46 protein-coding genes, 2 tRNA genes and 3 pseudogenes are annotated in these 52,859 nt (G+C 67.3%); 28 read left to right on the top strand and 23 right to left on the bottom strand.

The window, feature by feature from the left end; genetic code table 11:
- Nucleotides 1–410 (bottom strand): annotated as a pseudogene (locus tag GS4_RS26070) (hypothetical protein); the annotation flags it as partial.
- Here GS4_RS26070 and murJ point away from each other — a divergent pair.
- Nucleotides 409–4,149, top strand: coding sequence for a murein biosynthesis integral membrane protein MurJ (gene murJ, locus GS4_RS02970; protein ID WP_007617332.1), 3,741 nt, complete (start codon nucleotides 409–411; stop codon nucleotides 4,147–4,149). The pseudogene GS4_RS26070 and the gene murJ sit on opposite strands and share 2 nt — an antisense overlap.
- A 105-nt stretch (nucleotides 4,150–4,254) precedes the next feature.
- Nucleotides 4,255–4,461: a cold-shock protein gene (locus GS4_RS02965; RefSeq protein WP_007617330.1), complete on the top strand. Its 207-nt coding sequence runs from the start codon at nucleotides 4,255–4,257 to the stop codon at nucleotides 4,459–4,461.
- 123 nt (nucleotides 4,462–4,584) lie between these two features.
- On the opposite strand, the gene GS4_RS26295 is transcribed toward GS4_RS02965, so the two are convergent.
- Nucleotides 4,585–4,719, bottom strand: coding sequence for a hypothetical protein (locus tag GS4_RS26295; RefSeq protein ID WP_281169196.1), 135 nt, complete (start codon nucleotides 4,717–4,719; stop codon nucleotides 4,585–4,587).
- Nucleotides 4,720–5,115: 396 nt separating this feature from the next.
- On the opposite strand from GS4_RS26295, the gene GS4_RS02960 reads away from it, so the two are divergent.
- Nucleotides 5,116–6,561: an MFS transporter gene (locus GS4_RS02960; protein WP_245555542.1), complete on the top strand. Its 1,446-nt coding sequence runs from the start codon at nucleotides 5,116–5,118 to the stop codon at nucleotides 6,559–6,561.
- Nucleotides 6,558–8,039: a pyridoxal phosphate-dependent decarboxylase family protein gene (locus tag GS4_RS02955; protein WP_007617327.1), complete on the top strand. Its 1,482-nt coding sequence runs from the start codon at nucleotides 6,558–6,560 to the stop codon at nucleotides 8,037–8,039. The genes GS4_RS02960 and GS4_RS02955 overlap by 4 nt, the downstream gene beginning before the upstream one ends.
- 40 nt (nucleotides 8,040–8,079) lie before the next feature.
- Here the strand turns inward: GS4_RS02955 and GS4_RS26065 are convergent, their stop codons facing one another.
- Nucleotides 8,080–8,799, bottom strand: a complete 720-nt coding sequence (locus tag GS4_RS26065) for a TetR/AcrR family transcriptional regulator (RefSeq protein ID WP_007617325.1) — start codon at nucleotides 8,797–8,799, stop codon at nucleotides 8,080–8,082.
- Nucleotides 8,800–8,870: 71 nt separating this feature from the next.
- Between GS4_RS26065 and GS4_RS02945 the strand changes: the two genes are divergently transcribed.
- Nucleotides 8,871–9,719 carry an alpha/beta fold hydrolase gene (locus tag GS4_RS02945; RefSeq protein ID WP_007617323.1) on the top strand — a complete coding sequence of 283 codons (849 nt, stop codon included), beginning with the start codon at nucleotides 8,871–8,873 and terminating at the stop codon, nucleotides 9,717–9,719.
- Here GS4_RS02945 and GS4_RS02940 read toward each other — a convergent pair.
- From GS4_RS02940 to GS4_RS02930, 3 genes and pseudogenes are all read right to left on the bottom strand, one after another.
- A pseudogene (locus tag GS4_RS02940) lies at nucleotides 9,658–10,208 on the bottom strand (type 1 glutamine amidotransferase family protein). The gene GS4_RS02945 and the pseudogene GS4_RS02940 overlap by 62 nt on opposite strands.
- Nucleotides 10,209–10,274: 66 nt before the next feature.
- On the bottom strand, nucleotides 10,275–11,033 hold the full coding sequence (locus GS4_RS02935; RefSeq protein ID WP_007617318.1) for a GlxA family transcriptional regulator: 759 nt from the start codon (nucleotides 11,031–11,033) through the stop codon (nucleotides 10,275–10,277).
- Nucleotides 11,034–11,152: 119 nt separating this feature from the next.
- Nucleotides 11,153–12,109, bottom strand: coding sequence for a sterol desaturase family protein (locus tag GS4_RS02930; protein ID WP_007617316.1), 957 nt, complete (start codon nucleotides 12,107–12,109; stop codon nucleotides 11,153–11,155).
- A gap of 144 nt (nucleotides 12,110–12,253) precedes the next feature.
- Between GS4_RS02930 and GS4_RS02925 the strand changes: the two genes are divergently transcribed.
- The gene (locus GS4_RS02925) at nucleotides 12,254–12,946 is read left to right on the top strand and encodes a TetR/AcrR family transcriptional regulator (protein WP_007617313.1); all 693 of its coding nucleotides are present in this window, start codon (nucleotides 12,254–12,256) and stop codon (nucleotides 12,944–12,946) included.
- Between the two features lie 54 nt (nucleotides 12,947–13,000).
- On the opposite strand, the gene GS4_RS02920 is transcribed toward GS4_RS02925, so the two are convergent.
- Nucleotides 13,001–14,209 carry a saccharopine dehydrogenase family protein gene (locus GS4_RS02920; protein WP_007617311.1) on the bottom strand — a complete coding sequence of 403 codons (1,209 nt, stop codon included), beginning with the start codon at nucleotides 14,207–14,209 and terminating at the stop codon, nucleotides 13,001–13,003.
- Nucleotides 14,210–14,377: 168 nt separating this feature from the next.
- Between GS4_RS02920 and sigM the strand changes: the two genes are divergently transcribed.
- From sigM to GS4_RS02895, 5 genes are all read left to right on the top strand, one after another.
- The gene (gene sigM, locus GS4_RS02915) at nucleotides 14,378–14,938 is read left to right on the top strand and encodes an RNA polymerase sigma factor SigM (protein WP_007617309.1); all 561 of its coding nucleotides are present in this window, start codon (nucleotides 14,378–14,380) and stop codon (nucleotides 14,936–14,938) included.
- A gap of 327 nt (nucleotides 14,939–15,265) precedes the next feature.
- Complete coding sequence (locus tag GS4_RS02910; protein ID WP_040509371.1) at nucleotides 15,266–16,069, top strand: anti-sigma factor family protein; 804 nt, start codon at nucleotides 15,266–15,268, stop codon at nucleotides 16,067–16,069.
- A gap of 204 nt (nucleotides 16,070–16,273) precedes the next feature.
- The gene (gene trxB / locus GS4_RS02905) at nucleotides 16,274–17,275 is read left to right on the top strand and encodes a thioredoxin-disulfide reductase (RefSeq protein WP_007617306.1); all 1,002 of its coding nucleotides are present in this window, start codon (nucleotides 16,274–16,276) and stop codon (nucleotides 17,273–17,275) included.
- 58 nt (nucleotides 17,276–17,333) lie between these two features.
- Nucleotides 17,334–17,672: a thioredoxin gene (trxA, locus tag GS4_RS02900; RefSeq protein WP_007617303.1), complete on the top strand. Its 339-nt coding sequence runs from the start codon at nucleotides 17,334–17,336 to the stop codon at nucleotides 17,670–17,672.
- A 182-nt stretch (nucleotides 17,673–17,854) separates the two neighbouring features.
- Entirely contained in the window at nucleotides 17,855–19,030 is a 1,176-nt protein-coding gene (locus tag GS4_RS02895; protein ID WP_040509349.1) for an N-acetylmuramoyl-L-alanine amidase, read from the top strand.
- Between the two features lie 120 nt (nucleotides 19,031–19,150).
- On the opposite strand, the gene GS4_RS02890 is transcribed toward GS4_RS02895, so the two are convergent.
- The 9 genes from GS4_RS02890 to rpmH all read right to left on the bottom strand — a co-directional run bounded on the left by GS4_RS02890 (nucleotide 19,151) and on the right by rpmH (nucleotide 27,177).
- The gene (locus GS4_RS02890) at nucleotides 19,151–20,122 is read right to left on the bottom strand and encodes a hypothetical protein (RefSeq protein WP_007617299.1); all 972 of its coding nucleotides are present in this window, start codon (nucleotides 20,120–20,122) and stop codon (nucleotides 19,151–19,153) included.
- Between the two features lie 134 nt (nucleotides 20,123–20,256).
- Nucleotides 20,257–21,330, bottom strand: coding sequence for a ParB/RepB/Spo0J family partition protein (locus GS4_RS02885; protein ID WP_007617297.1), 1,074 nt, complete (start codon nucleotides 21,328–21,330; stop codon nucleotides 20,257–20,259).
- Nucleotides 21,331–21,391: 61 nt separating this feature from the next.
- The gene (locus tag GS4_RS02880; protein WP_007617295.1) at nucleotides 21,392–22,342 is read right to left on the bottom strand and encodes a ParA family protein; all 951 of its coding nucleotides are present in this window, start codon (nucleotides 22,340–22,342) and stop codon (nucleotides 21,392–21,394) included.
- Between the two features lie 150 nt (nucleotides 22,343–22,492).
- Nucleotides 22,493–23,287, bottom strand: coding sequence for a 16S rRNA (guanine(527)-N(7))-methyltransferase RsmG (gene rsmG / locus GS4_RS02875; RefSeq protein WP_040509364.1), 795 nt, complete (start codon nucleotides 23,285–23,287; stop codon nucleotides 22,493–22,495).
- Nucleotides 23,288–24,070: 783 nt separating this feature from the next.
- The gene (locus GS4_RS02870) at nucleotides 24,071–24,790 is read right to left on the bottom strand and encodes a Jag family protein (RefSeq protein WP_083862623.1); all 720 of its coding nucleotides are present in this window, start codon (nucleotides 24,788–24,790) and stop codon (nucleotides 24,071–24,073) included.
- A gap of 52 nt (nucleotides 24,791–24,842) precedes the next feature.
- Entirely contained in the window at nucleotides 24,843–26,135 is a 1,293-nt protein-coding gene (yidC, locus tag GS4_RS02865; RefSeq protein WP_007617289.1) for a membrane protein insertase YidC, read from the bottom strand.
- 7 nt (nucleotides 26,136–26,142) lie between these two features.
- The gene (gene yidD, locus GS4_RS24690; protein ID WP_007617286.1) at nucleotides 26,143–26,532 is read right to left on the bottom strand and encodes a membrane protein insertion efficiency factor YidD; all 390 of its coding nucleotides are present in this window, start codon (nucleotides 26,530–26,532) and stop codon (nucleotides 26,143–26,145) included.
- Complete coding sequence (rnpA, locus tag GS4_RS02855) at nucleotides 26,529–26,984, bottom strand: ribonuclease P protein component (protein WP_007617284.1); 456 nt, start codon at nucleotides 26,982–26,984, stop codon at nucleotides 26,529–26,531. The genes yidD and rnpA overlap by 4 nt, the downstream gene beginning before the upstream one ends.
- A gap of 49 nt (nucleotides 26,985–27,033) precedes the next feature.
- On the bottom strand, nucleotides 27,034–27,177 hold the full coding sequence (gene rpmH / locus GS4_RS25065) for a 50S ribosomal protein L34 (RefSeq protein WP_007617282.1): 144 nt from the start codon (nucleotides 27,175–27,177) through the stop codon (nucleotides 27,034–27,036).
- Nucleotides 27,178–27,703: 526 nt separating this feature from the next.
- Between rpmH and dnaA the strand changes: the two genes are divergently transcribed.
- The 12 genes from dnaA to GS4_RS02795 all read left to right on the top strand — a co-directional run bounded on the left by dnaA (nucleotide 27,704) and on the right by GS4_RS02795 (nucleotide 41,449).
- Nucleotides 27,704–29,218 (top strand): chromosomal replication initiator protein DnaA, encoded by a 1,515-nt coding sequence (dnaA, locus tag GS4_RS02850; RefSeq protein WP_007617281.1) that lies wholly within the window; start codon nucleotides 27,704–27,706, stop codon nucleotides 29,216–29,218.
- Nucleotides 29,219–29,974: 756 nt separating this feature from the next.
- On the top strand, nucleotides 29,975–31,156 hold the full coding sequence (gene dnaN, locus GS4_RS02845) for a DNA polymerase III subunit beta (RefSeq protein ID WP_007617280.1): 1,182 nt from the start codon (nucleotides 29,975–29,977) through the stop codon (nucleotides 31,154–31,156).
- A 67-nt stretch (nucleotides 31,157–31,223) separates the two neighbouring features.
- On the top strand, nucleotides 31,224–32,147 hold the full coding sequence (gene gnd / locus GS4_RS02840) for a phosphogluconate dehydrogenase (NAD(+)-dependent, decarboxylating) (protein ID WP_007617279.1): 924 nt from the start codon (nucleotides 31,224–31,226) through the stop codon (nucleotides 32,145–32,147).
- 3 nt (nucleotides 32,148–32,150) lie between these two features.
- Nucleotides 32,151–33,455, top strand: a complete 1,305-nt coding sequence (gene recF / locus GS4_RS02835; RefSeq protein WP_007617278.1) for a DNA replication/repair protein RecF — start codon at nucleotides 32,151–32,153, stop codon at nucleotides 33,453–33,455.
- Complete coding sequence (locus tag GS4_RS02830; RefSeq protein ID WP_007617277.1) at nucleotides 33,452–34,060, top strand: DUF721 family protein; 609 nt, start codon at nucleotides 33,452–33,454, stop codon at nucleotides 34,058–34,060. Before recF ends, GS4_RS02830 begins: the two co-directional genes overlap by 4 nt.
- A gap of 364 nt (nucleotides 34,061–34,424) precedes the next feature.
- Nucleotides 34,425–36,497, top strand: coding sequence for a DNA topoisomerase (ATP-hydrolyzing) subunit B (gyrB, locus tag GS4_RS02825; RefSeq protein WP_007617276.1), 2,073 nt, complete (start codon nucleotides 34,425–34,427; stop codon nucleotides 36,495–36,497).
- 50 nt (nucleotides 36,498–36,547) lie between these two features.
- On the top strand, nucleotides 36,548–39,052 hold the full coding sequence (gyrA, locus tag GS4_RS02820; RefSeq protein ID WP_007617275.1) for a DNA gyrase subunit A: 2,505 nt from the start codon (nucleotides 36,548–36,550) through the stop codon (nucleotides 39,050–39,052).
- Nucleotides 39,053–39,173: 121 nt separating this feature from the next.
- On the top strand, nucleotides 39,174–40,025 hold the full coding sequence (locus GS4_RS02815; protein ID WP_083862622.1) for a DUF3566 domain-containing protein: 852 nt from the start codon (nucleotides 39,174–39,176) through the stop codon (nucleotides 40,023–40,025).
- Between the two features lie 77 nt (nucleotides 40,026–40,102).
- Nucleotides 40,103–40,176, top strand: a tRNA-Ile gene (locus GS4_RS02810).
- A 72-nt stretch (nucleotides 40,177–40,248) separates the two neighbouring features.
- Nucleotides 40,249–40,324, top strand: a tRNA-Ala gene (locus tag GS4_RS02805).
- 325 nt (nucleotides 40,325–40,649) lie between these two features.
- Nucleotides 40,650–41,150 carry a hypothetical protein gene (locus tag GS4_RS02800; protein ID WP_007617273.1) on the top strand — a complete coding sequence of 167 codons (501 nt, stop codon included), beginning with the start codon at nucleotides 40,650–40,652 and terminating at the stop codon, nucleotides 41,148–41,150.
- An 8-nt stretch (nucleotides 41,151–41,158) separates the two neighbouring features.
- Nucleotides 41,159–41,449: a hypothetical protein gene (locus GS4_RS02795; protein ID WP_007617272.1), complete on the top strand. Its 291-nt coding sequence runs from the start codon at nucleotides 41,159–41,161 to the stop codon at nucleotides 41,447–41,449.
- A 141-nt stretch (nucleotides 41,450–41,590) separates the two neighbouring features.
- Here the strand turns inward: GS4_RS02795 and GS4_RS02790 are convergent, their stop codons facing one another.
- Complete coding sequence (locus GS4_RS02790; RefSeq protein ID WP_007617270.1) at nucleotides 41,591–42,412, bottom strand: DUF1206 domain-containing protein; 822 nt, start codon at nucleotides 42,410–42,412, stop codon at nucleotides 41,591–41,593.
- A 287-nt stretch (nucleotides 42,413–42,699) separates the two neighbouring features.
- On the opposite strand from GS4_RS02790, the gene GS4_RS02785 reads away from it, so the two are divergent.
- Nucleotides 42,700–43,812, top strand: a complete 1,113-nt coding sequence (locus tag GS4_RS02785) for a CaiB/BaiF CoA transferase family protein (protein ID WP_007617269.1) — start codon at nucleotides 42,700–42,702, stop codon at nucleotides 43,810–43,812.
- A gap of 130 nt (nucleotides 43,813–43,942) precedes the next feature.
- Nucleotides 43,943–44,938 carry a DMT family transporter gene (locus tag GS4_RS02780; protein ID WP_083862621.1) on the top strand — a complete coding sequence of 332 codons (996 nt, stop codon included), beginning with the start codon at nucleotides 43,943–43,945 and terminating at the stop codon, nucleotides 44,936–44,938.
- Between the two features lie 437 nt (nucleotides 44,939–45,375).
- Here GS4_RS02780 and GS4_RS25395 read toward each other — a convergent pair whose 3' ends face one another.
- The gene (locus tag GS4_RS25395; protein ID WP_007617267.1) at nucleotides 45,376–45,828 is read right to left on the bottom strand and encodes a DUF4190 domain-containing protein; all 453 of its coding nucleotides are present in this window, start codon (nucleotides 45,826–45,828) and stop codon (nucleotides 45,376–45,378) included.
- An 888-nt stretch (nucleotides 45,829–46,716) separates the two neighbouring features.
- Nucleotides 46,717–46,902, bottom strand: coding sequence for a hypothetical protein (locus GS4_RS02765; RefSeq protein ID WP_007617265.1), 186 nt, complete (start codon nucleotides 46,900–46,902; stop codon nucleotides 46,717–46,719).
- A 122-nt stretch (nucleotides 46,903–47,024) separates the two neighbouring features.
- Here GS4_RS02765 and GS4_RS02760 point away from each other — a divergent pair, with 122 nt between their 5' ends.
- Both GS4_RS02760 and GS4_RS02755 read left to right on the top strand, forming a co-directional pair.
- The gene (locus tag GS4_RS02760; protein ID WP_007617264.1) at nucleotides 47,025–47,546 is read left to right on the top strand and encodes a peptidylprolyl isomerase; all 522 of its coding nucleotides are present in this window, start codon (nucleotides 47,025–47,027) and stop codon (nucleotides 47,544–47,546) included.
- A 62-nt stretch (nucleotides 47,547–47,608) separates the two neighbouring features.
- Nucleotides 47,609–48,472 carry a rhomboid family intramembrane serine protease gene (locus GS4_RS02755; protein WP_439644589.1) on the top strand — a complete coding sequence of 288 codons (864 nt, stop codon included), beginning with the start codon at nucleotides 47,609–47,611 and terminating at the stop codon, nucleotides 48,470–48,472.
- Between the two features lie 119 nt (nucleotides 48,473–48,591).
- Here GS4_RS02755 and GS4_RS02750 read toward each other — a convergent pair whose 3' ends face one another.
- Together GS4_RS02750 and crgA are read right to left on the bottom strand one after the other, a co-directional pair.
- Entirely contained in the window at nucleotides 48,592–49,119 is a 528-nt protein-coding gene (locus GS4_RS02750; RefSeq protein ID WP_007617262.1) for a PH domain-containing protein, read from the bottom strand.
- A gap of 81 nt (nucleotides 49,120–49,200) precedes the next feature.
- The gene (gene crgA / locus GS4_RS02745) at nucleotides 49,201–49,491 is read right to left on the bottom strand and encodes a cell division protein CrgA (RefSeq protein ID WP_007617261.1); all 291 of its coding nucleotides are present in this window, start codon (nucleotides 49,489–49,491) and stop codon (nucleotides 49,201–49,203) included.
- A 122-nt stretch (nucleotides 49,492–49,613) separates the two neighbouring features.
- Here crgA and GS4_RS02740 point away from each other — a divergent pair, with 122 nt between their 5' ends.
- On the top strand, nucleotides 49,614–50,288 hold the full coding sequence (locus GS4_RS02740; protein ID WP_007617260.1) for an aminodeoxychorismate/anthranilate synthase component II: 675 nt from the start codon (nucleotides 49,614–49,616) through the stop codon (nucleotides 50,286–50,288).
- Between the two features lie 114 nt (nucleotides 50,289–50,402).
- Here the strand turns inward: GS4_RS02740 and pknB are convergent, their stop codons facing one another.
- Both pknB and GS4_RS02730 read right to left on the bottom strand, forming a co-directional pair.
- On the bottom strand, nucleotides 50,403–52,313 hold the full coding sequence (pknB, locus tag GS4_RS02735; protein WP_007617259.1) for a Stk1 family PASTA domain-containing Ser/Thr kinase: 1,911 nt from the start codon (nucleotides 52,311–52,313) through the stop codon (nucleotides 50,403–50,405).
- A 55-nt stretch (nucleotides 52,314–52,368) separates the two neighbouring features.
- Nucleotides 52,369–52,859 (bottom strand): annotated as a pseudogene (locus tag GS4_RS02730) (serine/threonine protein kinase); the annotation flags it as partial.

The raw sequence follows: 52,859 nt of genomic DNA, 5'->3' as shown, positions 1-52,859 counted from the left end.
CCCCGCCCGCCGGCGGCGCGACCGTCTGCGCCCCGGCCGGAACCAACCCAGCCGGAGCCGCCATCGGACGGGCCCGGCCGATTCACCCCGCTGTCGGGCCCGGTCGCCGACCAACCGCCGTTGTCGGGCATGGCGGGCGAACCGGTCGACCGTGCCGCACCGTCCCGGATTCCCGCGGGCCGACCGACCGATGCCACCGCGCGTCGCGGACTCAGCAACCCACCGTCCCGGCGCAGCTCCCGGCCGCCGCAGCAGCCTCCCGCCCCCGCGGACCCCCAGCGGCGAGCCGCAGATCCACCACCGCGGCGAGCCGCAGATCCACCACCGCGGACCACGGCGGGTCCGCGCGAGCGACCGGAGACCCGAACGGGCTCGCCGGCCGGCCGGCCGGCCGCTGCGAACGTCCCCATGGGCACCACGGGCACGGTCGGCACGGCCGAGGTCGATGCACCGGAAACCGGCGGCACGGCTGCCCTTGCCCGTGACTCCGACTCCTCGATCCTGAAGACGAGTGGGTCGATCGCCCTCGCGACGCTGACCAGCCGCATCACCGGCTTCGTCCGGACGGTCCTCGTGCTGGCGATGCTCGGCCCGGCGATCGCCTCGGCGTTCCAGGCCGCCTACGTGCTGCCGAACATGATCGCCGAGGTCGTCCTCGGTGCCGTGCTCACCGCGATCGTCATCCCGGTGCTGGTCCGAGCCGAGGCCGAGGATCCCGACGGTGGCAAGGCCTTCATCAACCGGATCTTCACGCTGACCGTGGTGACCCTCGGTGTGGCCACGGTGATCGCGCTGGTGGCGGCGCCGCTGCTGACCTTCCTGAACGTCGGCGACGGTGACGTCAACCGCTCGCTGACCACCGCCCTCGCCTACCTGCTGCTGCCCGAGATCCTGTTCTACGGGTTGTCGGCGCTGTTCATCGCGATCCTGAACATGAAGGGCTTCTTCAAGCCCGGCGCGTGGGCGCCCGTCCTGAACAACATCGTGCAGATCGTCACGCTGGTGCTCTACGCGCTGATGCCCGGCGAGATCACGCTCAACCCGGTGCGGATGAGTGATCCGCAGCTGTTGGTCCTGGGCATCGGCACCACGCTCGGCGTGGTCGCACAGGCCTCGATCCTGATCCCGTGGTTGCGCCGGGCGGGCGTCCAGTTGCGGATCCAGTGGGGCCTCGACGCCCGGCTGCGACGCTTCGGCAACATGGCGTTGGCCATCGTGTTCTACGTGGCGATCCTGCAGGTGGGCCTCGTCATCACCTACCGCATCGCCGCGGCCGCCGACGCTTCCGGCATCAGCGTCTACGCCACCCACTGGCAGTTGCTGCAGCTGCCCTACGGCGTCCTGGGCGTCACGATCCTGACCGCGATCATGCCGCGCTTGTCCCGCAACGCGGCCGCCGACGACACCCACGCCGTCATCGACGACCTCTCGCTCGCCAGTCGCCTGACCATGGTCGCGCTGGTCCCGGTGGTCGCGTTCATGACGTTCTTCGGCCCGGCCATCGGCGTCGCGGTGTTCAACTTCGGCAACTTCGATGCGGCCACCGCCGGACAATTGGGCTCGGTCCTCGGCTGGGGCGCGTTCACCCTCATCCCATACGCGATGACGTTGGTGCAGCTCCGCGTCTTCTATGCACGCGAAGACGCGTGGACGCCCACCGCCATGGTCCTCGGCATCACCGCCGTGAAGGTCGTGGCGTCGTACCTGGGTCCCGTGCTGTTCTCCGACCCCGACCTGATCGTGCGTTGGCTGGCACTGTCGAACGGTCTCGGCTACCTCGTAGGCGCGATCGTCGGGCACTACCTGTTGCGCAACCGCCTGCAGGGCGAGCGGATGACCAACGTCGCACGCACCACGATCATCACGATCGCGACGTCGGCGGCGGTCGCCGCCGCCGTCTGGGCCGTGGCCAACCTGTCCGGACTGCACCGGCTGGCCACGCATTTCGGCAAGTTCGGATCGCTGGTCTACCTGTTGCTGACCGCGGTGGTCGTCCTCGGTGTCACCTATGCGGCACTCGCCGCGGCCAAGCTGCCCGATGTCGTCGCCATCGGGGTGTCGGTGCGCCGCGTACTGGGTCGTTTCATCCCGGCGCTGGCGCCCACCCACGCCGAGCCGCCCGGCACGGCACCCGCGATCACAGTTCAGTTTCCGCGCATCACGACCGAGGAGTCGCTCCCGTACTCTGGTCAGGTACAAGTGCTGCGACGATTCGATCGTGGCACAGCCACGTGGCAGTCGTATTCGGTACACAGTGGTGGAGCAGCCGGTGTTCGCGATGTCCCCATTGCAGGACGGGCTGATGCACCGCGCGATATGAGGTATCGCAGGAGAGGAGCCCGGCGCGTGAGTGACAGCGACGTCGATGCCACGCAGGATCACGCCGAGCCCAACGGGCCGAATTCCGGGTCGGACACCGCCCCCGCCACATCTGCCGACACCGGCAACGCGAACGGTGACGCCTCCGGCTCCGCCGCCGACGGCCCGGGTGTGACCCCGTCCGCCGGACCGTCGGTGTCCCCGTCGTCGGCGCCCGTGAATCCCGACCAGGCAGAGCCGATCGTGCCGCCCCGTCCGCGCGGTCCCCGACTCACACCGGGCGCTGCCGTCGCCGGCGGTCGCTACCGACTCCTCGACCATCACGGCGGCACCCGCGGCCTGCAGTTCTGGCGTGCACTCGACATCAACCTCGACCGCGAGGTCGCTCTGACCTTCGTCGACTCCGAGCAGCTCGCGCCGCCGCCGACCCGCGGACAGGCGGTGAAGTCGACCGACGAAGGCCCGCAGGCGGTCCTGTCCCGCACTCTCCGGTTGGGCCATGTCGCATCGGCCGGCGTCGCCCGGGTGCTCGACGTCGTCCGAGGCTCCTCGGGCGGCATCGTCGTGGCCGAATGGACCCCCGGGTCGTCGCTGACCGAGGTGGCACAGTCGGCCCCGTCGCCGATCGGCGCGGCCCGCGCCGTGCGCGCACTGGCCGCCGCGGCCGAGGCGACCCACCGTTCCGGCGGCGCATTGTCCATCGACCATCCCGACCGCGTCCGCATAAGCACCGACGGCAATGCGGTACTCGCGTTCCCCGGCACCTTGGCGGGCGACGACAAATCCTCCGATGTTCGTGGACTCGGCGCCGTGCTCTACGCGTTGCTGCTGGCCAAGTGGCCGCTCGACGCCGAGACCGGCACCCGGGTGGTCACCACCAAGGACGGGACCGCAGCGGTCGGCGGGCTGCCTCCGGCCGATCCCGCCGACAACGGCGATCCGATCGAACCGCGCGAGGCCCGCCCGGAGGTGCCGTTCGAGATATCCGCGGTGGCCGCTCGTGCACTCGACGGCGGGCGCGGCATCCGCACCGCGGCGACCGTCCAGCACGTACTCGACCAGGCGACCGTCGTCGACCTCAAGACCGACATGCTGCCCGCCCTCGACCGCGACACACCACCGATCGCCATGTCGGCGGCGCGACGTGAGCAGGGCGGCAGCGGCGGTCGCTTCAATCTCGGCGGCGATGCCGAAGGCGGCAAGCGCAACCTCGCGTTGCTGATCGGCGCCGGCCTGTTCGCGCTGTTCGTGATCATCGCGCTGATCGTCTGGGTGTCGAACATCCTGGGCGGCGACAACGGGTCGTCGGACATCGACTCGATCCTGACGACACCGCCGTCTCAGTCGGCGACGCAAGGCGCGGCGGCAGCGCCCGCGACGCCGGCGCCCGGCGTGGTTCCGCTGCGTGGGGTCCGGGTGGTCGACTTCTCCAACCAGGCCCCCGACTCGTCGGCGAATGTGGCCAACGTGATCAGTGGCGCCGCACCACCGTGGCAGACGGACAACTACCGCGGGTCCGCGCAGTTCGGCGGACTCAAGGAGGGGGTCGGTCTGATCTTCGATCTCGGTGATCCGAAGGCCGTGCGCTCGGTGACCATCAAGACCCCGACGCCCGGCTTCAACGTCGACCTACGCACTGCCGGGCAGGGCCGGCCGGGAACATTCTGGGACACGACGTCCGTGGCCCGCGGAAACGTCGATCAGCCGACCACCACCATCGCCGTCCCGCAGAGCGCGCCGAGTCCTTTCGTGGTCGTCTGGCTCACGTCGCTGCCGCAGTCCGGCAGCGGTTACCAGGCCCAGATCTCCCAGGTGTCGATGACCTCGTGAGGGCCGGTTCGACCCCAGGATGTGCCGTCTCGGCCATTGCGTGCGATAGTTGTCGCGCGGAGGCAATTGCCTCTGGTGAAGAATAAAGAGAGAAGTACCAGCATCATGGCTCAGGGAACCGTCAAGTGGTTCAACAGCGAAAAGGGCTACGGCTTCATCGCTCCCGACGACACCGCGAGTGGAGACGTCTTCGTCCACTACTCCGCAATCCAGGGCAACGGATACCGCAGCCTGGAAGAACAGCAGCGAGTCGAGTTCGAGGTCGAGCAGGGACCGAAGGGTCCTCAGGCCACCTCGGTGACCGCCCTCTGATCTTTCTCGACAACCTCGAGAATCTGCGCCGCCCGGTTCGCCGGGCGGCGCAGTTGTCGTCTCACCCCCGTTTTCGTAGTACGAAGCGACGTCCAGAGGCGCTTCGTACTACGAGATCGGTGGTCAGGCGTCGGCGTCGCGCGTGGCGGACTTCGCGGAGTCGGGCAGGTCGGAGAACTCGACCGTGATGTTGGCGAGGTCGGCGGTCTCGGGCGCGACCTCGGAGCGGTGGGAGAACGGGTGGTATTCGTCGATCATGGCGTCGCTTCCTGACGTTGATCGGCACGAGATCCGCGGGGGCACCGTTCCCGGGTTCGTCGACGTAAGCGTCGACGGCCGTGAAGAGTGCTGACCCGGGCTCTGCCGGGAAAGAAGAGAAGTCCGATCATGCGGTTCACCGGTGGTGCGCGGTGATCGGTTGAGGCCGACTGTACGCCGTCCGCTCGCCGCGCACGCAGCAAGCACCCCTTCGCGTGTCGAAGAGCGCCGAAAATCTGTACCCGGGAGGGCCCCGCGAAAGGCGATATGTCGATGCCGGGCATCCCACGTACAGATATTCCCGGGGATTCCGGTCCCGACGCCACGGGCGATGGACCTGCCACGAGTCTGTCCCTTCCCCGCGAAGGGCCTTCCGGGTACACATACGGTGTGCTGGTGCGCCGACATCCTGACCGCCCCGCGGCAGATGGCCCCGACGACCGCGTGTCGCCCGCCACCGTCGCGGGCACGACGCTGAGCAGGGGAGCGGTCGCACGCTACGCGATCGGCTCGCTGGGCACCGCCGGTTTCAGCACGCTGCCCGGCTTGGTGCTCGTCTACTACCTCACCGACACTCTCGGCGTCGCCGCGATCCTCGCCGGTCTCACCGTGGCGATCGCCAAGGTCGTCGACGTCCTGATCGATCCCGCGATCGGCGCGTTCAGCGATCGGGATGCGCACCGCCACGGCACGCGCCGGCGCCTGATGCTCGTCGGCGGCCTGGCCTTGCCGGTGTTCTTCGTGCTCACCTTCGCCGTGCCGACCGGACTGCCGACCGCAGCGGCAGCAGGCTGGGTGATGGTCGCCTTCGTCCTGACCGCCGCGGCCTTCAGCCTCTTCCAAGTCCCCTACATCGCGCTCCCGGCCGAACTGACCCATCGATACGACGATCGGACCCGCCTGCTGACCACGCGCGTCGTCGTGCTGACCGTCGGCATCCTCGCGTTCGGGGCGGGCGGACCCGCGTTGCGTGACCTGGGGTCCGACTCCGCCTCCGGATATCTCGTGATGGCCGTAGTCACCGGTCTCGTCATCGGGGCGGCCCTGGTCGTGTCGTCGGCGTCCGCCCGTGATGTGGTCACTGTCGTCGGCTCCGCCACAACAGATTCCGGCTATCGCGCCGGACTCGCGGTGCTGCGTCGCAGTCGGGCGCTCCGACTCCTGCTCACCGCATTCGTGCTCCAGGGTCTGGCGACCGGGATGATGCTGGCGGGCGGGCAGTACATCGCCACCTGGGTCCTCGACTCCGAGGGCGCCGTCTCCTTCCTGTTCGCAGCACTCATCGCCCCTGCGCTGGTCTTCGCCCCGATCTGGGGTCGGCTCGCCCGTCGGTACGGCAAGGAGGTCGTCTTCGGTTGGGCCACCGCCGTGTTCGTCCTCGCGGCCCTCAGTCTGGTTGCGCTCCGATGGGCTCCGGGCGGATGGGTCTACGTGTCCGTCGCGGTGGCGGGCGCCGCATACGCCGGTATGCAGGCACTGCCGTTGGCGATGCTGCCCGACGTCATCTCCGACGACGACGCACGTCACCGTCGCGGTGCGGCAGGCGTGGTCGGCGGTGTCTGGACGGCGGGGGAGACCACCGGAATGGCTTGTGGTGCAGTCGGCTTCACCCTGTTGCTCACTGCGGGCGGCTATCTCTCGTCTGCGGATACCGCTGACGCGACCCAACCGGGGACGGCCGTCACCGCGATGATCGCCGGCTTCAGTGTCGTACCTGCAGTCCTGGCAGCCATCTCGCTGATCGCGATCCGCCGGTACCCGCTGCGGCGCAGCACCATCGACGACTGGTCTGCACGTCGCTCGACAGACGTGTCGGTTCCGGCCCCCGAGGAGGATGCATGACCGACGATCGCGCACGTGACATCATCGACCGATTGCACGCCCTCCGACGCGACGATGCACCCACCCACGGCGGTCGGGTGCTGTCCTACGTCTACGACGCCGGGATCGCGGGACTGGACGAACTGGCCCGCGCCGCAGCGGCTTCGGTTCAGTCGGTCAACGGGCTCGACCCGACCACCTTCCCCTCCGTCGCGCGGCTCGAACGCGATGTCATCGACACCGCTCGTGTCCTGGTCCACGGCGATCGGTTGCCGACGGTCGGTCTCATCACCAGCGGCGGCACCGAGAGCTGCCTGCTGGCAGTAAAATCTGCGCGAGACCGGTGGCGTGGCGCGGGCGGTGTCGGACGACCTCGCATCGTCGCCCCGACCTCGGTCCACGCCGCCTTCCACAAGGCTGCCGGATACTTCGATGTCGACCTCGACCTCGTCCCGGTGGACCGTGAGGGTCGGGTCGATGCCGACGAGTTCATCGAACGCCTCGACGCGACCATGGCGTTGGTCGTGGTGTCGGCGCCCAATTATCCCTACGGCACACTGGATCCCGTAGAGCAGATCGCTGCGGCCGCCGACGATCTGCGGATCCGCTGTCACGTCGATGCGTGTATCGGCGGATGGGTCCTGCCGTTCTGGGACGAGGCATCCGGCGGCGACACGTCCACTCCCGCCTGGGACTTCCGACTCCCCGGCGTCACCAGTATCTCGCTGGACTCGCACAAGTACGGCTTCGCCCCCAAGGGGACGTCGGTGTTGCTGTTCCGGCATCGTGACGACAAGCGCGCTGCCGGATTCGCGACGACGTCGTGGCCGGGATATCCGGTGGTCAACCCGACCATGCTGGGCAGTCGGTCGGCGACCTCGCTCGCTGCCGCCTGGGCCGTGATCTCCTACCTGGGGACAACAGGTTTCGTCGATCTGACCCGACGGACCCATCGCGCGACCACCGCCTTGCTGGCGGCGGTCGGCGGCATCGACGGTCTGCGTGTGGTGGGCGACCCGGTCGGCCCGCTGTTCAGTGTGGCGACCGATCCGTCGGTTCCTGTCGAACGGCGCGTCGATCCGCACATCTGGTCCGATCGGGTCCGCACGACCGGTTGGGTTCTGCAACCACAGCCGGGGGCGACGCAGTTCCCCTCGGGCCCGGAGCTTCCGCGGACCACCCATCTGACGATCACACCGGTGACCGATGCCGGACTCGCCGATCTGGTGGCGGCGCTGACGTCCGCAGCGGACGCGGTGCGCGGCACCCCGCCGATCGACGCAACCGACCTCGCCGCGGCCTTTCCCCGACTCGCCGGTACCGGGCCGGTGTCGGCAGATGACGCGCACGAGATCCTCACCGAGCTGGGTCTCGGCGGTGACGACTCCGGGGCACTGCCCGATGCGCTGGCGCCGGTGATGGCCCTGCTCGATGTCATCCCGCCCGGACTCGCGCGATCGCTCCTCGCGGAATTGATCGCTCGGCTCAACGAGTCCTGACGCGCCTACGCACTGAACGCCGGCTCCGACACCGCTCGGGTCAGGCCTCGATCTCGGCGCGGAAGTGACGCACGAACCACGACTCCCATCGGTCGCCCGACCATCCGCGGGTTCCGGTCAGCACCAGCCAGTTCCGTCGTGACGCGAGAGCCCAGACGGCGTCGACGGTCGCCGGATCGACCACGGCGGCGTCGGAGGCCTCGGGGTCCCCGTCGTTCTGGTCCCCGCCATTCCCGTCGCCGCCGTTCTGGTCACCACCGTTCTGGTCACCACCGCCGACCTCGCCGCCGTCACCACCGACCCCGAGGATCAGGCCGACCGCCCACCGTACTTCTTCCCAGCGGCGCTGCTCACGGGCCGAGAGCAGTAGGGCCGCCTCGGGATCGGTGACCGCGGCTTGATCGAGGACGTTCTGGATCTCGGCCGAACGTTCGTGGGCCGCGCGCAGCCATCGGGCGCCGGCGGCGACGCGGTGCGGCCGATCCCCGACACCCATCAGCCGGTAGTCCGGGAGGTCCCGGACCGCGCCGCCGACCCCGCTCGTCAGGGCGGCATCGATGCACGCGTCGAGCAACGGCAGCTTTCCGGCGAACTGCTGATAGACGGTCTGCCTGGTCAGACCCGCTGCGGTGGCGACGTCGGCCATCGTCGTCGGGACCCATCCCTGCTCGCGAAACAGACCGTCGGCGGCGGCGACGATCCGTGCCCTGTTCTCGCGGGCCCGCTCGGCTCGGACGGGGGAGTTGTAGGTGCGCGGCACCGCCTCAGTCTAGACATATTTCACATTACGGTGTGTAATACGAATTGTCCGGGTTGATCAGAGGAGACATCATGACCCCATTCAACGTCGCAACGGATCTGGGTCGGCTGCATGTCGACGTCGTCGGCTCCGGCCCACCGGTTGTGCTGTGGCACAGCATGTTCGTCGACTCGACGTCGTGGAGCCGACTCGTCCCACTGCTGCCGGACGGCCGCTCCTACTTCCTCGTCGACGCACCGTCCGCAGGGCAGAGCGACCCGATCCGCCGGGTGTCGGACATCGCCGGGTGTGCCGCTGCCGCACATCTCGTGGTGGAGACGATCCGCGAGCGCACCGGGAGTCCGTCAGTCGACTGGGTCGGCAACGCCTGGGGAGGTCACGTCGGTATCAGGCTGGCAGCGGACCACGCCGATGATGTGCGCAACCTCGTCGCGATCAGTTCGCCGACACATCCCATCTCGACCGAACTGCGTCGAAAGATCGCTCTCCTGCTCCCGTTGTTCCGTTTGGTGGGCCCACGGGGACCGGTGCGCGCGGCCATGGACGACGCCGTGTTCACCGAGGCCACCCGCGCGTCGGATGCAGGGGCGGTGAGGCTGCTGCACGACTCCCTCGCGAGGTCCGGGCGAGCGATGATCCCGGCCATCCGCACTGCGATCCTGAATCGGACCGATCTCACGGACGCGGCCGAATCCCTCTCCCTGCCAGTCCTGTTCGTCACCACCGACGACAGGGGGGAGTGGACCCCGGAGGAGGCACGCGCAGTCGCTGCTCGGATGCACGATGCCCGTGAGGTCACGGTCCGTGGCGCCCGGATCATCCCGGCGATCGAGCAGCCGGGGGCGACCGCCTCGGCGATCAGCGGGTTCTGGCAGGAGATCGCGAGCCGAGGCGACGCCGCCGCGCCCGTGTCCGGTTGATCGCCTGATCCCAGAGGACTCCGCCGGCGGCGGCGAGCTGCCGGGTGTTGGCACTCTCGCGGAGCAGTCCGGCTGTCGCGAGAGCGATCACCGACGGTGAGGCCTTGACCGTGCTGCCCGAGTCGAACGGCGGCTGCGGGTCGTACTCGATGGCGAGCTGTACTGCCTTGGCACGATTCTCGCCGGCGACACGTGCGAAGAGCCACAGTGCGAGATCGATGCCCGCAGCCACTCGAGCAGCTCCTGGTCCCGGGCCTGGACGGCCACGGTCGGGGTGCCTCCGGGCACCACCACGATGTCGGGGTTCGGTGTCTCGCCGAAGGTGTGCGTCGCGCCGAGCAGCAGTACGTTCGAATCGGTTGCGATCGGGCCGGTCTCACGCCAGACGAATCTGATGTCGGCGTCCGGGAGGTGGCGCAGCACCTCGTACGGGCCGACCAGATCCAGGGCGGTCACGCCGGGATAGGTGACGAAGGCGATCTGGGTCATCGGTGCTCCTCTGTGGACTTCGGTGCTCACGCGTCGGGGGTGTGGCCCGTCGGGGGTGCCGGTCGGTCAGGCGGTTGGTGTGCGGGTGGCCGGACCGAAGGTCTCGCGGTAGTGATCGGGCGCGACGCCGACCCGGCGATGGAACGTGCGGCGCATGGATTCCGCAGTGGTGAAGCCACACCGCGAGGCGATGGATTCGCCGGTGTCGCTGGTGGATTCGAGGTGACGGCGGGCCGCTTCGGTGCGGATCTTCTCCACGTAGCGCGACGGTGGTTCGCCGACCTCGGCGGTGAACACACGACTGAAGTTGCGAACGCTCATCGATGCACGTTCGGCCATCGCGGGTACCGAGTGGTCCGCGGCCGGGTTCTCGTCGACGGCGTCCTGCACCGCCCGCACCGGGGGAGTGGTGGCCCGCGGTATCCACACCGGTGGGGCGAACTGCGTCTGTCCACCGGTGCGTCGGAGGTGGAGGACCAACCATCGGGCGACGGTCTGCGCGAGTTCCGTTCCGTGGTCCTGCTCGATGGCGGCCAGCGAGAGATCGATCCCGGCGCTGACTCCGGCCGAGGTCCAGACCCGGGATGTGCTCTGTACGAAGATCCAGTCGGCGTCGACGGTGACCAACGGGAACTCGGTGGCGAGGCGATCCGCGTACGCCCAATGCGTCGTCGCCGTGCATCCGTCGAGAAGGCTGATCCGGGCGGCGAGGAATGCTCCGGTGCAGACCGACAGTATTCGGGTACCCCCGGCAGCGACATCGCGAAGCCATTGAGCGGGTGCGCCATCGGCGTCGATGTCGAATGCACCGCTCCCGCCGGACATTCGCATTACTGACACCCCAGCCGCGCACGCTGTGCGCATTCCCGGGCGACGCGCGCTGACGTGTCATTTCTCCGACGACAGATCGATCGCGGCTCACCGACGACCGGACAACCACCGCCTCATGCGGACCCGGACAACTGCCGAGCCTCCGCATCGTCGTGCCCGGCGGAGTCCGCACTCCCGGTCGTCGGTGCCCATCCCGGCGGACCGAAGACATACCCAAGCCGGGACCGCCAGTCCGTCGCATCCCGGACGTCACGGGCCATGGTCACGTACTCGTGGGTCTGCAGACGCCAGATGTTGTGCGTACCGACAGGTTTCGTCAGCCCATAGGTCGGGCGACGGGTCTCGGGCGCGTGGGTCCCGAACATGCGATCCCAGAGGATGAACACGCCACCGTAGTTGCGATCGAGGTACTCCGCGTCACTGCCATGGTGCACCCGGTGGTGCGACGGGGTGTTGAAGACGAATTCGATCGGCCGCCAGAGGGTTCCGATGCGTTCGGTGTGAATCCAGAACTGATAGATGAGATTCAGCGAATATACCGCGAAGACCAGTGCCGGTGGTACTCCGAGCAGGGGCAGGGGGAGCCACATGACCAGTCCCGCACTGTTGTTCCACTTCTGACGCAGGGCGGTGGTGAAGTTGAAGTACTCGCTGGAGTGGTGTGCCTGGTGCGTCGCCCAGATGAAGCGGACCCGATGGGCGATCCGATGTTCCCAGTAGAAGAGGAAGTCGAGACCGACGAACGCGATGACCCACGTGTACCAGGCGGTTGCCGAGAGGTGCCACGGTGCGAGGTAGGCGAACACGGCCGCGTAGGCGAGCAGCCCCACGGCCTTCCAGCCGGCACTGGTGGCGATCGAGACGATGCCCATCGCGAGGCTCGCGCGTGAGTCGGAACGATCGTAGGCGCCGGCCACCGGCCGCTTCGGGGCGTCCTGGCTGTCGGAGGCACCTTCGTGCTCGTGTTCCAGTTTCCAGGCCGCGATCCATTCGATCGCGATCATCGCGAGGAAGAACGGGACCGCCACCACGGTCGGCTCCCGCATCGCCTCGGGCAAGAAGTCGAGCATCGGTCCTCCTGGTGCCGTGACCAGCCGGTAGAGCGGTGGTCGCGTTGATCTGACATGGCGTCGTGTCAGATCGAATTCTGACAAGATATCGTGTCAGATGACTATCTGTCCAGGTCGATGCGACGAGCGGCGAGGAGTCGGTCCATGGCGACGGTGCAGGGACGGCGGTACGGGGGCGCCGACGCGGACGAGCGTCGGCTCCGGCGGCGCGAGGCCTTTGTCGTCGCCGGGCTCGACCTCTTCGGATCCGAGGACTTCGATGCCGTGTCCATCAAGCGTCTGTGCGATCACGCGGGTCTCACCCAGCGCTACTTCTACGAGTCGTTCTCCGACCGCGCCGGTGCGCTGGGTGCCGTCTACGAGGACTGCGTGCAGTTCGCGCGGGCGGCGACCATCGCCGCGGCGTCCCCGTTCATCGACACGAGCTCGGGCACGGTGGGACAGAACGGCGTCGCCGACGCCGACGTACCGGCCGCCGCACGCGCGATCCTCGGCGCCTTCATCGACTGCCTCGCCTCCGACCCGCGTCGGTCACGCGTGATGCTGGTCGAGGTCGTCGGGGTGAGCGCCGAGCTGGAACGCCAACGCCTGCAGGCGATCCACGGGTGGGCCGATCTGATCCTCACCTTCGCTCGCGGCACCCGACCCTCGTCACGGGTCCAGCGGCTGGCGGCCGTCGGACTCGTCGGTGCGGTCACCCAGCTGCTCGTCGACTGGTACACCGCGACGACGGCGCCCATCGACGCGAGTTCCGGCCCAGACGATTTCGACCTCGAGGCGATCCGCGAGGTGTGCGTCGAGCTGTTCGTCGCGACGCATGCACGTCTGGAGTGGTGAGCAGGCGGTACCGATGGGCGCGTCCGGATAGGACGCACCGCGAGTTGCCGGCGGTCAGCCGACCAGGAGCGAAGTCATCAGCTGACCCGAGAGATGTTCTCGCGACTGCTCTTCGGACTCCCAGGAGCAGGTGGTGACCGTCATCGCCGACGGCGACGGCGCACCGATGCAGTGCGGCGCCATCGCGGTGAAGAACTTGTCGGCGGGGATCAACGTCTCGGGGGTGTGCACACCGGGTCGGCGCACCGACGGCATCAGACGCGCGGCGGTGGCCATCGGGACACCGGTGGTCTCGGCCATCGAGAACCCCGGAGTCTGCGCCAGTGCCGTTGCTGCGGTAGCTGCTTCACCGTTGTGCGTTCCGGTCGCGACGGCAAACAGTGGGGGCAGGCCACCCGGGCGCATCAGGTCTGCGGGTACCGGCACGTGCACGCGGTTGAAGAGGTCGGAGATACGCGCGGCCGCATCGAGTCCGAGCGGAGTGTGGTCGATCCCCCACTGCACCGTCTTGAGGGCGCCCATCATGATCCGGTCACCGACCACCACATTGCTGCTGTCCCTGAGCTGCGGCAACGCGCGATGAAGAGTGAGCGGCTCCGGATGGCCGAAGCTGTGGCACGTGTGTACTCCGAGGCCCGGGTAGTCGACGCGGATGGATTCGAGGGGGGACCGTTGGGTGCGCTCGCCGTCGCGGATCACCGGGATCGATCCGGAGATCTGCTGCATCCCGTGCACGAGAGCGGCGCTGACGGGCTGACCCTTCTTCCGCGCTTCCTCCGGATGAGCGGCGTCGATGTTCCAGCCGGTGATGATCGTCTCGACCGTGTCGAGCCGATCAGCGGCCGCCATGGCCAGCAGATTCGCGAGTCCGGGGCTGGCACCCATCCCGATCAGCACGCAGATGCCCGCGTCGCGGGCCTCCGCGTCGAGGTCGAGCATCTCCAGGGTCGGGTCCGGGTCGTCGCAGATGTCGATGTAGTCGCACCTGGCCTCGATGGCGGCGCGCACGACCGGCGGTCCGAAGCGGAAGAACGGCCCGACCGTGTTCAGCACGAGGTCGGCGTCTGCCATGGCCGCCACCAGCGCCTCATGATCGCTGACGTCGAGCGCACGCGGATGAGCACCGGGAATCGACTCCGCGACCGCGGTGGCCGCGGCCAGGTCCCGATCCGCGATCTCGATGTGGGTGATCTCGTCGTCGATGCCGAGTGCGCGGATCGCGGCCCCGCCGACCTCGCCCGCTCCCAACGCCAGTACTCGCACAGCCCGCTCCGTCCATCGACACATTTACTGTCACCTGTGACGATAAACCATATGCGATCGCCGGACCGGCGCTTCGCTTCATCCACATCCGCACCGACTGTCGAGAACTGTCCACACCTGCGCCGATGTCGGTCGATCGAGTGTCGGTGAGTCCTCTACTGTCGACGCATGACCTGGGGGAGCGGCGGTGATCCGCGTACCGACGAGGACCTGCTCCGCGCTCATGTGTCGGGCGACGCGGGGGCGTTCACCACCCTGATCGAGCGGCATCAGGCCTACCTGTGGTCGCTGGCCTGTCGCACCAGCGCGACGCCCGAGGACGCCGCCGACGCGCTGCAGGAAGCGTTGCTCAACGCACACCGGATGGCGCATCGGTTCCGCTCCGATGCCAAGGTGACCAGCTGGCTGCATCGCATCGTCGTGAATGCCTGCCTCGACCGCATCCGGCGGAACAAGGTGCGCGCGACGATCCCGTTGCCCGAGTACGACGTACTGCCCCTCGCCGACCCGCGCGATCAGATGGGTGACGTCGATTTGTCACTGTCGATCGGACGGGCGTTGGACGCCCTCACCCCCGACCAACGAGCCGCGATCGTGGCGGTCGACATCGAGGGATACTCGGTCGCCGAGGCCGCGGAACGTCTCGGGGTGGCCACCGGCACCATCAAGAGTCGATGCTCACGCGGTCGCGTCCGTCTCGCCGAACTACTCGGGCACCTGCGCCAGTGACGACCGTGCTCGCCGCCGCGATACCGACATCGTCAGGGCCCATCACACCGCGGCCCACCACACCAGAGCACGGTCGCCGGAATCGGCGGCCTCCGACTCCCATGGGAACCCCGCCGCACCGCGCACCGTCCTATGAACAGACCACGCCGGCCCTGATCGGGGTTCCGTCGGTCGTCGGCCGGACCCACCTGCCCGGACCACCGATGCCGAAACCGCGAACGCCTCGATCCTGGCCGCCCGGTTCACGACGCCACCGTGCCCACCCGCCCGGTGGAGACCGGTGCAGCGGCGCGTTCGGTATCGATGACGAAGTGGGAGAGTGAAGCGATGACGCCGGCAGCAGATCGCGGTTCACCGTCGGGAGACGGCACGCTGCCGCAGCCCCCGTTCCCGGTGGACCTGCTCGCCGACTTCCACGCCGGCGCGCTGCCCGACGCACAGGCTGAGCACATCCGCACCCACCTCGACGACGATCCGGCCGCCCGGGAGGTCCTCGACGCTCTCGACCGCACCCGCGCCGATCTGTCCGGTTCACCGCCTCCGCAGGTTCCGCTCCCCGAGTCGGTCCAGGCGCGCACCGCCGCGACCCTCGCCGGGATCAGCGCCGAGGTCGCCGGTGGTCGCGGCCCCGCCACAGGTGACCGGCCGACTGATTCCTCACCGCCACCTCCCGTCGACGAGCTCGCCGCGCGGCGGCGCCGACGATGGATGGCCCCGGTGCTGAGCGCCGCCGCAGCGATCGTGGTCGCCGCCCTCGTCCTGTCCGTCGGTGGATCGCAGGGATGGTTCGGCCGCGACTCGTCAGCCGACCTCGACGCGCGATCGTCCACCGCGGTGCAACCGCTGCGCTCGATCTCGCCCGCCGAGGGGGCGTCGTTGATGTCGGTGCTGGGCCGCACGGACCCGACCCCGTTCGGCTCGGACGCCCGACTCCGCGCCTGCCTCGATGCCAATCGGGTGGCACCCGAGACGGCCGTCGTCGGCAGCGGACCGATCACACTCCGCGGACGAGAAGGAGTCGTGATCCTGCTGACGACCGGCCAGGCCGGCCGGTTCACCGCCCTCGTGGTGGAGCCCACCTGTGACGTCGGCAACCCGGCGACCATCACCACCGCGGTCATCGGGGGCTGAGTGACCGAGCTGGAGCCGGGCGACAGACCTGGACCTGCGCGGATACCTCGGTGATGCCGGTCGCGCCGCTCCCATACCGGGAACATCTGCCCTTACCCTGGTGTTGAAGCAGCCGGAACGCCCGTAGGAGACGCGGTCGGGGAATCACTCCCGGCCTGCAGCGCGGGCATCGCATCGGCTGCCACCGAGCAGCACGGAGGACGGATGACCCAGTCAGACAGCCAGCAGATCCACGACCTCATCATCATCGGGTCGGGCCCTGCCGGATACACCGCCGCGATCTACGCAGCTCGCGCCGAGCTGTCGCCGATCATCTTCGAGGGCACGCAGTTCGGCGGTGCGCTGATGACCACCACCGAGGTCGAGAACTTCCCCGGATTCCAGACCGGCATCCAAGGTCCGAACCTCATGGACGAGATGCGTGAGCAGGCACTGCGCTTCGGCGCCGACCTGCGGATGGAAGATGTGGACACCGTCCGCCTCGACGGTCGGATCAAGGAGGTCGAGGTCGGTGGTGAGGTGCATCGCGCCCGCGCGGTCATCCTGGCCATGGGCGCAGCGGCGCGGTACCTGGGCATCGAGGGCGAGCAGCAGCTGCTCGGTCGCGGTGTGTCGGCGTGCGCGACCTGCGACGGCTTCTTCTTCAAGGACCAGGACATCGCCGTCATCGGTGGCGGTGACTCGGCGATGGAGGAGGCGACCTTCCTCACGAAGTTCGCACGCAGTGTCACGATCATCCATCGGCGTGAGGAGTTCCGCGCATCGAAGATCATGCTCGAGCGTGCCCGCGCCAACCAGAAGATCAGGTTCGTCACCAATGCGGCCGTGAAGTCGGTCGTCGGTGAGAACTCCGTCACCGGTCTGGTCCTCGAGGACACCGTGACCGGTGCCGAGCAGACCATCGACGTGACCGGCATGTTCGTGGCGATCGGTCACGATCCGCGCAGCGAGCTGGTCCGCGATCAGGTCGATCTCGATCCCGAGGGGTATGTCCTCGTCGACGGCCGCACCACGTACGCGTCGTTGCCCGGGGTGTTCGCCGCAGGCGACCTGGTCGATCACACGTACCGCCAGGCCATCACCGCCGCAGGCAGTGGATGCGCTGCGGCGATCGACGCGGAGCGGTGGCTTGCCGACCAGGCCGACGGCACGGTCGACGAGAAGCTCACGATCGAGCAGGCCGACACCGTCGGCGCCTCCGCCTGAGGGCGCCCGGACCGATTCCCCTTCCCTTCAATCTCACCCGCCAACGAGGAGGACAACAATGGGAGCACACACCGTGCCCGTCACCGATTCGACCTTCAAGGAGCAGGTACTCGGCTCCGAGAAGCCGGTGCTCGTCGACTTCTGGGCCACCTGGTGCGGACCGTGCAAGATGGTCGCCCCGGTGCTCGAGGAGATCGCACGTGACCATGGCGACAAGCTGACGATCGCCAAGGTCGACGTCGACGAGAACCCGTCGATCGCGCGCGACTTCCAGATCATGTCGATCCCGACGCTGATCCTGTTCGAGAACGGACAGCCGACCAAGACCATCGTCGGCGCCAAGGGCAAGGCGGCTCTGCTGCGCGAGCTCGACACCGTGGTTGGCACCAGCGCCTGACATCTCCACGACGACGGCACCCGACAACCCGGGTGCCGTCGTTGTCGCAGGTGAGCACTCCGACGCGCGCCGTCATTTGGCGCTGTGGTGGAGGACCTGCGAGAATGCAGCTTGGTCTGAGACAGACGGGCGCGTTGTGGCGCCCCGAGCCGGCTGCTCGCAGCCGGTATGAGGAGTTGACGATGCCACTGTTCCGACATGGGGATCACGGCTCCGCGGTCGCCGAGATTCGGAACATTTTGGTTTCTCGCGGCCTTCTCGAAGCGCACCACTCCAATGGGTTCGGCAACGGATCCCACGGATGGACGCCGCCCGAGGCCGTGTTCGACGACGCCTGCGATCGCGCAGTCCGCGCCTTCCAGCAGGAGCGCGGTCTGATCGTCGACGGAATTGTCGGTCCGGCCACCTACCGGTCGCTGCGAGAAGCCTCGTACCAGCTCGGTGCCCGTGTCCTGCTGTATCGCCTCTCGGCGCCGATGGTCGGCGACGACGTCGCGACCCTGCAGAACCGGCTGCAGAACCTCGGGTACTACACCGGACTGGTAGACGGCACGTTCGGCGACACCACCCACACCGCGGTCTGTCTGTACCAAACGGAGTTCGGACTCTCCTCGGACGGGATCTGTGGCCCCGCCACGCTGCGCTCCCTCGAGCGCCTCGGCACCCGTGTGACCGGTGGTTCGCCGTACGCGATCCGCCAGCAAGAGCACGTCCGACGGTCCGGACCGCAGTTGTCGGGCAAGCGCATCCTCATCGATCCCGGTAGCGGCGGGATCCACGAACTCTCGCTGCGCGGTGATCCCGATCTCGAGTCGGAGATCCTGTGGGACATCGGTGCCCGGCTCGAGGGTCGGATGGCGGCTGCCGGCATGGAGACCTTCTTGTCGCATGACGGTCGCGGTCGTCCCTCCGATGACGAGCGAGCACGCGTCGCCAACCTCATCGACGCGGACCTGATGATCTCGCTCCGTAGCGCGCATTACCCGAACGACCGCGCAAACGGCGTGGCCTCGTTCTACTTCGGTAATTCACACGGCTCGTTCTCGACCATCGGCCGGGATCTCGCCGGGTTCATCCAGCGCGAGATCGCCGCACGCACGCCGCTCACCGACTGCCGAACCCATGAGCGCACGTGGGATGTCTTGCGACTCACCAGGATGCCGGTCGCCCTGATCGATCTGGGCTACTTCACCAACCCGAACGACATCGAGATCCTGCGGGATCCGCGGTGGCGCGACACCATCGCAGAAGCGATCCTCGTCGCGGTGAAACGCCTGTACCTGCTCGGCGAGAACGACCGTCCGACCGGCACGTACACCTTCGCCGATCTGCTCGCGGCCGAGCAGCCGTCGCGCTGACCCGCCGAGAGTTCAGAGCCCGCCGAGAGTTCAGAGCCCGCCGAGAGTTCAGAGCCCGTCGAGAGTTCAGAGCCCGCCGCCGGTCGAAAGATCGGCGAGCGGAAACGGCTGTCGGCGGTGTCAGTCCGACGATCGGTGGTTCGGGTTCGAGTCAACTCCGTCAGCCGTGAATCCCGTTGCCCGGCAGCGATGTGCGTGAGCGGACGCGACCGGCACCGGCGTCGTCCGCTCACGACCGGCCAGATCGATCGCCGCCATCACCACCAGCTTCTCCAGTGCGTTCTCGACCGCCGACTTCCATCCGAGGCCGGAGTCGAGTTCCAATCGGAACCGCGGGAAGCGCGGATGCGATGCGACGAGGTCGAATCCGGAGTCCTTGAGGAAGTCGGCATCGATCATGCACAGCGTGCAGAGATCGGGGATGTCGGACCCCAACAGATCGCGGGTCACCTCGGCGATCGCCTCGTCGGACCAGAAGCTGGTCGATGATCCGAAGTCCGGATCATCGCCGAATTCACGATCGCTGATCTGGTCGACGGCATCGCCGAGTCGTGCAGAACCATCGTCGGCGCCGGCAGCGGGCGGCGAAGAGGCTGTGCGAGGACCGTCGTCGGATCCATCGCTGGCGTCATCCGCGGGCCCGGAGCCGCGAACGATTCCGAAGGCCTCGATCGCGCGAACGCCGCGTCGGATGAGATCGGCGACGACAGCGTCGAGCAGAACTGAGCGCGCGTCGTCGAATCCGGGTTCCGTGCGCAAAGCCGTCAGCAGGATGGCATCGGCGCTCACCGGAGAGGTCGGGAACAGACGAGACCGCGGGACGCGGAGCGGGGGAGCGTAGAACGCGGAACCGACGACAGAACCGGTCGACGACTCGACCGCGGTCTGCGCGCACGTACCCCAGTCGAGCAGCAGTCCGGAGATCCACACCTCTTTGTCGAACTCGCTCTCGAAACTCCCCAGGTCTCCGTAGTCGGGGCCACCCCCGGCGCTCAGCGTCGCCGGATCCACTTCCCAGAAGACGCATCGACGGGTGTGAGCCGGCAACGAGTCAAATCCGTCGAGATCGAGTCGTGAGATCGCGAAGCTCATCGCAACCACCCGTGTCGCGTGGTCATCGCATCACGAGAATCGGTGCAGCGCAACGCTTTACCCGTTCTCATCGCTCGCCTCGCCACTCCGTTGTCACAGTGACGTTTCTTCTGTGTACACGTGGATCACTATTTTCACGCCTTTTTCGAACCCCTTGGGTCGATCACGCCGACGATCCGCTCGAGGTCGTCTACCGAGCCGAACTCGACGACGATCTTGCCCTTCCGCTTGCCGAGACTCACCGTCACACGGGTGTCCAGACTGTCGGAGAGCCGCTCCGCGACGTCCTGCAGACCGGGCATCTGCATCGGCTTGCGACGCGGCGCGGTCGGCGTCGGACCACGGCCGCCGTCATCGTCCCGATTGGCGAGGGTCACCGCCTCCTCGGTCGCGCGGACCGACATGCCCTCAGCCACGATCCGCGCCGCAAGAGCTTCTTGCGCATCGGAGCCCGTCTCGAGGGAGAGGAGCGCGCGCGCATGACCGGCCGAGAGCACGCCGGCAGCGACTCGGCGTTGCACCGGAATCGGAAGCTTGAGGAGACGGATCATGTTGGTGATCAGCGGCCGTGAACGCCCCAGTCGAGCAGCGAGCTGCTCGTGGGTGACGCCGAACTCGTCGAGCAACTGTTGATATGCAGCTGCCTCTTCGAGCGGATTCAGTTGAGCGCGGTGGATGTTCTCGAGAAGCGCGTCGCGCAGCATGTCGGCGTCGGCGGTCTCGCGCACGATGGCCGGGATGACCGTGAGTCCGGCCTCCTGGCTCGCTCGCCACCGTCGCTCGCCCATGACGAGCTGGTAGTTGACCCCGGTCGGGGTCGGCTCCGACAACCGACGTACGACGATCGGCTGCATGAGCCCGAACTCGGAGATCGAATGCACCAGCTCCGACATCGCCTCCTCGTCGAAGACGGAGCGAGGCTGATGCGGGTTCGGTTGGATCTCTGCTGGCGGGATCTCGCGGTAGACGGCACCGAACTCATCGGTGCCGTCGGGGGTCGAGGTGCCCGACGGGGCCGGAACAGGAGTCCGCTCACCGGGGGAGCTCGGCGGCTGACCGGTGCCGATCACGACATCTGCGGCCGCTGCACCCATGCGCGGTGTGCCGGTCGGCTGGTCTTGACCTTCGGGGGGACCGGTCGGAATCAGTGCCGCCAATCCACGACCGAGACCGCCCCGCCGCTGGGCTGCGGTGTCACGCTGACTCACTTCTGTCCTCTCGATGACGACTGTTCACGGAACGGGTCGGAGCGGAGATCGAATCGATGCATCAGCTCACCGCCCGCACAGCGAGTTCACGCGCCGCATCGAGATAGCTCATCGAGCCACGCGACCCAGGGTCGTATTCGATGATCGTCATCCCGAATCCGGGCGCCTCCGAGACCTTCACGCTGCGCGGGATGATGGTCGAGAGCACCTTCTCGCCGAAGTGTCGGCGGACCTCTTCGGCGACTTGATCAGCCAGCTTCGTACGCCCGTCGTACATCGTCAGTACAACAGTCGAGACATGCAGCGCCGGGTTCAGATGAGCCTGGACGAGCTCGATATTGCGCAGCAGCTGACCCACACCCTCCAGTGCGTAGTACTCGCACTGGATCGGGATCAGCACCTCTCGCGCGGCGACCATCGCGTTGACGGTGAGCAGTCCGAGGGATGGCGGGCAGTCAATGAAGACGTAGTCGATCCCGTACTCGTTCAGCGTCTCTTCCTGAAGCGCATTGCGGAGACGGTTCTCGCGGGCAACCAGGGAGACGAGTTCGATCTCGGCGCCGGCAAGATCGAGGGTTGCGGGCACACAGTAGAGCCGATCATGATTCGGACTGTTCTGGATCGCATCGCGGAGGGGGACCTCGTCGAGCAACATCTCGTACACCGAGTTGATCCCCTCGGCCCGATGGTCGATACCGAGTGCGGTGCTGGCATTGCCCTGCGGATCGAGATCGATTACGAGGACACCCAGACCACGGAGCGCGAGACCGGCGGCAAGATTCACCGCCGTCGTGGTCTTTCCGACGCCACCCTTCTGGTTGGCAACCGTGAGGATCCGTGTGTGCGGGGGCCGGGGGAGTTGACCGGCACCGCCAGGGGTCAACACCTGACTCGCCCGTGCCGCTGCCGCAGCGATCGGGGTGTCGTCGTAGGTGACCGGCTCGGCCGGCTCCAGAGGTCGGGGGCCGTCGGTCGTGGTTTCACGTGAAACCGACGGATTCTCATCAACCACTCTGGAACTCCTTCGCCCGACCTTGTATCCATCCGTGGAGGCGACTTCTGCTCTCTCGCCGGTCACGGTCGGCGTCGCAATCGTCGTTCGATCGCGACCACCATCGCGTTGTCCATTCTGCGCCTTGCGAGCACGCCACACCAATTCACGTCACCCTTCACGCTTGCTCTGCAACGACTCTGACCCGTCATCCTTGGACGCGCGGCCACGACGACGCGATCCACCCGATGAGGCCGTACCGGAACCACCTCCAGATCGTCTCCGGGACGCTGCTCCACGCGAGGGTCGACCGGTCTCACGACGCTCGCCCACGATGATCGTCGTCGGCTGCTCCAGGAGACTGACTCCGCACTGACGGGTTGCGAGATCAGCCAGTCCGGTCCGACCCACCACCGCCCGGTGTTCCTCGATCTCTTGCGGGGCACTCGCCCCCTTGATGGCCACCAGTTGGCCACCGACACGAATCAGGGGAGCGGACCACTTGGCCAGACGGTCGAGTGGTGCCACCGCGCGGGAAGTGACCACGTCTGCGAGTCCGATCGTCGCACGAACTTCGGCCTCCTCTGCACGCCCGCGAACAACGGTGGCGGCAAGTCCGAGCTCGTCCACGACGCGGCTCAAGAACTCGCTCCTACGCAGCAGCGGCTCCAGGAGAGTGATCGACAGGTCAGGTCGGGCAATGGCCAACGGGATGCCCGGGAGTCCAGCACCGCTACCGACGTCGGTGACCGACAGTTCTGAATCGATTGCCTCTCCGATGACAGCGCAATTGAGTACGTGACGATCCCAGAGCCGAGGTACTTCGCGCGGACCGATCAGTCCGAGTCGCACTCCGTCGTCGGCAAGGATGTCGCGGTATCGAACCGCGAGCTCGAGTCGATCCCCGAACACGCGCGTCGCGGACGGCGGGGGAGTGGTGGGCGGCTCGTCGTTGGCTTCAGGCATCGGGTCCTGATCGGACACAGGTGTTGGCTCCTCGAGTATTCGTGATGGGCCTCCCGGCAGAACACCGCCGCGGACTGGTACCCAGTGTTTCACGTGAAACAGGTCTGGCGAGGGTGACGTGGCGTCTGTGGTGGAGCTGATCGTCGACGCTCAGGCTAAGTGGGTCACCCGCGCCGGGGCAGGCTCCGCTCTCTGATGTCGGCGGGTGTCGGACCTTGCTTCACGTGGAACAGAGCCGATGAGGACGGGGGTGTATGCGAGGGATGTTTCACGTGAAACACGCACCTGACACTCCGCCACCCGAAGACGCGTCCCGTCGTACGGCAGGCGAGGCATAGACGCGAGCGGATGCTCTCCGCCTAGCGACAGCCGGGCCAGCGCGTCACCAGGATCGACGTTTCACGTGAAACATCACCGACCGGACTGCGATTGTCGCGCAGCCGAGCGGCACGGGCGCGCGGGAGAGACGCGCCCGTCCAGCACGGCACAGCGCAATGTTTCACGTGAAACACAGCTATGTAATTCACCGTCGGCGACCGACAGTCGGCGACCACTTGGCTCGACCGGCTCCAACACGGCCCGGCCTCGCCGGTACCCAGGCGAACCCGGGAAGGGGATCGGCCCGACCTTCGCATGCGCCGAGGCACCCGGTCGAGGCGCCGCCAGGGCGAGAACCCGCAAGTACAAGCTGGAGCCGAGCGCGAACATTCAAAAGGCCCGCGGATAGGAAAGAGCCCCGGGGTATCAACCCCGGGGCTCTCCGACAGTTCGTGGCCGCCAGCGTCAGCTCGGCAACACCACCACGCGACGACGCGGCTCGGCGCCCTCGCTCTCACTCTCGACTCCATCGACCGCAGCGACGGCGTCGTGAACGATCTTGCGCTCGAAGGGCGTCATCGGGTCGAGCGCCTCACGCGTGCCGGACTCGAGGACACGCTGAGCGACCTCCGCGCCTAGCCGCGCGAGGCGATCCCGACGGTCCGAACGCCAGCGGGCGATGTCCAGCATCAGTCGACTGCGGTCGCCGGTCGCCTGCTGCACTGCGAGACGGGTCAGCTCTTGGAGCGCGTCCAGCACCTCACCCTTGCGCCCGACGAGCTTGGTCAGATCGTCGCCGCCGTCGATGCTGACGATTGCACGGTCTCCGTCGACGTCCAGATCGATGTCGCCGTCGAAGTCGAGTACATCGAGCAACTGCTCGAGGTAGTCACCGGCGATCTCGCCCTCTTCGACCAGACGATCCTCGTCGGACTCATCGTCATCCGAGTCATCGTCATCCGAGTCATCGTCATCCGAGTCATCGGCCGCTGCGTCGTTCTCATCCGCATCGTCGGCCGGCTCGGTGGCGGGGGAGTCCGACGCCTCGCTCGGCTCGGTCGCCTCAGCCTTGTCGCCGACCGTCTCGGTCGTAGCACCCTCCGCGGTCACCGACTCCGACGCTGCCTCTGCTGCGGCGCCTTCGCCGACCGTGGCGTCATCCTGCGCCGTGGTCTCTGCTGTCATCTCACATCCACCTCACTCTGGTGTTCACAAAAGTCTCTGTGCGGTGGCCGACCTACCGTCGGCCACCCTTCCGCCCGCCGCGTTTGCCGCCGCGATTCGAGTTGTTGGGTCGCCCACCGGGCCCCTTGTTCTTGCCGGCTGCTGCCGCGCTGGTGCTCTTCTGTCCCGACGCCGCCGATCCGCTGGCGCCGCCTGAACCACCAGCACCAGAACCGTTCGACGACGTTTTCGCCGCCTGGTCATCGGAAGCCTTCGTCTCCGCGGCTTTACCCGAGCCAGACTTCGCAGATGCCTTCTTGGCCGGGGTTCCGCCCTTACCTCCGGTGCCATTCGAGTCCACATCCGACGACTCGTCACCGTCGACGACGCTTCCGTCCACCACGGCATCGGATGCGCCGCCCGCAGCGGCGGAACCACGCTTGTCGCGCTTCGGCTTGGCACCCGGCTTGGGGGCATTCGCCTTCAGCTTCTCCTGCTTCTCCACGCGCGCCGCTTCCTCTTCCTTGGCGATGCGGCCGAAGACGAGGTGCTGCTGACCGTACGTCCAGATGTTGTTGCTCATCCAGTACAGAAGGATCGCGACGGGGAAGAACGGGCCGGTCACGAGAATGCCCAGCGGGAAGATGTAGAGCGCCAGCATGTTCATCATGCGGGTCTGGGGGTTCTCCAGCGCAGCCTCCGGCTGGCGCGAGACCGACGCGCGGGAGTTCATGTGCGTGGCGATCGACGCGATGATCATCATCGGGATCACCACGATGATGATCTGGGTCCGGGTGAAGTCGATGGGGGAGCCCGGCTCGACGAACGCCTGGAACTCGGTGACCGGCTCGGTGATGAACGACGACAGCGGGACGCCGAAGAGTCGTGCGTCGAGGAAGTTCTGGACCAGCTCCGGGCTGAACGCATAGTTGCCGACGGCGCGCGTCTGCTCGGGCGACATACCGAGCTGTCCGATACCGGTTGCCATGCGGTTGAACGAGCGCAGCACATGAAAGAGACCGATGAACACCGGGATCTGCAGCAGCATCGGGAGGCACCCGAGGAGCGGGTTGAACCCGTGCTCCTTCTGCAGCTTCTGCATCTCCTCGGTCATCTTGACCCGATCCTTGGCGTACTTCTTCCGGATCGCCTGGAGCTGCGGGTTGATCTCCTGCATCTTCTTCGTGGTGCGGATCTGCTTCACGAAGGGCTTGTAGAGAATGGCGCGCAGGGTGAACACCAGGAACACCACCGACAGTGCCCAGGCGACGCCGCTTCCGCCCGGGGAGTCCGGGAGGATGTGGCTGAACACCCAGTGCCAGACCCACATGATCCAGGACACCGGGTAGTAGATGAAGTTGAGCACGGCTCAGTTACCCCTTACTGCTGTCAGTGCAGAGTGATTCGGTTCTCGTCTCGCCGACCACCGCAACGGATGATCCATCCGTCGGTGCCTCGGAGATCACGTTCTCTGGATGCTCGGCCGAGCCTCGACGTTCGGGCACCGGGTCGTAGCCGGGCTTGTGCCACGGTCCGCACTTCAGGAGTCGGTACACCGAGAGCAAACCGCCGCGGAAAAAGCCGTGCACGGTCAAAGCCTCCACCGCATATGCCGAGCAGGTCGGCTCGAACCGACATGTCGGTAGACGCATCGGCGAGACCCAGGTGCGGTACAGCTCGATCAGGAACACCACCGATCGGCGGGGCAACAAGTAGAGGAGATGGCCTGCCGTGCTCGTCCGGTCGGACGGTGTGGTGGTCATGAACGGACCTCGCGGGAGTCGCCGGCCCACACCACGGCCGCTTCGCTCGCCGAGACGTCGTCCGCGTGTGCACGGATCCGTCGATGGGCGAAGGCCTGCCGCAGCTGATCGGCCAGATCGGTACTACTGGTCTCTGCCGCCGAAGGTCGGGCGCGCAACACGACCATCGTCGATGGTGTCGGCGCCGAGGACGACGCGTCGGCGAAGGCGTGTCGGAGACGACGGGAGACCCGATGCCGGACCACGGCGTTGCCGACGCTCTTGGAGACGATGACGCCCAACCACGGGCCGCCGACCGAGTCGACTGCTGCCCGACGGCCGGCGGGATCAGGCCACGACGCGGGCACGACCATCACGTGGACGGTCAGATCCCGCGTCGATACGCGCACTCCCGTCTTGAGGGTGCGTTGGAATTCGGATCTGTGTGAGATCCGGTGCCGGGATGCCACCATCGATCGAAGCCGCGGGCGACAGTACGCCGACCGCTCGTCGAATCGAGACTCAGGCGGTGAGCTTTTCGCGGCCCTTGCGACGGCGACCGTTCACGATGGCACGACCGGCACGCGTACGCATACGCAGACGGAAGCCGTGCACGCGTGCGCGACGACGGTTGTTGGGCTGGAAAGTCCGCTTCCCCTTGGCCACGGTGACTCCTTGTGCTCTTCGGGCAGGACACGCGTTTGCACACGTGACCCACCCCTTGTAGGTGGTCTGTTGTTCCGGGGGCGGTGCCGAGCTGATGCCGGTTGGATGAGACGACGCACGTCCAGGATTCGAGAGAGAATCCACCATGGACGACGCCGGACACCACGCAAATCCGCGTACCTGGATGACCAGTCGAGACTACTGAGTGCCGGTGTTCAAATCAAACGAGCGATCGTGCCGGTACGCTCATCCCTGGAGAGCGCATCGCGCGTCGACCCGATCATCCAATCCTGCTGATGCAATCCAGCGGATTCGTTGTCGGACAGTCTGCACTCTGTTAGCTTCTCCGAAGAGCACATTCAGTGGGCCCGATCGTCGTGTCGCGCGCCCCGGGCTTCTGACCCATCATCTGTACACAGCTGTGGATAAGCGTGTGGACAACTCGTCTCGGAGTGCGTCATGGTTGTCACCTGGGCAGATCCCGCCCGATGGTCGCTGGTAGTTTTCCGGGCAGGAGGGCAATCCCGTGACTTCTGATCGTGCTTCATTCGGCGAGGTGTGGAACCAGGTCGTCGCCGAACTCAACGACGACGCGGCCGCCGTCGACCACGAACCACTCACCCGTCAGCAAAAGGCCTGGTTGTCGCTTGTGCAACCGCTGACGCTGGCCGAAGGGTTCGCGCTGCTGACCGTGCCGACGCCACTGGTCCAGGAGCAGATCGAACGCACCCTCCGCGACACGATCCGATCCGCCCTCGGCAGACACCTCGGCCAGTCGGTCGACCTCGGGGTCCGGATCGCGACACCACCAGTGGATGAGGATCCGGTTCCATCCACACCGCGACCCCATCACGCCGATGTCATCGAACGTCCGGCTGCCGCCTATCAAGCTGCCGAGATCCCGGTCACCGCCCCGGTCCAGCGACCCACTCGACCCGCCGGTGGCGATCCCGCCGCCGACTGGTCGTCGTACTTCGCGGAGCGTCCGTCGACCGCCCCGGCTGCATCCGCGGCGAGTCTCAACCCGAAGTACACGTTCGACACCTTCGTCATCGGAGCCTCGAACCGATTCGCCCACGCATCTGCGGTCGCGGTCGCGGAGGCTCCCGCCCGGGCCTACAACCCGCTCTTCATCTGGGGCGAATCCGGTCTGGGTAAGACCCACCTGCTGCACGCCGCCGGCCACTACGCACAGCGGCTCTTCCCGGGGATGCGCGTCAAGTACGTGTCCACCGAGGAGTTCACCAACGACTTCATCAACTCGCTGCGTGACGACCGTCGGGTCGCCTTCAAGCGCCGCTATCGCGACGTCGACGTCCTGCTCGTCGACGACATCCAGTTCCTCGTGGGCAAAGAAGGTATCCAGGAGGAGTTCTTCCATACCTTCAACACCCTGCACAACGCCAGCAAGCAGATCGTGGTTTCCTCCGATCGTCCACCGAAACAGCTTGCGACACTGGAAGATCGGCTCCGCACACGATTCGAGTGGGGTCTGATCACCGACGTCCAGCCGCCGGATCTGGAGACGCGTATCGCGATCCTCAGCAAGAAGGCACAGATGGACAACATCGCCGTGCCGGACGACGTGCTCGAGCTGATCGCATCGAAGATCGAACGCAACATCCGCGAGCTCGAGGGCGCCCTCATCCGCGTCACGGCCTTCGCATCGCTGAACAACACGGGACTCGACCGCGCCCTCGCCGAGATCGTCCTACAGGCCCTGCTGCCCGACTCCGGGACACTCGAGGTCAGCGCGGCCAGCATCCTGGCGATCACGGCCGAGTACTTCGACATCTCGGTCGACGAGCTGCGTGGCCCGGGCAAGACCCGATCCATCGCCCAGGCTCGGCAGATCTCCATGTACCTGTGCCGCGAGCTGACCGACCTGTCGCTGCCGAAGATCGGCGAGACCTTCGACCGCGACCACACCACCGTCATGTACGCGGAGAAGAAGATCCGTAAAGAGATGGCCGAGCGGCGCAAGGTATACGACCACGTGCAGGAACTCACCGCCCGCATCAAGCAGCGCGCGGTGAACTGACCTTCGGCATCTTGATCGGTGGCTACACCGTGACCGCACCCACCACGACTGCGCTCCAACCGTGTCGTACGTCCACGGCACCGCCGATACCCACAGCTTCTGACGAAGGCCCCGAGGTTCCCCCCTCCGGGGCCTTCGTCATCTCACTCAGCGCTCGTCCGGTCGTGGAGATGATCGACATCGGCCGGTCATCTCCACGTCCACTTCTCACCGACCCTCGATGTCGACACGAGAGTTGTGATTCATGTTCTCGACGCCCGCAGACCGGGATCCGAGGCAGATCTGGTGGATCACATCTTGTGGACAGACTTCGGGATAACCCGGGCAGATCTGTGTACCGAACGTGCACGGATGTCGAACAGAACACCAACGACACACAACCTGGGTCGTCGATGCCGATGTAGTGCACGTCTGATCCACATCTCGCCGACACCCGTGACCCGCAGACTTGTACGTTCGTCCACAGATTCCACAGGCCCTACTACTTCCATGAATCTCTCTCTAGGGATCCTCTCTTGAAAGAAGGGATGTGCACAGACCTCGTTCTCCGACGCTTCCGAGCCGGCACGTCACTCCCGGTCGGAGTTCCCCCCAACCCGTCCCCGCACCGGTGCGGCGTTCTACAGTGGAATTCCCCGAACGCGAACCGTCGTCGGAGCCGGTCGGTGCGCCGACCCCCGACCACGCCGCGTCGGCCCGAGCATCGCTTGACGAGCATCGCCTGAGCAGCAGAGCAGAGAAGGGCAACCACCCAGCATGAAGTTCCGTGTCGCGCGTGACGAGTTCGCCGATTCCGTCGCCTGGGTGGCCCGAAGTCTGCCGTCCCGGCCGCCGGTGCCGGTCCTCGGTTGTGTGGTCCTGACCGTCGGCGACGGTGCATCCGGTGGAGACGGGTTGACGGTCTCCGGCTTCGACTACGAGGTCTCGGCGCAGGAGTCCATCGCCGCCGAGGTCGCCGAGCCCGGCAAGGTGCTGGTCTCGGGCCGTCTGCTCGCCGACATCACCAAGGCGCTGCCCGCCAAGCCCGTCGACGTCACGCTCGACGGGTCACGCGTCGCGATCTCCTGCGGTAGCGCCAAGTTCTCGTTGCCGACGATGCCGGTCGAGGACTATCCCCAGCTGCCCGACGTCCCGTCGGTCACCGGCACCATCCCCTCACAGCTGTTCGCCGAGGCGATCTCGCAGGTCGCCGTCGCCGCCGGCCGTGACGACACGCTGCCGATGTTGACCGGTGTGCGCGTCGAGATCGAGGGATCCTCGGTGGTGCTCGCCGCCACCGACCGGTTCCGCCTCGCGGTGCGCGAACTCCAGTGGGAGCCGGGCGACCCCGACACCTCCGGTGCGGTTCTGGTGCCGGCCAAGACGTTGTCGGAGAGCGCCAAGACCGCCGGCGGCGAGGGTGGCGCCATCTCGCTCGCCTTCGGCGCCGGATCCGCGATCGGCGGCGACGGCATCCTGGGCATCCTCGGCGCCACCAAGCGCACCACGACCCGGCTGCTCGACGCCGAGTTCCCGAAGTTCCGTCAGTTGTTGCCGGCCAGTCACACCGCGATCGCCACCATCGAGAGCGCACCGCTGATCGAGGCGATCAAGCGCGTCGCCCTGGTCGCCGAGCGTGGTGCGCAGGTGCGGATGCAGTTCGGCGACGGCTCGGTGCTGTTGACCGCGGGCGGCGACGAGGCGGGCAAGGCCGAAGAAGAGCTGCCCGTGCAGTTCCAGGGTGAGCCGTTGACCATTGCGTTCAATCCCGGCTACCTGCAGGACGGCTTGTCGGCCATCAACTCCGGCTCGGTTGACTTCGGGTTCACCACCCCCAGCCGGCCCGCCGTGCTGCGGCCGTCCAGCGGCGAGGATCCGGTGGCCGACGAGTCCGGTGCTTTCGTGGCCCCGGCCAGCGCTTTCAGTTACCTGTTGATGCCGGTGCGCCTGCCCGGCTGATCGCCGACTCCTCGGGTCGAGCCCGATCCGGAGATCTCGAATCGCCATCACGTCGAAGGGACGCGGCATGCAACTCGGACTGGTCGGACTGGGCAAGATGGGCGCCAACATGCGCACGCGGATCAGCGAGGCAGGCCATGAGGTGGTCGGTTTCGACCCCCGGCCCGAGGTCTCCGATGTCGCCAGTCTCGCCGATCTCGTCGGAGCACTGCAGGCGCCCCGGACCGTCTGGGTGATGGTGCCCTCCGGGGAGCCGACCCGTTCCACGGTGGCATCGCTCGCCGAGTTGCTCGAACCGGGCGACACCGTGATCGACGGCGGCAACTCCCGCTACACCGACGATGCCGTTCACGCGAAGGCGTTGGGCGACAAAGGGATCGGCTACATCGATTGCGGTGTCTCCGGTGGCGTGTGGGGCCTGAAGAACGGATACGGCCTGATGGTCGGCGGATCCGATGCCGACGTCGAGCGCGCGTTGCCGATCTTCGATGCACTCCGTCCGCCGGGTGACCGGGCCGACGGATTCGTCCACGCCGGCCCGGTCGGTGCCGGTCATTACGCGAAGATGGTGCACAACGGCGTCGAGTACGGATTGATGCACGCGTACGGCGAGGGGTACGAACTCCTCGCTGCCGAGCCGCTGATCGCCGACGTCGAGGGCACGCTCCGCGCATGGACCCAGGGCACCGTCGTGCGGTCGTGGCTGCTCGAGCTGCTGGTACGCGCGCTGCAGGAGGATCCGGGTCTGTCCGAGATCTCCGACTACACCACCGATTCCGGTGAGGGGCGCTGGACGGTCGAGGAGGCGATCCGCCACTCGGTCCCGGCCAACGTCATCTCCGCCGCGCTCTTCGCGCGCTTCGCCTCCCGACAGGACTCCGGCTCGCCCGCACTGAAAGCGGTTTCGGCACTGCGTAACCAGTTCGGCGGACACTCGGTGCGTGACTCGGCAGGCCGAAGTGTCGGCGAGACCGGTTCGCCGCCCGCCTGATCCGTGTTCGTCCGAGAACTCCACCTCCGCGACTTCCGGTCGTGGCGCGCCGCCGACGTCGAGCTGTCGCCGGGATCGACGATCTTCGTGGGCCGCAACGGGTTCGGCAAGACCAACGTCCTCGAGGCCCTGTATTACCTGACGCATCTGCGTTCGCATCGCGTCTCCGGTGACGGGCCGCTGGTCCATCACGGTGCCGGCACCGCGACGATCACCTCGACGGTGGAGAACGACGGTCGCGAGCTGACCGTCGGTCTGACCATCAAGGCGGAGGGTTCGAACACCGCGACGATCAACCAGAGCCCGGCGCGCCGACCTCGTGAGATCGTCGGAATCCTCCGCTCGGTGCTCTTCGCCCCCGAGGACCTGCTGCTGATCCGCGGCGACCCGGGGGACCGGCGTCGCTTCCTCGACGAACTCGTCGCGCAACGCGGACCTCGATGGGCAGCCGCGCGTGCCGACTACGATCGCGTGCTGCGTCAGCGATCAGCCTTGCTGAAGACGGCGGGTGCCGCCATGCGTCGGGGCGGACCGGATGCGGATTCGGTGATCAGCACACTCGATGTCTGGGACGCTCAGCTCGCCGAGCACGGATCCCAGGTCACCGCAGGACGTATCGCCGTCCTCGCCGAGCTCGAACCTCATTTCGCCGCGTCGTACGCATCCGTCGCACCGCACTCGCGACCGACGACGCTGCGCTACCGCGCATCGTCGGATGTCGAGTTCGATCCGAGCACGTCGGTGGAGGAGATCGCCGAGGTGCTGACCCGCCGTCTGGTCGAACTCCGTGGCAAGGAGATCGATCGCGGTGTCTGTCTGGTGGGCCCACACCGCGACGAGATCGACGTGATTCTCGGCACTGATGTCGCGAAAGGCTATGCGAGCCATGGTGAATCGTGGTCGCTCGCGCTCGCGCTCCGACTCGGGTCGGTCGAGTTGCTCCGTGCCGAGGGCATCGAGCCGGTGATCTTGCTCGACGACGTCTTCGCCGAACTCGACGCCGCGCGGCGTGCCAAGCTCGCCGCATTCACCGCGAGCGCGGAACAATTGCTGATCACGGCTGCGGTGGGGGAGGACATCCCCGCCGACATCGGCGGTCGTCGGATCGAGGTGGACATCGTGGAATCGGGGGACGACCGCTACTCGGTGATGTCGGGTGTGACTGCCGACGAGGAGTCGGGTGTGACTGCCGACGAGGAGTCGGGTGTGACTGCCGACGAGGAGTCGGGTGTGACTGCCGACGAGGAGTCGGGTGTGACTGCCGACGAGGAGTCGGGTGTGACTGGCGACGAGGAGTCGGCGTCGTGACGCCGGGGGAACCACTGTCACCCGGTGACGGCGACCGGTCGACCGGAGGGGAGGCGTCGGATTCCGCACATCGCGCCGTCGAGCCCTCCGATCACGGCGGTTACGAGCGAGCGCGGCGCGCGCTGGAGGAGGCGCGGGCGGCCGCGCGGGCGGCCGGCAAATCCGTCGGGCACGGTCGGGCATCGCCGGCGCGCGGTCGCGCACGACAGTCGGGCACCCGGCGCCGGTGGTCCGGATCCGGTCCCGATTCGCGCGATCCACAGTCGCTCGGCAAGCTGACCGGACGTATCGCGGCCGAGCGGGGTTGGCAGCCCAAGATCTCCGAGGGCGCGCTGTTCGGCATGTGGGAGCAGATCGTCGGTTCGGAGATCGCCGCCCACGCGAATCCGACGGAGTTGCGCGACAACGTGTTACACATCCAGGCGGAGTCCACGGCGTGGGCCACCCAACTGCGCTATGTGCAGGCGCAGATCCTGGCGAAGATCTCGTCCGCGGCCGGCGACGGCATCGTGACCAGCCTCCGGATCACCGGTCCCAAGGGTCCGTCGTGGCGGAAGGGTGAGCGTCACATCCGCGGTCGGGGCCCCCGCGACACCTACGGCTGACAACCGTCCGCGAGCCCTACCAGACGGCGATCCGCAAAGCTAGTCTGCTGCGATCCTGGGGGCGGATTTCCCGGCTGTCCACAAGCGGACCGGCATGACACGAAAAAAATCGATCTGAGCGCGCGTCAGCGGCCCCGGATACGTACTCCTGGTCGAGTCAGGCAGTACTATGGACACAGTGCCCCGACAGGGGTGGACCGCACGTGGTGCCGACGGATTCCCTCGACACCGATCATTCCGATGACGTGTGCCTCGACGCGAGCGCACCGAACGGTGCCTGACGTCGAGCCGGACGCCCGTGCGGGGATGACCGGTCCGCCGAACTCGGCGACCATCGACAGCAGTGAAGGAGCGGACGCAGCTCGTGGCCGACACCAACGACACCCCCGATCCCGACGCGGGGAAGAAGAGCCGCAAGAAGAAGCCCGCCGAATACGGCGCCGACTCGATCAACATCCTCGAGGGCCTCGAAGCCGTTCGCAAGCGACCCGGCATGTACATCGGTTCCACCGGTGAACGCGGCCTGCACCACCTGGTGCAGGAGGTCGTCGACAACTCGGTCGACGAGGCGATGGCCGGCTTCGCGACCAAGGTGGACGTGACCCTGCTCGCCGACGGGGGAGTGGAGGTCGTCGACGACGGCCGCGGCATCCCGACCGCGATGCACCGCACCGGTGTACCGACCGTCGAGGTCGTCATGACCCAGTTGCATGCCGGCGGCAAGTTCGACTCCGACTCCTACGCAGTGTCCGGCGGCCTGCACGGTGTCGGCATCTCCGTGGTCAACGCCCTCTCGACCAAGGTCGAGTTGGAGATCGATCACGGTGGCTACCACTGGGATCAGGTCTACACCCGCGCCATCCCCGGTCCGCTGAACCAGGGCGAGGCCACCAAGAAGACCGGCACCACCGTGCGCTTCTGGCCGGACGGCGACATCTTCGAGACCACCAACTTCAGCGCGGAGACCATCGCTCGCCGCCTGCAGGAGATGGCGTTCCTCAACAAGGGACTGACCATCACCCTCACCGATCGTCGCGTGGCAGCGGCCGATCCGGTCGGCGACAGCGACGACGATCGCGAGGGTGAGGACGCCGCGGAGCGGATCAAGTCCGAAGAGGAGAAGGCCACCGAGGCGGCCAAGCCGAAGACCCGGACGTACCACTACCCCGACGGTCTCGTCGACTACATCAAGCACCTCAACCGCACCAAGCAGCCGATCCACACCTCGGTCGTCGGCTTCACCGGCAAGGGTGAGGGTCATGAGGTCGAGATCGCGATGCAGTGGAACGCCGGTTACTCCGAGTCGGTCCACACCTTCGCGAACACCATCAACACCCATGAGGGCGGCACCCACGAAGAGGGGTTCCGTGCTGCGCTGACCAGCACCGTCAACAAGTACGCGCTGGACAAGAAGCTTCTCAAGGAAAAGGACGGCAAGCTGACGGGCGACGACATCCGTGAGGGTCTCGCCGCCGTCATCTCGGTGAAGGTCTCGGATCCGCAGTTCGAGGGACAGACCAAGACCAAGCTCGGCAACACCGAGGTACGTAGCTTCGTGCAGCGCATGAGCAACGAGCACCTCGGTCACTGGTTCGAGTCGAATCCGGCCGAGGCCAAGACGATCATCAAGAAGGCCGTCGACTCTGCGCAGGCACGCATCGCTGCTCGTAAGGCACGAGAATTGGTGCGCCGCAAGACCGCCACCGACATCGGCGGACTCCCCGGCAAGCTGGCCGACTGCCGTAGTAACGATCCCGCCAAGTGCGAGGTCTACCTCGTGGAGGGCGACTCGGCCGGTGGCAGCGCCAAGACCGGCCGCGACTCGATGTACCAGGCGATCCTGCCGTTGCGCGGCAAGATCATCAACGTCGAGAAGGCCCGCATCGACCGCGTCCTGAAGAACGCCGAGGTGCAGTCGATCATCACCGCCTTCGGCACCGGCATCCACGACGAGTTCGACATCGCCAAGCTGCGCTATCACAAGATCGTGCTGATGGCCGACGCCGACGTCGACGGTCAGCACATCTCGACGCTGCTGCTGACACTGCTGTTCCGCTTCATGCGTCCGCTGGTCGAGCACGGGCACGTCTACCTCGCACAGCCGCCGCTCTACAAGCTCAAGTGGCAGAAGGGCGCCGACCCCGACTTCGCGTACTCCGATCGCGAGCGCGACGGTCTGCTCGAGGCCGGCAAGGCAGCCGGCAAGAAGATCAACCCCGACGACGGCATCCAGCGTTACAAGGGTCTCGGCGAGATGAACCCGAGCGAACTGTGGGAGACCACGATGGATCCCGAGGTCCGGGTGCTCCGTCAGGTCACCCTGGACGACGCCGCAGCCGCGGACGAGCTGTTCTCCATCCTCATGGGTGAAGACGTCGCCGCCCGCCGAGGATTCATCGCCCGAAACGCGAAAGACGTTCGCTTCCTTGACGTCTGACCTCTGACCGACAGTCACTGCGACCTCGATCAGGAGAGGGAACACACCACATGACCGACACCACGCTGCCACCCGACGGAGGCACTGGCGACCGCATCGAACCCGTCGACCTCGGGCAGGAGATGCAGAAGAGCTACATCGATTACGCGATGAGCGTGATCGTGGGCCGTGCGCTCCCGGAGGTCCGCGACGGCCTCAAGCCGGTGCACCGCCGTCTGCTGTACGCGTCCTACGATGCCGGGTTCCGTCCCGACCGCAGTTACGTCAAGTCCGCGAAACCCGTTGCGGAGACGATGGGTAACTACCATCCGCACGGCGACAGCGCCATCTATGACGCACTGGTGCGCATGGCCCAGCCGTGGTCGATGCGGTATCCGCTGATCGACGGACAGGGCAACTTCGGCTCGCGGGGCAACGACGGCCCCGCTGCGATGCGGTACACGGAAGCCCGTCTGACCCCGCTCGCGATGGAGATGCTGCGTGACATCGACGAGGAGACAGTCGATTTCACGCCGAACTACGACGGCAAGACCGACGAGCCGACAGTGCTGCCGGCTCGTATCCCCAACCTGCTGATCAACGGTTCGGGCGGCATTGCGGTCGGCATGGCGACCAACATCCCGCCGCACAACCTCAACGAGGTCGCCGACGCCGTGTTCTGGGCGCTCGAGCACCACGATGCCGACGACGAGACGACTCTCGCCGCGTGTATGGAGGCCATCAAGGGACCCGACTTCCCCACGGCCGGACTGATCGTCGGCGGCCAGGGGATCCGCGACGCCTACACCACCGGACGCGGCAGCATCCGGATGCGCGGTGTGGTCGACATCGAGGAGAACAAGGGCAGCACCACGCTGGTCATCACCGAGTTGCCGTATCAGGTCAACCCGGACAACATGATCCAGTCGATCGCCGAACAGGTGAACGAGGGAAAACTCAAGGGCATCAGCAAGATCGAGGACCACTCCTCGGATCGTGTCGGCCTGCGGATCGTGGTCACGCTGCGTCGCGACGCGGTCGCGAAGGTGGTGCTGAACAACCTGTACAAGCACAGCCAGCTGCAGACCAGCTTCGGCGCCAACATGCTGTCGATTGTCGACGGTGTGCCGCGGACGCTGCGTCTGGACCAGATGATCCGCTACTACACGGCGCATCAGATCGACGTCATCGTGCGTCGGACCCGGTACCGGTTGCGCAAGGCAGAGGAGCGCGCCCACATCCTGCGCGGTCTGGTCAAGGCTCTCGACGCCCTGGACGAGGTCATCGCCCTCATCCGTGCGTCGGCCAACACCGATGAGGCGCGCCAGGGCCTGATCTCACTGCTCGACATCGACGACGTGCAGGCCGACGCCATCCTGGCGATGCAGCTGCGTCGCCTCTCCGCGCTCGAGCGCCAGAAGATCATCGACGAACTCGAAGAGATCGAGCGCGAGATCGCCGACCTGAAGGACATCCTCGAGCGGCCGGAGCGTCAGCGTGCGATCGTGCGCGACGAGCTCAAGGTCGTCGTGGACAAGTACGGCGACGAGCGTCGGACCAAGATCATCGCCGCCGACGGAGACGTCACCGACGAAGATCTGATCGCCCGCGAGGACGTGGTCGTGACGATCACGGAGACCGGATACGCCAAGCGCACCAAGACCGATCTGTACCGCAGCCAGCGGCGGGGCGGTAAGGGCGTGCAGGGCGCGGGACTCAAGCAGGACGACATCGTGAGGCACTTCTTCGTGTGCTCGACCCACGACTGGATCCTGTTCTTCACCACCAAGGGTCGGGTCTACCGGGCCAAGGCATACGAACTCCCGGAGGCCAACCGCACCGCGCGTGGTCAGCACGTCGCGAACCTGCTGGCCTTCCAGCCGGAGGAGCGGATCGCCCAGGTCATCCAGCTCAAGACCTATCAGGATCAGCCGTACCTGGTGCTCGCCACCCTCAATGGCCTGGTGAAGAAGTCCAAGCTCGAGGACTTCGACTCCAACCGCTCCGGCGGCATCGCGGCCATCAACCTCCGCGGTGAGGACGAGTTGGTCGGCGCCCAGCTGTGCAGCGCCGACGACGATCTGCTGCTGGTGTCGAAGAAGGGGCAGTCGATCCGCTTCAGCGCCACCGACGACGCATTGCGTCCGATGGGACGTCAGACGTCGGGCGTGCAGGGCATGCGGTTCAACGTCGACGACGAACTGCTCAGCCTGAGCGTGGTCCGCGACGACACGTTCCTGCTGGTCGCGACATCGGGTGGGTATGCCAAGCGCACCCCGATCGAGGAGTACTCGGCGCAGGGCCGCGGCGGCAAGGGCGTGCTGACCATCCAGTACGACCCCAAGCGCGGCGACCTGGTGGGCGCGATCATCGTGGACGCGGAGAGCGAGGTCTACGCGATCACCTCCGGTGGCGGTGTGATCCGCACCTTGGCCAAGCAGGTCCGCAAGGCGGGCCGGCAGACCAAGGGAGTCCGCCTGATGAACCTAGACGAGGGCACGACACTGCTGGCCATCGCCCGCAACGCGGACGAGCCGGAAGAAGAAGCACCCGCATCCGACGGACGCGACAAGTAGGAGCCGGATCCGACATGGTCCAGCCGTTAGGGTGGAGGGCGATGTCGCGGGCCCTGCGACGCCTCGCCACCATGTCGGGGTCGGGCGGGCGCGGCCGGAAGCACCGAGTGAGGGAATGCCTGTGAGCACACCGAACGAGCCGGACAACGAGAAGTCAGGGAACGAGGCCCCGGAGTCGGCCGCGCCAGGCCCCTCCGGGCCGGGAGCGGGCCGTCTCGTGCCGCCCTGGCAGCGGGGTCCGGGTGACGGTGGACCGAAGAGCACGGCCCCGACCGGCGATTCGTCGAGCACCACCTCGCACGGCGGCCCGCCGCCGCGCGGGGTGGTCAGCGGCACCGCGGCGGCCAGCATCACCGGTCAGCAGGCTCCCGTCACCAAGCTGGACAACCCCGGTGGCGGCGGTACCGCCACGGTCACGGAGGACGATCCGGACGGCAAGTTCGTCGAGTCGCCGACGCGCAACATCGACCGTGAGGACCTGCCGGGTCAGCAGCTGCCGAACCTGGACGCCATCCATCACGTCGACGCCGCACCGACGGCCGGTCCCGGCGCCGCGGCGCCCGCTCCCGGACCGCGGTCGGCACCGGCGCAGGTGGGCAACGCCGGCCAGGCTCTGCGCGCAGCGGTCCAGATCCGACGCATCGACCCGTGGGCGACGTTCAAGATCTCCGCGGTGCTCTCGGTGGCCGGCTTCTTCATCTGGATGATCGCCGTCGCCGTGCTGTACCTGATCCTCGACGGCATGGGCGTCTGGGATCAGCTCAACAGCTCGTTCAGCACCATCGTGACCTCTGACGGCTCGGCCGGTGAGGGCGACGTCATCGGAGCCGGCACGGTCTTCGGTTGGTCGGTGCTCCTGGGCGCGATCAACGCGATCCTGCTGACCGCGTTCGCGACCATCGGCTCCTACATCTACAACCTCTGCGCCGATCTCATCGGCGGCGCCGAGGTGACGCTGGCCGACCTCGATTGACCTGCGCCGACGAGAGTCCGCGACCAGCCGTTTTGGTCGATGAGCTCCGCGTCGGGTAATCTCACACCTCGGTTCACGGGCCTATAGCTCAGGCGGTTAGAGCGCTTCGCTGATAACGAAGAGGTCGGAGGTTCAAGTCCTCCTAGGCCCACTGCGAGTGGTGGATTTCCATCCGATCGCACACCCGTCGACACCGGATCCGCCCGTCGGAGACGCTCGGCACGGGGCCTTAGCTCAGTTGGTAGAGCGCTGCCTTTGCAAGGCAGATGTCAGGAGTTCGAATCTCCTAGGCTCCACCATTCCGATTGCTTTCTCATCGCCGGAACTCGTTCGCTTCCCCGCCCGGCGGGTCTTTCTCGGCCATGTGACCGCGACTCACGCGGGAATCTCTTGGCAGTCCCATCTCTGAACGACGTGTCAGTCATCCGTCGGCGATCCCATGACCACCGGGGCAGTCGGGGGCGCGTGCGCAGTACGGTGCACTGGCGGCGCTTTCGGCGGCCCGCTCGGTTCCGGCCACGTCGTGGTCGCCGGCGGTGCTCCGAACCGTTTCACCGGCGACAACGGGAAACAGATTGGTGGTCCCTTCGATTGAGCGCGACCGTGTACGAGCGGCTCAGCCGTATGGCCGTCTCATCCGCGCGCGTGGTGGATCCCGACACCGTCGCGGGTGCGGTCACCGTCGGTCCGTTACCACCGGGATTCGTAATCGATCTCGGTGCCCCCGGGATGGGTTTGTTCGACCTGTTCCTCGGTCCTCCGGTCGCCCACGGGGAGTTCCGCGACAACGTCGTCGTCGGGCTGACGCGATTCGTTGTCGACGCCACTGTCGACGTGAACGACATCTTCGACGACGCGTTCACGGAGGCGCGCGGGCTCCCGGAGTGGATCGAGCAGCGTGCCGACCGCGGCCTCGTCGGGGGTCGAACCCAGGGCGCGACCCTGCAGGCCGGCAACTACCGCGACGCCGCCGGGCGACGTCTCCACACCGTCACGAAATACGAGGCCTACCAACGCGGGAACGTCGTGTACTTCCTGCAGTGCACCGGGACCACCGCGTCGGATGACGTCGCGCTGTGGTCGTCGCTCGTCCATACAGTCCACTCGGCGCGGCTGGACGACTGAGGAGGGACATGGTCACACGCGCAGCGGTGGTCGCCGATCTCGAGGAGGTCCTGCGGACGCCGATCGACTTCGTCGCCGACCCTGACGACGAATCCTGGTATCGGGGAGAGCTTTTCGGCGAAGCGGTGTTCATCCGGATGGGGGACTTCCCCGACGAGGAGGCCTACTCGCTCTACCTCGGCCACGGTCGGTGGATGGACTTCACCGCGATACCGCGACGGTGGACCATCACCACACCTCCCGGCGGATGGCCCCCGACCGCGCGTCCGCGCCTGGCCAAAGGTGAGTTCCACGAGTGACCTGCGGGCGACGCATCGTCTGACCGACGCCGAGCAAGCCGAGCACAGTCGGTCCTGTGGTCCTCGCCGCAGTGTGAGCGGAAGGCCGTGACGATTATTGTCGTGGCCTCGCGCTCAGACGTTGTCGGTGACCATGACCGGCTACATCCGAGCGAACCGGGCCATCCAGAAGCAGTAGACGCCGTAGGCGGCGAGTCCGATGGCAGCCAGGACCAACAGGATCTGGCCGGCAGGAAGTCCGGCGAGCGTCTTCACCGCCCCATCCAGTCCGGTGGCCTTCGACGGGTCGGCCTTCACCGCTGCGACGACGACGAGGATGCCGGTCGCGACCAGCACCGCACCCTTGCCTGCGTAACCCGCGACTCCGGCGACCGTCACAGCGGTCCCGCGGGCGTTGCGCAGATCGTCGAGGAACTTGCGGGTGACCCCTTTGTAGACGTGGTAGGCGCCGACCCCGACGATCACCAGCCCTGCGACGACGAGCAGCGTCTTGCCACCGGTCGACTGCATCAGCCGGGCACTGAGACCGGCGTTCTGCGACCCGCTGGACTGGCCGTCGCCCATCGCGAACCGCGCGGCCGACCAGGCGAACGCGACGTAGACGATCGCCGTCGCGAACGCCTTGCCCCGATCGAGCCATGCCTCGGCACCGCTGTTGTCCTCACCGGCTTCGGTTGCGTGCGGACCGACGATCGCCTCCGCGATCCGCCACAGCGCCAACGCCACGAAGGCCACCGTCGCCACCCACAGCGCCGCACGGCCGCCCGCGTTGTCGGCGAAGATGGCCAATGCCCCCGATTGATCGGCAGTCCCGGGGTCGCCGAAGGCCAGGCGAAGGACGATGTAGGCGATCAGCAGGTGCAGCAAACCGCTCACCACATGTCCGGCGCGGGCCAGTCGCTCGAACCACGTGCTGTCCGTCGCCTGGTCGACCGCCTTGGTCACCGCGTTGTGTCTGCTCATCGTCCTCGTCCCCGATAGTTCCCCGGATGGTGCAGTGGATGTTCCCAGATACCCGATCCTGCTGGACTCATGCGCGCCGGCAGCTGTGATCGGTGGCCTCGCCCGCGGTGGTGATTGGTGGGCTCGCCCACGGCGGTGATTGGTGGGCTCGCCCACGGCGGCATTCAGTGGGCTCGCCCATGGTGACATGACGCATGATGGCGGGGGAGATGATCGGCGCGGATCGAGGGAGGCGACATGGACCACAGGGTTGCGGCGACGACGGGCCCGCAGCGGGGCGGTAGTCGATGACCGGCGCCCTCGACGGCGTGGTCGTGGCCGACTTCTCGCGCGTCCTGGCCGGACCGTATGCCACGATGCTGCTCGCCGACATGGGCGCCGAGGTCATCAAGATCGAGCGACCCGACGTCGGCGACGACACGCGCCAGTGGGGGCCTCCCTACGACTCATCCCACACTGCAACGTATTTCACGTCGGTGAACCGCAACAAGACATCGGTCTCCGTCGACCTCGGGACACCGGAGGGAGTCGAGGTCGCGCAGGGAATCGTCGCTCGCGCGGATGTCCTGATCGAGAACTTCCGATCGGGCACGATGGAGAAGTTCGGACTCGGATACGACGACCTCCGGGAGCAACACCCCGGCCTCGTCTACTGCTCCATCACCGGATTCGGTACCGATGCCGGCGCCGGACTGCCCGGTTACGACCTGCTGCTGCAGGCGATGGGTGGTCTGATGAGCATCACCGGACCTGACTCGTCGACACCCACGAAGGTCGGCGTGGCCGTCGTCGACGTGATCACCGGTCTGCACGCATCGACCGGGATCCTCGCCGCGCTCCGCCATCGCGACCGCACAGGTGAGGGCCAGCGGGTACACATCGCATTGCTGACCGCCCTGCTGTCGGCGTTGAGCAACCAGGCCGCGGCGTATCTCGGGGCCGACGCCCAGCCGGTCGCGATGGGCAACCGACACCCGAGTGTGGTTCCCTACGAGACCTTTCCGACAGCCGATCGGCCGATCGCGCTCGCGGTCGGGACCAATAGGCAGTTCGCGTCCCTCGCCGAGGTACTCGGTCATCCGGACTGGGCGGACGATCCGCGCTATGTGTCGAACGAGGCGCGGGTGGGACATCGGGACGAGCTGATCGCATCGATCACCGAGGCATTGGCGTCGGCCGGTGCGGCCGAATGGACCGGCCGTCTGTCGGCGGTGGGTGTGCCGGCCGGACCGGTGAACAGCCTCGCCGAGGCGTTCCAGACCGCACGCGACCTCGGCCTCGACCCCGAGGCGGTCATCCCGGGATCGTCGGCGCGAACGGTACGCAATCCCATCGATCTGTCGGCGACCCCGGTCACGTACCGCACCGGACCGCCCGAACTCGGCGAGCACGGTCCCTGAGACGGCAGGTCTTCCACTCACCGCGATCCGACGGTTCGCGCCGAGACCCTCGGGCTGGGCACAATCGGCAGGTGATCTCGTGCTCGACCCTGCGGCCGGCCCTGGCCGCCGTGCAACCCCCGACCTCCCGATGAGCGTTCGGTCCGTCTCCGGGCAGGGCAATGCGTGGGTGGCCGGCCTGCTGTCGGCGACTGCCTACGGTGTCACACCGACGTTCGCCGCCATCGCACACGAAGGCGGCGTCTCACCGACTGTGTTGGTCGTGCTCCGCAGCGCGATCGGGGGAGTGCTGCTGCTCGCGGTCGCGCTCGCCACCGGACGTCTGCGTGTCCACCGCCGCGATGCGTTTCTCCTGACCTTCGTGTGCGGTCCGCTGTTCGCGATACAACTGCTGTGCCTGTTCGCCGCGATCACCTACACCGGTGCGCAGGTCGCTGTCGTGATCGCGCACGTGTTCCCGGTGTTCGTGATGGTCATCAGCGCGGTGTGGCTCGGTCGTCGTCCCAGTGCGGCCAGCTGGCTCATCGGCGCGGTGATGATCACCGGGATCGTCTTCGTCGCCGGCGCCGGCGGTGGTCACGTCGTGGTGCGCGGAGCGTTGCTCGCCGTGGCGTGTGCCGCCGGGTACGCGCTGTACTACCTGATCGGGGAGCCGATCCTGGCGCGCGTCAGCGTGATCACCGCGTCCGGACTCACCTCGCTCGGCGCGGCTGCAGCGGCCGGCGTCGTCCTAATCTTCGTGCCGACGACGTGGACTTTCACCACCGCCGGATGGGTCACGGTGCTGATCCAGGGTGCGATCATGATGCCCCTCGGAGTCGGGGGCGCCTACGTCGCGGTCCGGACGCTCGGCCCGGTGCCAGGCAGTCTGCTCAGCCTGTTCGAGGCTGTGGTCGGCGTGTTCGCTGCCGCGCTGTTCCTCGGCGAGACCATGGTCTGGCAGCAGTGGGTGGGTGTCGCCATCGTGTTGGGGGCGTCCGCGATGCTGCCGTGGATCCGGACCTCGGGTGGTCCTCCGGGTGGTGACGATGCCGGCGACGGTGTTGTAAGCGAGGGCATGGAGATGAGCGATGTGGGTGAACGCGCGGGTGTCGGTGACGGGGTGTCGGAGGCTGTGGGTCGGTGAGCTCGGCGCCTGGGATCTGTGCGCTGGCTGCGAGCGGGTTCTCGGATTTCTGACGCGGGAGCGGTTGTTGCTGTGGGTGTTCCACAGCTGTCCTCGGTGAGGTGTCAGGAATCCGAGCGGGCGGAAGGGCGCGCGGGTCGAGTCGGGCTCGATCTCGAGCTGGGCCGTGACCCGGCTTCGGCCCGGATTTTTGGCACGTGGGCGCTCCGTGGTGTGGATAGTGCACAGCCGTCTTCGCTGAGGTGTCAGAAATCCGGACGGCGGGGGCGGGATCTGTGGCGTCGCCTCAGCCGTGACCCGGTTTCGGCTCGGATTTTTGGCACGTGGGCGCTCCGTGGTGTGGATATTCCACAGCTGCCCCCGCTGAGGTGTCAGAAATCCGGACCAAGGTGTCAGAAGTCCGAGCGGTGGCCGCCCCTCGACCGCGACCCGACCCCTCAGGAACCCTGCGCGGTGATCCAGAAGTACGCGATCAATCCGAGAACCACGAAGGCGATCCAGGCATAGCCGATCCACAGGGCTGCCGTGGCGAACGGTGCTCCGAACTCACGCGTGCGTCGGATCTGTGTGCGGGCCTGATGACCGAGGAACACGCCGATCGGCGAGGTGATGCCCAGGACGGACAGCACCAGGGCCCAGATGGCGTTGCGGTTCAGCGTGGCCTTGCGGGGTCGCGCAGCCACGGGTACCTCCGGATCGCTGGGTCGGTCGGGTCGGTCGGGTCGGTCGAGGTGGATCGAGTCGTCGTCGACCGCCGAGTAGGCGCGCGGCGAGTCCGACGGTCCGAAGTCATCATGCTCGTCGGCACCGACAGTCCGGTCGTCGTCGAGATCGACAGGCGCTGCCACGTTGCCGCGCGGGATGGCGGTGGTCGCCGGCGGCGCGCCCACACCACTCGGCGGCACCGCTCGGGTCGGCGCGTCGGGATCGTCTCCGGTCGGTGCCCCGACAGGTGCTCCCGTAGGCCCGGGTCGACCGGGTCCGCCCGCAGGTGGTCGGGGGCCGGGGCCGGGACGTCCGCCGGGAGGAGGACGTAGTCCGGGTGGGGGCCGATGGCCGGGGGGCGGACCGTCGCGGCGCGTCGCCGCCGGGCTCGGCCCGGTGGTTCGTGGCCCGCCGCCGGCAGCCGGACCGGGACCGGTGGATCGAGGTCCCGTGGTGGACGGGCCGGGAGGAGGACCCGAGGCCCCGGGACCGGTCGAGGTCGGACCGGTCGTGCGCGGCCCCGCCGTCGACGGTCCGGGAGCCGCTGGTCCGGTAGTCGATGGGCCAGTCGTGCGCGGCCCGGTCGCTGCAGGGTTGGGGCCGGTGGGGCGTCGCCCACCGGGGCCGTTCGGCGGGGGACCCGACGGTCGCGGGTCGGAACTGCGTGGGCCGGTGGGGCGCGGACGTCCGCCGGGAGGTGGGCCGGCAGGCGGCGGTCCCGACGGTCGGCGTTGCGGACCCCCGGTACGTGGCGGTGGTCCCGACGGCCGGGGAGGCGGTGGGCCGGACGACGGAGAACCGGAAGACGGCGCACCGGACGGTGCCGGTCCGGATGGTGGCCGCGCCGTCGAGGGGGCGGTCGGTTTGCGCTCCCAGGGCGGTGTCAGCCGGGGCGCCGGTGACCCCGACGACGGCGCGGGACCACGGTCGTCGCGTCCGCCGGAGTCGGTCGGATCGACGGGTGGGAGGTCGGGGTCGTCGGATGTCACGGGATCAAATTACCTTCTACGGCAAGAGGGCAACGGCGTGCACGCTCCGAACAGAGGGTGTCGGCGCCGCTGTCGACCGGCCTCTCAGGAGGCCTCGGCGTCGGCGGTGGCGCGGATGTCGGCGGCCGTGGGGAGCTCCTCGACCCGCGGGACGGTCGGGGAGACCGGCGGATGGTCGGGGCGGGTCGCGCGGGCGACGACAGCGACGCCTGCGGCGATCAACGCCACGACGCCGGCAGCCGCGCCGGCCACCACGTACTTCTTGGGCATGCAGTACAGGGTGCCAGTCGCGGACGCCGGATGCCAGCCGGGTGACGTGCGCGGTTGTACGCGACGAACGCGAAACCGACAGGTCAGGACATGCGCGGGCACGCGGATGGTTGGATGGGGGCGTGACCACATCTACACAGACCGCGACGATCACGACGAACCGCGGCGACATCATCGTCGAACTGTTCGGGAACCACGCTCCGAAGACCGTGGCGAACTTCGTCGGGCTCGCCGACGGCAGCAAGGACTACACCAAGCCGAACGCCTCCGGCGGCAACAGCGGACCGTTCTACGACGGTTCGGTCTTCCACCGCGTCATCGAGGGCTTCATGATCCAGGGCGGCGACCCGACCGGCACCGGTGCCGGTGGCCCGGGCTACCAGTTCGAGGACGAGTTCCACCCCGAGTTGCAGTTCGACCGTCCGTACCTGTTCGCGATGGCGAACGCCGGACCCGGCACCAACGGATCGCAGTTCTTCGTGACCGTCGGCCCGACCCCGCACCTCAACCGCAAGCACACCATCTTCGGTGAGGTCACCGACGCCGCGTCCAAGCAGGTCGTCGATGCCATCGCCACCACGTCGACGGACCGTCGTGATCGTCCGCTCGACGAGGTCGTGATCGAGAAGATCGAGATCAACTGACCACGCCTCCACCCGCCGGTCCGCCGGCGGTCTGTTTCCGGCATCCCGACCGCCCCACCGGACTGTCCTGCAGTCGGTGCGGGCGGCCGGCGTGTCCGGAGTGCCTACGGCCCGCAGCCGTGGGACAACACTGCGTCGCCTGCCTGCAGAACGATGGTGTCGATCGCGCCACCGTCCGTCCTCAGTTCGGTGACCGCGGCATCCGTCCGATGGTGGCCCGACCTCTGGTCGCGTCGCGACCGATCGCCACCTATGCGTTGATCGCGATCAACGTCGTGGTCTTCGCCATCTGCATCGCCGAGGCGGGCGGACTCCAAGTCCTCAACTCGCCGCTCTTCCTCGACTGGTCGCTCTACAAGCCGGCCATCGCCGACGGCCAGTACTGGCGTCTGTTCACGTCGGGCTTCCTGCACCTGTCGGTGATCCACATCGCCGGCAACATGCTCGCGCTCTACATCCTCGGACGTGACCTCGAGCTGGCGCTGGGCATCCCGCGCTACGTCGCGGTCTACGTGACGTCGCTGTTCGGCGGCAGCGCCTTCGTGATGCTGTTCGAGTCCGACACCGCGGTGACCGCGGGTGCATCCGGCGCCATCTACGGCCTGATGGGCGCGATCCTGGTGGTGCTGCTCAAGGCCCGACTCTCGCCGGTCCCGGTGCTGTCGATCATCGGCCTCAACATCGTGCTGTCGATCGCGATCCCCGGCATCTCCATCTGGGCGCACATCGGCGGGCTGGTCTTCGGCGCGGTCGCCACCGCGGGCATCGTGTTCGCCCCCGGTCTGCTCGGCGGCTCGTCCCGACCGTCGGCGAAGACCGCCTCGATCATCGGCTGGGTGACCATCGCGGTGCTGTTCGTGCTGGCCGTCGGTATCTGCGTCGGCATCGGCCTCGACTACTCGAACCCGACAGTCCTCGTCCGCTGACCTGCGGATCCCCGCCACGTCGATCGTGCGCTCGAACCCGTCGATCGTGCGTTGAGGGCGACCGAGCGCCCAACTGCCGAATCCCGAGAACGCCGCCCGAGCCGCCGACAATCCAGCAGCTACGACTCCTCGACGGGGAATCCTGCGCGCCGCAACTCGTCGGCGACGTCGCGGAGATCGCTGCCCAGATCCCAGCGGCCGAAGACCACCAATCGGGTGTCCTCCCGTAGCGCAGGGGACTCGGCGTCCGCATCGCGGCCGTCCACGGGATGCGGCGACGCCTCGGCGCCGTCCGGCAGCAGATCGAACTCGATCTGTGGGACCCGACGGCCGATGCGCCGGAAACTCAGCAGGCGGACCCGCTCCACGTCGGCGGGCGTGACCGTCCGACGTCCGGTCAGCGTCCGGATGGTGAGCGTCGACGGTGAGCCGACGCCGACAGTGAGCGCGAGTCGCGGACGTATCAACAGGGCGTGTGCAGCGAAGCCGAGGAGCAGAACCCCGGCGACGCCGAGCAGCACCATCCCGGCCGGGTCACCGGCGAATACCGTCGCGACCAGCACGATCACCCCACCGACGCCGAGCGCGCCGCCCGCGATCGGGGACGGCGACCACTCGTGTGTGGATGGATCCGCAGAGTTATCCACAGGAGTTACTCACAGTGGGGAGAACTTACACACATGTTATTTCCACAGTGTGGATGAATTCGACGCGTGTGATTCGGCAGGTCAACGCCACCGCATCGTCATCAACAGACCCGCGACCATCAGCGCGAACCCGATGAGGAAGTTCCACGGTCCCAGCTCGTACATCCAGTTGAGGATCTTCCCGTCGCCGCCCAGCGCCGACGGCGTCGCGACGAGGTAGAAAACGATCAGCCAGGCGAGGCCGAGCAGCATGAGGCCCAGCATCACGGAGACATAGACCGTGCTCGACGGCCCGGTCTTCACCTTGACCGGCGTACGGCTCGCCGGGTTGATCGTGTAATCGGTCTTCTTCCGGACTTTTGACTTCGGCATGACTTCCTCGGTTGAACTGCGATTTCCCGGGGTGAACGAGCACTCCCGGCAGACGTCTCTACCTCTACGGTATCCCACCAGGGCGCCGACCTCGGCTGATGTCTGCACGGTAACCTGACCTGGTGAGTCAGCCCACCGTCTCCGAGAGCGGCCGCGGCCGCATCCTCGTCATCGACAACTACGACAGCTTCGTCTACAACCTGGTCCAGTACCTGGGCCAGCTCGGCGTCGAGGCAGTGGTGTGGCGCAACGACGATCCCCAACTCGCCGACCTCGCCTCCGCCGTCAGCGGCTTCGACGGCGTCCTGCTGAGCCCGGGCCCTGGTACACCGCAGCGTGCCGGCGCGACCCTGCCGATGGTCGGCGTGGCGGCTCGGACGCAAACCCCCCTGTTGGGCGTCTGCCTCGGGCACCAGGCCATCGGGGCGGCGTTCGGGGCGACGGTCGATCGTGCACCGGAGTTGTTGCACGGCAAGACCTCCGAGGTTCTCCACGATGATGCGGGAGTGCTCGCGGGTCTACCCAGCCCGTTCACCGCGACGCGCTACCACTCGCTGACCGTGCTGCCGGAGACCATCCCCGACGAATTGATCGTCACCGGTCGCACCGAGTCCGGGATCGTGATGGCGATGCGTCACCGGGAGCTGCCCATCCACGGTGTGCAGTTCCACCCGGAGAGTGTGCTCACCCAGGGCGGGCACCGGATGCTCGCCAACTGGCTGTCGGTGTGCGGCATCGACATCGACCCGGGGCGCGTCAACGCCCTGGAAGCGGAGATGGCTGCAGCCATCGGCTAGTCGACCACCGGCGGCAGCCGCGCGGAGTAAGACGTCACCCGGCCGATGAACTCGGGCCGATGAGCTCGGGCCGGGCGCGGAATCGCCGCTATCACCCGAGCCGACCCTGCCAGGTCATCCGGGCAGCAGGCTGCCCTGTCCGATGACGATGCCGACCGAGCCGTCCTTGCGGACCTTGGAACCGGCGTTCGGGTCCTGTCCGATGACCTTGCCGTCGTCGGAGCTGCCCAGCGGTACGTTGCGACGCGACTGGGTCAGCGTCGAGTCGTCCCAGCCCGCCTGATCCAGAGCGGCTTGCGCCTGTTGGGCGGTCTTGCCGCGCAGGTTGGGCATCACGAACATGTTGCCCCGACTGATGGTCACCTGGACCGGGTTGTCCTGCTCGGCGGTGTCGCCGGAACTCGGCGACGAGCTGACGATCCGGCCGGCCGGCAATTCGGAGTCACCGGCCACCGCGACCATGTCGACGCCGAGTTGCCGGAGAACTGCGCGGGCCTGGTCCTCGGTCTGGCCGACCAGGTTCGGGATGGTGATCTGTTTGGGTCCGTTGCCCACCTGGATCACCACGGCGGCGTTCACGGGCGACTCGGTGCCCGTCGGCGGCGTGGTCCCGACGACCTTGTCTCGCAGCTCCGACGTCGAGTCGACGCGATTGCGCCTGACATCGGTGAAGCCGAGGACCTTCAATGCCTTCTCCGCCTCGTCGGGAGTCTGTCCACGGAGATCGGGCATCTGGTGCCGCTGCGGGCCGGTCGAGATGTAGAGCGTCACCTCGGAGCCCTCAGCGGCGAGCACGTTTTCCGCGGGTGTGGAACGGGTCGCGTTCCCCACGCTCACGTCGGGGCTGGGTTCCTCCAGCTGTTTCACCCGGAAGCCCGACTTCTCGAGCAGGTTGCGCGCCTCGGTCGCCGACTGGCCCGCGATGGTCGGCACCGGTACCTGTCGGGCGGTCTCGGAACTCCACGGTGACCATAGGAACAGTGCCACGACCAGCAGGGCGACGACGGCGGCCGATACCCCGGCGAGCAGCTTCCGGGAGCGGCGTGGTGGCTCGTCGTCGTCGCCGTCGCGTCGATGCGTGTTCCGACCCTCGGCACCGTCGTCGGGGCGCAACCGTCGGGATGCGGTGAGGTCGATGAACTCGGTGCGGTCCTCGGGCGAGAGCAGCATCGGCGCAGACGGCTTGCCGCCGGCAAGGACCTTGATGAGATCCGCACGCAGGTCGGAGGCCGACTGGTAGCGGTTCTCCTTGTTCTTGCTCATCGCCTTCAGCACCACGGAGTCGAGCTCCGGCGGGATGTCGGCCTTGATGGACGACGGCCACGGCGGATCCTCGTGTACGTGCTGGTGTGCGACCGCCACCGGTGAGTCACCGGTGAACGGAGGCTCGCCGGTCAGCAGCTCGAACAGCACACAGCCCATCGAATAGATGTCGCTGCGTGGATCGACCTTGATCCCGCGGGCCTGTTCGGGCGAGAGGTACTGCGCGGTGCCCATCACGGCCGACGTCTGCGTCATCGTCGACGTCGAGTCGCTCATCGCACGCGCGATACCGAAGTCCATGACCTTGACCGCGCCGGTCTTGTCGATCATCACGTTCGCGGGCTTCATGTCACGGTGGACGATGCCCGCCCGATGTGAGAAGTCCATCGCCGCTGCGACATCCGCCATCCAGGTCATCGCCTGACGCGGTGAGACCGGACCGTTCGCGCGGAGCACGTCGCGCAGGGTCTCACCCTCGACGTACTCCATGACGATGAACGGCAACGGACCGTCCGGGGTCTCCGACTCACCGGTGTCGAAGACCTGCACGATGGTCGGGTGGTTCAGCTTGGCCGCGTTCTGCGCCTCGCGCCGGAAGCGCAGGTAGAACGACGGGTCGCGCGCGAGGTCGGCGCGCAACACCTTGATCGCGACATCACGGTGCAGACGCAGGTCGCGGGCGAAGTGCACCTCGGACATGCCGCCGAAACCCAGCGTCTCGCCGAGTTCGTACCGATCGGACAGGTGATGGGGAGTCGACATCAGCGTCTCCTCACCCTGGTCCGAACCATCACATCGATCATTATCCGCACGTCCACTAGTTACCGAACCCCGGAAGCGTGAACGTCGGCAACACCGGGGTCTCTGCGGTCGGGGCGCCGGGGTCGGTGGTGTCCGGTTCCTCGGGCTGCGTGGTCCGCGGCGGCGTCGTGGTGGTGGTCGTCTCCTCGGTGGTGGTCGTCGTGGTGGTCCGACGACGCGTGGTGGTCGTCTCCTCCTCGGTCGTCTCCTCCGGGGTGGTGGTCGTCGTGGTCGCGGTCGTCGACGACGGTGCGGGTGTCTCGCCCGACGCCGAGTTCAGGTTCAGCAGCCAGTAGCCGATCAGTCCCAGCGCAGCCACCAGCAGGACCGCGGCCACACCGGCCAGGACCTTCTGGCCGGTCGTCCAGCTGTTGTCGTCGGCAGGCGGCAGTGGGCGGCTGGGGGGTCGGCTGGCGGTCCGGGCCGTGGCGGGTCGGGATGCCGCGGTCGCGGGGCCGGTCATCGCACGCGTCTGCCCGGTCGGCCGCAGCGCGGCTCCGGCGGCTG

It is taken from the genome of Gordonia soli NBRC 108243 (genome assembly GCF_000334455.1).
Taxonomy (GTDB): Bacteria; Actinomycetota; Actinomycetes; order Mycobacteriales; family Mycobacteriaceae; genus Gordonia; species Gordonia soli.
The sequence above is the reverse complement of the archived record's forward strand: the minus strand, read 5'-3'. Positions and strand labels throughout refer to the sequence as shown.

What these genes read in the sequence shown, in the direction of transcription:
- gnd (WP_007617279.1), top strand. Translation starts at nt 31,224, where the DNA reads ATGCAACTCGGACTGGTCGGACTGGGCAAGATGGGCGCCAACATGCGC.
- dnaN (WP_007617280.1), top strand. Translation starts at nt 29,975, where the DNA reads ATGAAGTTCCGTGTCGCGCGTGACGAGTTCGCCGATTCCGTCGCCTGG.
- GS4_RS02765 (WP_007617265.1), bottom strand. Translation starts at nt 46,902, where the DNA reads ATGCCCAAGAAGTACGTGGTGGCCGGCGCGGCTGCCGGCGTCGTGGCG.
- trxA (WP_007617303.1), top strand. Translation starts at nt 17,334, where the DNA reads ATGGGAGCACACACCGTGCCCGTCACCGATTCGACCTTCAAGGAGCAG.
- GS4_RS02795 (WP_007617272.1), top strand. Translation starts at nt 41,159, where the DNA reads ATGGTCACACGCGCAGCGGTGGTCGCCGATCTCGAGGAGGTCCTGCGG.
- rsmG (WP_040509364.1), bottom strand. Translation starts at nt 23,287, where the DNA reads ATGCCTGAAGCCAACGACGAGCCGCCCACCACTCCCCCGCCGTCCGCG.
- murJ (WP_007617332.1), top strand. Translation starts at nt 409, where the DNA reads ATGGGCACCACGGGCACGGTCGGCACGGCCGAGGTCGATGCACCGGAA.
- GS4_RS02910 (WP_040509371.1), top strand. Translation starts at nt 15,266, where the DNA reads ATGACGCCGGCAGCAGATCGCGGTTCACCGTCGGGAGACGGCACGCTG.
- GS4_RS02870 (WP_083862623.1), bottom strand. Translation starts at nt 24,790, where the DNA reads ATGACAGCAGAGACCACGGCGCAGGATGACGCCACGGTCGGCGAAGGC.
- pknB (WP_007617259.1), bottom strand. Translation starts at nt 52,313, where the DNA reads ATGTCGACTCCCCATCACCTGTCCGATCGGTACGAACTCGGCGAGACG.
- GS4_RS02895 (WP_040509349.1), top strand. Translation starts at nt 17,855, where the DNA reads ATGCCACTGTTCCGACATGGGGATCACGGCTCCGCGGTCGCCGAGATT.
- GS4_RS02925 (WP_007617313.1), top strand. Translation starts at nt 12,254, where the DNA reads ATGGCGACGGTGCAGGGACGGCGGTACGGGGGCGCCGACGCGGACGAG.
- GS4_RS02930 (WP_007617316.1), bottom strand. Translation starts at nt 12,109, where the DNA reads ATGCTCGACTTCTTGCCCGAGGCGATGCGGGAGCCGACCGTGGTGGCG.
- GS4_RS02935 (WP_007617318.1), bottom strand. Translation starts at nt 11,033, where the DNA reads ATGTCCGGCGGGAGCGGTGCATTCGACATCGACGCCGATGGCGCACCC.
- GS4_RS02965 (WP_007617330.1), top strand. Translation starts at nt 4,255, where the DNA reads ATGGCTCAGGGAACCGTCAAGTGGTTCAACAGCGAAAAGGGCTACGGC.
- GS4_RS02890 (WP_007617299.1), bottom strand. Translation starts at nt 20,122, where the DNA reads ATGAGCTTCGCGATCTCACGACTCGATCTCGACGGATTTGACTCGTTG.
- yidD (WP_007617286.1), bottom strand. Translation starts at nt 26,532, where the DNA reads ATGACCACCACACCGTCCGACCGGACGAGCACGGCAGGCCATCTCCTC.
- trxB (WP_007617306.1), top strand. Translation starts at nt 16,274, where the DNA reads ATGACCCAGTCAGACAGCCAGCAGATCCACGACCTCATCATCATCGGG.
- GS4_RS02785 (WP_007617269.1), top strand. Translation starts at nt 42,700, where the DNA reads ATGACCGGCGCCCTCGACGGCGTGGTCGTGGCCGACTTCTCGCGCGTC.
- GS4_RS02780 (WP_083862621.1), top strand. Translation starts at nt 43,943, where the DNA reads ATGAGCGTTCGGTCCGTCTCCGGGCAGGGCAATGCGTGGGTGGCCGGC.
- GS4_RS02955 (WP_007617327.1), top strand. Translation starts at nt 6,558, where the DNA reads ATGACCGACGATCGCGCACGTGACATCATCGACCGATTGCACGCCCTC.
- crgA (WP_007617261.1), bottom strand. Translation starts at nt 49,491, where the DNA reads ATGCCGAAGTCAAAAGTCCGGAAGAAGACCGATTACACGATCAACCCG.
- sigM (WP_007617309.1), top strand. Translation starts at nt 14,378, where the DNA reads ATGACCTGGGGGAGCGGCGGTGATCCGCGTACCGACGAGGACCTGCTC.
- GS4_RS26295 (WP_281169196.1), bottom strand. Translation starts at nt 4,719, where the DNA reads ATGATCGACGAATACCACCCGTTCTCCCACCGCTCCGAGGTCGCGCCC.
- GS4_RS02800 (WP_007617273.1), top strand. Translation starts at nt 40,650, where the DNA reads ATGGCCGTCTCATCCGCGCGCGTGGTGGATCCCGACACCGTCGCGGGT.
- rnpA (WP_007617284.1), bottom strand. Translation starts at nt 26,984, where the DNA reads ATGGTGGCATCCCGGCACCGGATCTCACACAGATCCGAATTCCAACGC.
- GS4_RS02790 (WP_007617270.1), bottom strand. Translation starts at nt 42,412, where the DNA reads ATGAGCAGACACAACGCGGTGACCAAGGCGGTCGACCAGGCGACGGAC.
- gyrA (WP_007617275.1), top strand. Translation starts at nt 36,548, where the DNA reads ATGACCGACACCACGCTGCCACCCGACGGAGGCACTGGCGACCGCATC.
- GS4_RS02945 (WP_007617323.1), top strand. Translation starts at nt 8,871, where the DNA reads ATGACCCCATTCAACGTCGCAACGGATCTGGGTCGGCTGCATGTCGAC.